The sequence below is a fragment of the Nonomuraea sp. NEAU-A123 genome (assembly GCF_018603905.1).
Lineage (GTDB): Bacteria > Actinomycetota > Actinomycetes > Streptosporangiales > Streptosporangiaceae > Nonomuraea.
The window spans coordinates 1-57,671 of sequence record NZ_JAHFZZ010000014.1; the positions used below are offsets into that span (position 1 = coordinate 1).

Annotated in this window: 49 protein-coding genes, 1 pseudogene and 2 riboswitches (1 of these 52 running past the window's edge); of the genes and pseudogenes, 24 read left to right on the forward strand and 26 right to left on the reverse strand. The window is 70.5% G+C overall.

From position 1 onward, the window contains the following. The first annotated feature begins 305 nt into the window (after positions 1 to 305). Positions 306 to 1,145, forward strand: a complete 840-nt coding sequence (locus KLK06_RS36570; RefSeq protein ID WP_214640213.1) for an alpha/beta hydrolase — start codon at positions 306 to 308, stop codon at positions 1,143 to 1,145. Between the two features lie 61 nt (positions 1,146 to 1,206). Here the strand turns inward: KLK06_RS36570 and KLK06_RS36575 are convergent, their stop codons facing one another. Next, positions 1,207 to 2,475, reverse strand: coding sequence for an alpha/beta hydrolase family protein (locus KLK06_RS36575; RefSeq protein ID WP_214640214.1), 1,269 nt, complete (start codon positions 2,473 to 2,475; stop codon positions 1,207 to 1,209). Positions 2,476 to 2,736: 261 nt separating this feature from the next. On the opposite strand from KLK06_RS36575, the gene KLK06_RS62600 reads away from it, so the two are divergent. Beyond that, positions 2,737 to 4,746, forward strand: a complete 2,010-nt coding sequence (locus tag KLK06_RS62600) for a M14 family zinc carboxypeptidase (RefSeq protein WP_214640215.1) — start codon at positions 2,737 to 2,739, stop codon at positions 4,744 to 4,746. A 28-nt stretch (positions 4,747 to 4,774) separates the two neighbouring features. Here the strand turns inward: KLK06_RS62600 and KLK06_RS36585 are convergent, their stop codons facing one another. The 3 genes from KLK06_RS36585 to KLK06_RS36595 form a co-directional block, all read right to left on the reverse strand. Continuing rightward, positions 4,775 to 6,205: a PepSY domain-containing protein gene (locus tag KLK06_RS36585; RefSeq protein ID WP_214640216.1), complete on the reverse strand. Its 1,431-nt coding sequence runs from the start codon at positions 6,203 to 6,205 to the stop codon at positions 4,775 to 4,777. 321 nt (positions 6,206 to 6,526) lie between these two features. After that, positions 6,527 to 7,075 carry an MFS transporter gene (locus KLK06_RS36590; RefSeq protein WP_214640217.1) on the reverse strand — a complete coding sequence of 183 codons (549 nt, stop codon included), beginning with the start codon at positions 7,073 to 7,075 and terminating at the stop codon, positions 6,527 to 6,529. 78 nt (positions 7,076 to 7,153) lie between these two features. Then, the gene (locus KLK06_RS36595; protein ID WP_214640219.1) at positions 7,154 to 7,801 is read right to left on the reverse strand and encodes a pyridoxamine 5'-phosphate oxidase family protein; all 648 of its coding nucleotides are present in this window, start codon (positions 7,799 to 7,801) and stop codon (positions 7,154 to 7,156) included. A gap of 156 nt (positions 7,802 to 7,957) precedes the next feature. Here KLK06_RS36595 and KLK06_RS36600 point away from each other — a divergent pair, with 156 nt between their 5' ends. The 3 genes from KLK06_RS36600 to KLK06_RS36610 all read left to right on the forward strand — a co-directional run bounded on the left by KLK06_RS36600 (position 7,958) and on the right by KLK06_RS36610 (position 10,376). Beyond that, on the forward strand, positions 7,958 to 8,623 hold the full coding sequence (locus KLK06_RS36600) for a CBS domain-containing protein (protein ID WP_308168607.1): 666 nt from the start codon (positions 7,958 to 7,960) through the stop codon (positions 8,621 to 8,623). 212 nt (positions 8,624 to 8,835) lie between these two features. Further along, a complete protein-coding gene (locus KLK06_RS36605; RefSeq protein ID WP_214640220.1) occupies positions 8,836 to 9,345 on the forward strand; it encodes a hypothetical protein in 510 nt (169 codons plus the stop codon). A 185-nt stretch (positions 9,346 to 9,530) separates the two neighbouring features. Continuing rightward, on the forward strand, positions 9,531 to 10,376 hold the full coding sequence (locus KLK06_RS36610; protein ID WP_214640221.1) for a universal stress protein: 846 nt from the start codon (positions 9,531 to 9,533) through the stop codon (positions 10,374 to 10,376). A gap of 152 nt (positions 10,377 to 10,528) precedes the next feature. On the opposite strand, the gene KLK06_RS36615 is transcribed toward KLK06_RS36610, so the two are convergent. Next, entirely contained in the window at positions 10,529 to 10,999 is a 471-nt protein-coding gene (locus KLK06_RS36615; protein WP_214640222.1) for a L,D-transpeptidase, read from the reverse strand. 838 nt (positions 11,000 to 11,837) lie between these two features. Between KLK06_RS36615 and KLK06_RS36620 the strand changes: the two genes are divergently transcribed. Continuing rightward, a complete protein-coding gene (locus KLK06_RS36620; protein WP_214640223.1) occupies positions 11,838 to 12,632 on the forward strand; it encodes an SDR family NAD(P)-dependent oxidoreductase in 795 nt (264 codons plus the stop codon). Between the two features lie 110 nt (positions 12,633 to 12,742). Here the strand turns inward: KLK06_RS36620 and KLK06_RS36625 are convergent, their stop codons facing one another. After that, the gene (locus tag KLK06_RS36625; RefSeq protein ID WP_214640224.1) at positions 12,743 to 13,111 is read right to left on the reverse strand and encodes a hypothetical protein; all 369 of its coding nucleotides are present in this window, start codon (positions 13,109 to 13,111) and stop codon (positions 12,743 to 12,745) included. A gap of 192 nt (positions 13,112 to 13,303) precedes the next feature. On the opposite strand from KLK06_RS36625, the pseudogene KLK06_RS63210 reads away from it, so the two are divergent. Then, a pseudogene (locus KLK06_RS63210) lies at positions 13,304 to 13,834 on the forward strand (ice-binding family protein); the annotation flags it as partial. Between the two features lie 47 nt (positions 13,835 to 13,881). Here KLK06_RS63210 and KLK06_RS60415 read toward each other — a convergent pair. The 3 genes from KLK06_RS60415 to KLK06_RS36640 all read right to left on the reverse strand — a co-directional run bounded on the left by KLK06_RS60415 (position 13,882) and on the right by KLK06_RS36640 (position 16,650). Further along, positions 13,882 to 14,418 carry a hypothetical protein gene (locus tag KLK06_RS60415; RefSeq protein ID WP_250906601.1) on the reverse strand — a complete coding sequence of 179 codons (537 nt, stop codon included), beginning with the start codon at positions 14,416 to 14,418 and terminating at the stop codon, positions 13,882 to 13,884. A gap of 390 nt (positions 14,419 to 14,808) precedes the next feature. Continuing rightward, positions 14,809 to 15,762, reverse strand: coding sequence for a D-glycerate dehydrogenase (locus KLK06_RS36635; RefSeq protein WP_214640226.1), 954 nt, complete (start codon positions 15,760 to 15,762; stop codon positions 14,809 to 14,811). Positions 15,763 to 15,876: 114 nt separating this feature from the next. Beyond that, a complete protein-coding gene (locus tag KLK06_RS36640; protein ID WP_308168608.1) occupies positions 15,877 to 16,650 on the reverse strand; it encodes a phytanoyl-CoA dioxygenase family protein in 774 nt (257 codons plus the stop codon). 101 nt (positions 16,651 to 16,751) lie between these two features. On the opposite strand from KLK06_RS36640, the gene KLK06_RS36645 reads away from it, so the two are divergent. The 3 genes from KLK06_RS36645 (at position 16,752) to KLK06_RS36655 (ending at position 20,568) form a co-directional block, all read left to right on the forward strand. Then, the gene (locus tag KLK06_RS36645; protein WP_214640227.1) at positions 16,752 to 17,624 is read left to right on the forward strand and encodes an AraC family transcriptional regulator; all 873 of its coding nucleotides are present in this window, start codon (positions 16,752 to 16,754) and stop codon (positions 17,622 to 17,624) included. 129 nt (positions 17,625 to 17,753) lie between these two features. After that, complete coding sequence (locus KLK06_RS36650; protein ID WP_214640228.1) at positions 17,754 to 19,028, forward strand: ABC transporter substrate-binding protein; 1,275 nt, start codon at positions 17,754 to 17,756, stop codon at positions 19,026 to 19,028. Positions 19,029 to 19,128: 100 nt separating this feature from the next. After that, positions 19,129 to 20,568, forward strand: coding sequence for an N-acetylmuramoyl-L-alanine amidase (locus KLK06_RS36655; RefSeq protein WP_250906602.1), 1,440 nt, complete (start codon positions 19,129 to 19,131; stop codon positions 20,566 to 20,568). A 52-nt stretch (positions 20,569 to 20,620) separates the two neighbouring features. Here KLK06_RS36655 and KLK06_RS36660 read toward each other — a convergent pair whose 3' ends face one another. Continuing rightward, positions 20,621 to 21,286 (reverse strand): FadR/GntR family transcriptional regulator, encoded by a 666-nt coding sequence (locus tag KLK06_RS36660; RefSeq protein WP_214640229.1) that lies wholly within the window; start codon positions 21,284 to 21,286, stop codon positions 20,621 to 20,623. Positions 21,287 to 21,488: 202 nt separating this feature from the next. Between KLK06_RS36660 and KLK06_RS36665 the strand changes: the two genes are divergently transcribed. The 4 genes from KLK06_RS36665 to KLK06_RS36680 are packed head-to-tail and all read left to right on the forward strand — an operon-like array spanning position 21,489 to position 26,557. Further along, complete coding sequence (locus KLK06_RS36665) at positions 21,489 to 22,850, forward strand: ABC transporter substrate-binding protein (protein WP_214640230.1); 1,362 nt, start codon at positions 21,489 to 21,491, stop codon at positions 22,848 to 22,850. Then, on the forward strand, positions 22,847 to 23,746 hold the full coding sequence (locus KLK06_RS60420; RefSeq protein ID WP_214640231.1) for a carbohydrate ABC transporter permease: 900 nt from the start codon (positions 22,847 to 22,849) through the stop codon (positions 23,744 to 23,746). Before KLK06_RS36665 ends, KLK06_RS60420 begins: the two co-directional genes overlap by 4 nt. Continuing rightward, positions 23,736 to 24,626: a carbohydrate ABC transporter permease gene (locus tag KLK06_RS36675; protein WP_214640232.1), complete on the forward strand. Its 891-nt coding sequence runs from the start codon at positions 23,736 to 23,738 to the stop codon at positions 24,624 to 24,626. Before KLK06_RS60420 ends, KLK06_RS36675 begins: the two co-directional genes overlap by 11 nt. A 14-nt stretch (positions 24,627 to 24,640) precedes the next feature. Then, on the forward strand, positions 24,641 to 26,557 hold the full coding sequence (locus KLK06_RS36680; protein ID WP_214640233.1) for a hypothetical protein: 1,917 nt from the start codon (positions 24,641 to 24,643) through the stop codon (positions 26,555 to 26,557). A 10-nt stretch (positions 26,558 to 26,567) separates the two neighbouring features. On the opposite strand, the gene cobF is transcribed toward KLK06_RS36680, so the two are convergent. Beyond that, positions 26,568 to 27,311, reverse strand: coding sequence for a precorrin-6A synthase (deacetylating) (gene cobF / locus KLK06_RS36685; protein ID WP_214640234.1), 744 nt, complete (start codon positions 27,309 to 27,311; stop codon positions 26,568 to 26,570). 62 nt (positions 27,312 to 27,373) lie between these two features. Between cobF and KLK06_RS36690 the strand changes: the two genes are divergently transcribed. Genes KLK06_RS36690 through KLK06_RS36705 form a run of 4 tightly spaced genes read left to right on the forward strand, consistent with a single transcriptional unit; the run spans position 27,374 to position 30,522 of the window. After that, positions 27,374 to 27,769 carry a TIGR03618 family F420-dependent PPOX class oxidoreductase gene (locus KLK06_RS36690; protein WP_308168610.1) on the forward strand — a complete coding sequence of 132 codons (396 nt, stop codon included), beginning with the start codon at positions 27,374 to 27,376 and terminating at the stop codon, positions 27,767 to 27,769. Continuing rightward, a complete protein-coding gene (gene cbiE / locus KLK06_RS36695; RefSeq protein WP_214640236.1) occupies positions 27,766 to 28,974 on the forward strand; it encodes a precorrin-6y C5,15-methyltransferase (decarboxylating) subunit CbiE in 1,209 nt (402 codons plus the stop codon). Before KLK06_RS36690 ends, cbiE begins: the two co-directional genes overlap by 4 nt. A 28-nt stretch (positions 28,975 to 29,002) precedes the next feature. Further along, positions 29,003 to 29,746, forward strand: a complete 744-nt coding sequence (cobM, locus tag KLK06_RS36700; RefSeq protein WP_214640237.1) for a precorrin-4 C(11)-methyltransferase — start codon at positions 29,003 to 29,005, stop codon at positions 29,744 to 29,746. Next, positions 29,743 to 30,522: a cobalt-precorrin-6A reductase gene (locus tag KLK06_RS36705; protein ID WP_214640238.1), complete on the forward strand. Its 780-nt coding sequence runs from the start codon at positions 29,743 to 29,745 to the stop codon at positions 30,520 to 30,522. Before cobM ends, KLK06_RS36705 begins: the two co-directional genes overlap by 4 nt. Here the strand turns inward: KLK06_RS36705 and cobJ are convergent. Genes cobJ through cobG form a run of 3 tightly spaced genes read right to left on the reverse strand, consistent with a single transcriptional unit; the run spans position 30,513 to position 33,819 of the window. After that, a complete protein-coding gene (gene cobJ / locus KLK06_RS36710; protein WP_214640239.1) occupies positions 30,513 to 31,991 on the reverse strand; it encodes a precorrin-3B C(17)-methyltransferase in 1,479 nt (492 codons plus the stop codon). The two genes, KLK06_RS36705 and cobJ, sit on opposite strands and share 10 nt — an antisense overlap. Before the next feature lie 5 nt (positions 31,992 to 31,996). After that, a complete protein-coding gene (locus tag KLK06_RS36715; protein WP_214640240.1) occupies positions 31,997 to 32,617 on the reverse strand; it encodes a precorrin-8X methylmutase in 621 nt (206 codons plus the stop codon). Continuing rightward, positions 32,614 to 33,819 carry a precorrin-3B synthase gene (gene cobG / locus KLK06_RS36720; protein WP_214640241.1) on the reverse strand — a complete coding sequence of 402 codons (1,206 nt, stop codon included), beginning with the start codon at positions 33,817 to 33,819 and terminating at the stop codon, positions 32,614 to 32,616. The genes KLK06_RS36715 and cobG overlap by 4 nt, the downstream gene beginning before the upstream one ends. A gap of 13 nt (positions 33,820 to 33,832) precedes the next feature. Beyond that, positions 33,833 to 34,040, forward strand: a riboswitch (cobalamin riboswitch). 30 nt (positions 34,041 to 34,070) lie between these two features. On the opposite strand from cobG, the gene cobN reads away from it, so the two are divergent. Further along, positions 34,071 to 37,811 carry a cobaltochelatase subunit CobN gene (gene cobN / locus KLK06_RS36725; RefSeq protein ID WP_214640242.1) on the forward strand — a complete coding sequence of 1,247 codons (3,741 nt, stop codon included), beginning with the start codon at positions 34,071 to 34,073 and terminating at the stop codon, positions 37,809 to 37,811. On the opposite strand, the gene KLK06_RS36730 is transcribed toward cobN, so the two are convergent. From KLK06_RS36730 to KLK06_RS36785, 12 genes are all read right to left on the reverse strand, one after another. Further along, positions 37,766 to 39,133 (reverse strand): cobyrinate a,c-diamide synthase, encoded by a 1,368-nt coding sequence (locus tag KLK06_RS36730; protein WP_214640413.1) that lies wholly within the window; start codon positions 39,131 to 39,133, stop codon positions 37,766 to 37,768. The genes cobN and KLK06_RS36730 overlap by 46 nt on opposite strands. 8 nt (positions 39,134 to 39,141) lie before the next feature. Continuing rightward, positions 39,142 to 39,744: a cob(I)yrinic acid a,c-diamide adenosyltransferase gene (cobO, locus tag KLK06_RS36735; protein ID WP_214640243.1), complete on the reverse strand. Its 603-nt coding sequence runs from the start codon at positions 39,742 to 39,744 to the stop codon at positions 39,142 to 39,144. Between the two features lies 1 nt (position 39,745). Then, entirely contained in the window at positions 39,746 to 41,914 is a 2,169-nt protein-coding gene (locus KLK06_RS36740; RefSeq protein WP_250906604.1) for a magnesium chelatase subunit D family protein, read from the reverse strand. Then, entirely contained in the window at positions 41,911 to 42,465 is a 555-nt protein-coding gene (locus KLK06_RS36745; RefSeq protein ID WP_214640244.1) for a histidine phosphatase family protein, read from the reverse strand. Before KLK06_RS36745 ends, KLK06_RS36740 begins: the two co-directional genes overlap by 4 nt. A gap of 5 nt (positions 42,466 to 42,470) precedes the next feature. Next, positions 42,471 to 43,220 carry a CbtA family protein gene (locus KLK06_RS36750; protein WP_214640245.1) on the reverse strand — a complete coding sequence of 250 codons (750 nt, stop codon included), beginning with the start codon at positions 43,218 to 43,220 and terminating at the stop codon, positions 42,471 to 42,473. An 8-nt stretch (positions 43,221 to 43,228) separates the two neighbouring features. Next, a complete protein-coding gene (locus KLK06_RS36755) occupies positions 43,229 to 43,417 on the reverse strand; it encodes a CbtB domain-containing protein (protein WP_214640246.1) in 189 nt (62 codons plus the stop codon). 44 nt (positions 43,418 to 43,461) lie between these two features. Continuing rightward, positions 43,462 to 43,546, reverse strand: a riboswitch (adenosylcobalamin (AdoCbl) riboswitch). Between the two features lie 90 nt (positions 43,547 to 43,636). Beyond that, entirely contained in the window at positions 43,637 to 45,532 is a 1,896-nt protein-coding gene (locus KLK06_RS36760) for a bifunctional copper resistance protein CopD/cytochrome c oxidase assembly protein (RefSeq protein WP_214640247.1), read from the reverse strand. Between the two features lie 46 nt (positions 45,533 to 45,578). Continuing rightward, a complete protein-coding gene (locus tag KLK06_RS36765) occupies positions 45,579 to 47,156 on the reverse strand; it encodes a M28 family peptidase (protein WP_214640248.1) in 1,578 nt (525 codons plus the stop codon). A gap of 159 nt (positions 47,157 to 47,315) precedes the next feature. Further along, entirely contained in the window at positions 47,316 to 48,122 is an 807-nt protein-coding gene (locus KLK06_RS36770) for a DeoR/GlpR family DNA-binding transcription regulator (protein ID WP_214640249.1), read from the reverse strand. Positions 48,123 to 48,147: 25 nt separating this feature from the next. Next, positions 48,148 to 48,924: a triose-phosphate isomerase gene (locus KLK06_RS36775; protein WP_214640250.1), complete on the reverse strand. Its 777-nt coding sequence runs from the start codon at positions 48,922 to 48,924 to the stop codon at positions 48,148 to 48,150. Continuing rightward, positions 48,921 to 50,432, reverse strand: coding sequence for an FGGY-family carbohydrate kinase (locus KLK06_RS36780; RefSeq protein WP_214640251.1), 1,512 nt, complete (start codon positions 50,430 to 50,432; stop codon positions 48,921 to 48,923). Before KLK06_RS36780 ends, KLK06_RS36775 begins: the two co-directional genes overlap by 4 nt. Next, a complete protein-coding gene (locus KLK06_RS36785; RefSeq protein WP_214640252.1) occupies positions 50,433 to 52,070 on the reverse strand; it encodes a glycerol-3-phosphate dehydrogenase/oxidase in 1,638 nt (545 codons plus the stop codon). Positions 52,071 to 52,346: 276 nt separating this feature from the next. Between KLK06_RS36785 and KLK06_RS36790 the strand changes: the two genes are divergently transcribed. From KLK06_RS36790 to KLK06_RS36810, 5 genes are all read left to right on the forward strand, one after another. Beyond that, positions 52,347 to 53,003 (forward strand): DUF2291 family protein, encoded by a 657-nt coding sequence (locus tag KLK06_RS36790; protein ID WP_214640253.1) that lies wholly within the window; start codon positions 52,347 to 52,349, stop codon positions 53,001 to 53,003. After that, the gene (locus KLK06_RS36795; protein WP_214640254.1) at positions 53,003 to 54,586 is read left to right on the forward strand and encodes a sugar ABC transporter ATP-binding protein; all 1,584 of its coding nucleotides are present in this window, start codon (positions 53,003 to 53,005) and stop codon (positions 54,584 to 54,586) included. Before KLK06_RS36790 ends, KLK06_RS36795 begins: the two co-directional genes overlap by 1 nt. After that, on the forward strand, positions 54,579 to 55,685 hold the full coding sequence (locus KLK06_RS36800) for an ABC transporter permease (protein WP_308168611.1): 1,107 nt from the start codon (positions 54,579 to 54,581) through the stop codon (positions 55,683 to 55,685). The genes KLK06_RS36795 and KLK06_RS36800 overlap by 8 nt, the downstream gene beginning before the upstream one ends. A gap of 65 nt (positions 55,686 to 55,750) precedes the next feature. Then, the gene (locus KLK06_RS36805) at positions 55,751 to 56,758 is read left to right on the forward strand and encodes a D-ribose ABC transporter substrate-binding protein (RefSeq protein WP_250906605.1); all 1,008 of its coding nucleotides are present in this window, start codon (positions 55,751 to 55,753) and stop codon (positions 56,756 to 56,758) included. A gap of 53 nt (positions 56,759 to 56,811) precedes the next feature. After that, on the forward strand, positions 56,812 to 57,671 hold the 5' portion of the coding sequence (locus tag KLK06_RS36810) for a glycerol-3-phosphate dehydrogenase/oxidase (RefSeq protein ID WP_214640255.1). 856 nt of this gene lie beyond the right edge of the window; only the first 860 of its 1,716 coding nucleotides appear in the window; it begins with the start codon at positions 56,812 to 56,814; the stop codon falls past the right edge of the window.

Consider the following 57,671-nt stretch of genomic DNA (forward strand, 5'->3'; position numbering starts at 1 on the left):
TTCGTTGCTCAGGCGACCCAATGCACTATCTGTCACCGAATCGCGACGACGTGTGCCGGGTCAAGCAGTGCCCGATGCCAGCGAGAACGCCTTTCACCTGCACAGACGTCTTAACTCACCGGCATTGACACCGAACGCCGCAGGCTCCGGGTTATCAGCTGGCGAGATGAGTTGGGCGTGAACTGCCCGTTTCCTCCGGCTGGCAACTCCTGTGCTCTAAAAGGGACGCCACCCTGGCGCCGGTCCAACCCGGGCGCGCTCTGCAACTTCCACGGACCTCGGCTACCCGACGCAGGAGAGACCCTATGAACGACACTGCGATAAAACCGGCCATCGTCCTCATCCACGGGCTGTGGCTGACGCCGCGCGCATGGGAACAGTGGATCGAGCACTACACCCAGCTCGGCCACGAAGTGCTCGCCCCCGCCTGGCCGGGCATGGAGATCGAGGTCGAAGCCCTGCGTAAGACTCCGGAGGTCATGAACGGCCTGGGCGTCACAGAGATCGCCGACCACTACGAGGCGATCATCCGCGAGCAGACCCGGCCACCCATCATCATCGGCCACTCCTTCGGCGGTCTGATCACCCAGATCCTGCTGGACCGCGGCTTGGGCGCCGCCGGCGTGGCCATCCACACGGCACCCATCCAGGGCGTGCTCCGGTTGCCGATCAGCAGCCTGCGCGCGGCCTTGCCCGTTCTGTCCAACCCGGTCAACCGCTCCCGGACGGTGGCGCTGACCGCGAAACAGTTCCACTACGCGTTCACCAACACGCTGAGCGAGCCCGAGTCGGCGGTGATCTACCAGCGTTACCACGTGCCTGCCCCGGGCCGGCCGCTGTTCCAGGCCGCCACCGCCAACCTGCGGCTCCACTCGGCCACCAGGGTGAATGTCCAGAACGACACCCGCGCCCCGCTGCTCCTGATCGCCGGCGGCGCCGACCACACGGTGCCCGCCTCACTGGTCCGCCAGACCTACCAGCGCTACCGCAAGTCCCGTGCGGTCACCGGGTACCACGAGTTCGCGCGCATGCCGCACTTCGCCCTCGGCGCTCCCCAATGGGAGAGGGTCGCCGACCACGTGCTCCACTGGGCCGGGCGCGAGGCCGCGAAACACGCCAAGAAGAACGGCGTAGGCACCCCGTAGGCCTACGTGGGGCAGGGCGGTGGCGAGCCACCGCCCTGCCCCACGCCGTGTGGCCGTTCGGCTACGCGTTGGGGCAGTAGGCCGGGGCCGTGCCGTACGCGTACTGGAGGAAGTCCACCAGGTTGGCGGGCCAGGAGTTCCAGTCGTGGCCGCCGGTGCCGTAGCAGTAGCGGTGGTCGACCCCCAGGCTGGTCAGCGTGGTGTCGAAGACGCTCGCGTACGCGCCGAGCATGGCCTCGCCGGCCATCGGGGCGTCGGCACCGGCGTTGGTGTCGTAGGCGCACTCGGCCGGAGCCGGCTGGTGGCCGTTGGCGTATTCGGGCTGGTCGGGCGGGCCTGGCAGGTCCGCGCAGCCGCCCGCGTACAGGCCGAACTTGCCGCTGTACGGTGCGTACTTGCCCTGTGTCACCAGCTCGGCCGGGTTGGCGGACGGCCAGTCGTCGACCGTCGTGCCGTCCACGACGGCGGTGGAGTGCGGCCCAAACAGGGTCTCCAGCCGGTAGCGCCGCTGCTGGTCCTGGTCGAGCACCAGGATGCCGTTCTCATACTTGTTGACGCGATATGCCCCCAAATCCAAAAGATTGATCGCCGCGCCGGACAGCCACATCGAGTTGGAGATCGTCCGCTGGGCGCCCAGGGCCCGCAGGTCGGTGCCCGGGGAGATGGCGCCGATGACCGAGAACACGTCGGGGTGCGCGGCGGCGTACTTGAGCGTGCCGAAGCCGCCCATCGAGATCCCGGCCAGCCCGCGCCCGGATCGGTCGGCGATGGTGTTGAAGTTGGCGTCGATCCACGGGATGAGCTGCGAGATGTGGTACGTCTCCCACTTGGGCGAGAAATTTCCGTCCGTACGGCCGACCCAGTCGCTGTACCAGCCGGTCATCCCGCCGGTCGGCATCACCACGATGCCGTCATAGGCGGGCACGGAGGCCAGCAGGGACACCAGATCGGCCTTGGTCGTCCACTCGTTGTAGTCGTCCCCGCCGCCGTTGATCAGGTAGAGCGAGCGGTAGCGGGCGCTCCTGTCCGGGTCGTAGTCGTTGGGCAGGTAGATCCGTACGGTGATCGGCTGGGCCAGCGGGCTGATCGCCGGAGTGCCGCCGGCGGCCTGGAAGATCGCCGTGGAGGTCATCGTGACGTCCCGCAGCTCGGATCCATTGGCCTGCGGGTGCCGGTCCACGCGTACGCAGGTGATGCCGTAGCCGTCGGGGTCGGGCAGGTTCGTCGAACACGTCTCGGCCTGCGCCGCGGCTGCCGGGACCACGACCACTCCGGCGATCAGCAGTAGTCCGGCCAGCGCACGCGCCAACCAGCGTGGGGAACGTCGCATCACTTCTCCTCCAAAGCGGGCCCGCATGGGAAGCCGCGCCTCAAGCTACGAAGCGACGTCGTTTTGCGCGTCAACCGCCGGTTTGAGATGGAGGTCAACCTTTAACCGCCAGACCGCTCCGGGGTACAACTCCCGGGGTAGGTCGCCCGTTACACCTTTTTTGGGTGGGTCTTGCCTGTTTCGTCAAGTCGGCTTTCACTGATCTCCATACCGGTGATCCAGGAGGAGCCGATGCGTGGCTTACGGGCGTCCGCAGTCGTTGTGACGATCGTTGTTCTTACGGCGTTCCTGACCTCGGGGACGTCCGTCCCGGCGGTCGCCGGGCCGTCCGACCCGGAGCCGGCCTCTCTGGTCACGCTCTCCGTGCCGGACCAGGCCACGATGGAGCGGCTGATGGCCTCGGGAGCCGACCTCACCGAGCGGGTACGGCCGCAGGCGGACGGCAGCATCCAGATCGACGCCGTCGTCACGCCGACCCAGCTCGCGGAGCTCGGTTCGCTCGGCGCCACGCCGGCGTCCGGCACGCCGGTCCCGTCCCAAAAGACGCCGAAGAGCGGCGTCGCGCAGGACCAGCTCGTCATCGAGCGGGCGGTCTGGTTCAAGACCCGCGACGGGTACTTCCTGTCGGTCGAGGCGTCCAGCAACGCCGGGGCGGCGGCCGTGCTCAGCGCGAGCTGGACGGGCAGGCGCGGTTCCAGCGGGCAGGCGGCTCTGGTGCCGTACGTCGACGCGGGCGCGTACCTGGGTCACCAGCTCAGCACTCCGGTGCCGGCGGAGAACCAGCCGCAGTGGATCACCGTCACGTCGGCGGCCGGTGGCAAGGCGGAGGCGCGGGTCAAAGAGTGGCCCGACGGCGAGCGGCCCGATCGCACGGGTCCCGGCTACCAGAAGGACTTCGTCAGCCAGTACATGCCGCCGACGCAGCTCAACGAGCGGGTCAAGGCGTTGCACCAGCGCTTCCCCAAGCTCACCGACATCATCACGCTGCCGAACCCGACCAACGGCTACCGGCGGCACGCCCAAGCCCTGATCGGTGCCGTGCCCGGCGCCGCCGTCGTGGTCACCTCGAACGCCTACGGCTCCGAGGGCGGCAACGACCTGGCCATCGAGCTCGTCACCCCCGGCGCCGCCGACCGGCCGTTACAGGTGACGGTGAACGGCAAGCAGATCACGGTCAGCCTGGCGACCGACGGCTCCGGCACGCCCACCAGCACCGCGGCTCAGGTGGTGGCGGCGATCAACGCGACGCCGGGCACCGCCGTCAAGGCCGCGACCTACCGCACGGACGCGGGCCTGGGCGTCATGGCGCCCGTGCCGCTCACCCAGCTGAGCGACTTCCTCAAGGCGCCGGCCGACGTCTCCCGCGCGCCGTGGCGGGTGCTGGCCCTGCGCGTCGGCGTACATCGCGACGGCTCGCGTACCGGAGTGCTCGCCTACGCCCAGGAACACGCCAGGGAATGGGTGGCGCCGCTGGTCACCATCGAGGCGGCGGAGCGGCTGCTGCGCAACTACCCGCGCGACGCGGCGACGCGCGAGCTGCTGAACCGCACCGACATCTTCATCGTCCCCACGGTCAACCCCGACGGCGCCAACTACAGCTTCTACGACTTCAACTCCCAGCGTAAGAACATGACCAACCACTGCCCCGCGCAGCAGTCCGACCCGGCACTCCGCAATACCTGGGGCGTGGACGTCAATCGCAACTACGCCGTGGGATCGCTGTCCGACGGGTATTTCGGCGCCTCGGCCAACTGCCAGAGCGGTACGTTCGCCGGGCCCGCCGAGCATTCCGAGCCCGAGAGCCGTAACGTCGTCTGGCTGGCGCAGACGTACCGCAACATCAAGTTCGCGATGAACGTCCACAGCTACGGCGGGTACTTCATGTGGCCGCCGGGCGCCTACAAACTCGACGGCCGGGTCACCCTGCCCCGGCCCACGGCCCGGCAGGAGGCGTACTTCCTGCGCTCGGCCCGCACCATCGAGCAGGCCATCGCCGCCGAACGGGGCACGGTCACCTGGCCCCAGCAGACCGGGCCGGTGACCGACGTGCTGTATTCGGCGGCGGGCAACTCCGCGGACGAGCTCTGGTACGAGCGCGGCATCTTCGGGTGGGACTTCGAGGTCGGCAGCGACCTGTGGAACCCCACCACCCAGAAGTGGGAGGCAGTGGGCTTCCAGCCGCCGTTCAGCGAGGGGCATGCGGAGGCGATGGAGTTCGCCTCCGGCCTCATTTCGCTGATCGGGGTCGCCGCCGACTATCGGGAACCCTGACAGACCTGGCGAGAGCCCCTGACAGGCGTCAGCCGATCACCCGCGCGACCGCCGGGATCCGCCGCAGCACCAGCCAGTCGAGCAGCAGCACGGCCGCCATGGTGATGCCCGCGAGCGGGAACAGCAGGCCGAGCGCCGCCATGATGGCGATCACTCCGTACGTGGTCCGCCTGTTGGTGGCGCGGGCCGGCGCCCCGGCCCGCCCGCGCGGGCGGCGCTTCCACCACATCCACGCGCCGGTGACCACGAGCGTGATCAGGGCCAGGCAGGCGGCGAGCATGACGAGCAGGTTGGCGGTGCCGTAGCGGCGGCCTTCGTGCAGGGCGATGCCCTGTTCGACGGCTTTGGCCATGATGCCGTACTCGGCCCAGCCGTAGGAGACCAGCACCCGGCCGCTGTACTGGTCGATGTGGAGCGTCTGAGCGGCGGCCGGGTCGCGGCGGTTGTCGGTGACGATGGTGTAGACGCCCTTCGCGTCGGCGGGCAGGAGGATCTTGATGTCGCATTCGGCGGGCCGGCAGTCGCGCAGGACCGGGCGGGCCGCGGCCAGGGCCCGCTCGATGGGCAGGGCGCCCGGTTGCAGCACGCCGCCGGCGCTCTCGTGCGCGGCGTGGCCGTCGGACTGCGGTACGGGGAGCCGTTCGGCCGACCAGGGCACCTTGGCGTCGGGGTTGGTGGACAGGTCGCCGGAGAGCGTGGAGGTGTGGGGGAAGGCGTCCGCGCTGGGGTAGGTCGAACCGGTGCTGTCCTGGATGCGCTGCAGGCCGTCACCCCACACGCCCGACCAGGGCAGGCCGGAGATGACGAGGAAGACGACCACGGTCCCGGCGCCGACTCCGGTGAGGGTGTGCAGGCGACGCAGCCGGCCGCGGCCTGACCGCTTGGCCCGCTTGTGGGTACGGCGGCCGCTCCACCACAGGTACGTGCCGGTGGCGATGAGGATCAGCGCCCAGCACGCGGCGATCTCCACGACCCGGTCGCCTATGGTGCCCGACATCAGTTCACCGTGGATGGTGCGTACGACCCGCATGAAGGTGGTGGCGTCGTCGATCTGCCCGACCACCCGGGCCGTGGACGGGTCGACGTAGACCGAGACGCCCTGGGCCCACGGCCCGGTGTCGGCGCCCTGAAGGATCACCCGGGTGGTCCGGTCCGGGGCGGTGGGCGGAATGACCGACATGACGGCCGCGCCGGGCCGGGCCTGCCGGGCGGCCGCGACCTGCTCCGACAGGGGCCGGGCGGCGGTCACGGGCGCGGCGAGCGTACGGACGTCGGCGTAGTGCCACGCCTCGAACGGCTCCTTGAACAGGTAGATCGATCCGGTCACGGCGAGGACGAGCAGGACGGGGGCGACGAACAGCCCGGCGTAGAAATGCCAGCGCCAGACGACGCGATAGCGCTGGGACGACAGGACCGGGGTGGGCTGGCCGGTTTCCGGCCGTACCTCTACAGAGGTCATGAAACTTCTCCGTTCCGGAGACGCGCACGCCGAAGGCGCGCGAACAGCGGGGGCGGTCATGACCGGACGCACGCTCACGCGGCGAGGCGATCGCCGAACGATCACGACCACGGCGAATACCGCGGTCGTCGTCGTACGGTGACGAGCGTGGTGAGGGCCGCGATCGTCGTACGGCCGCGATCTTTGTACGGCCGCGTTCTTTGTACGGTCATGACGGACCGGACGTGCGGTTTCCGGGGTACGACGGCGATCCACGCGGTCATACCCGGCGACACGCGGTGCCGGTAAGGGTCAGCGGAGCAGCGCGACAGCGTCGCCTACCTACTGAGGCGGCCCCCGGCGGCACAGCGCCCAGGCCAGCACCTGGGACGCGCGCATGGCGGGCGCGACCGCCACGACCGGCGCCACGCGGCGCGTCGTCGCGGGCGGCGCGAGCGCATCGGTGAGCGGTCGCCACAGGTCGCGGAGCGAGCAGGCCAGCAGGAACAGGAGGGTGGCCAGCGCCGTCTCACCGCGCTCCAGCCACCAGGCCGACAGCGTCGCGACCAGCACGTGCGCCATCAGCATCCCGAGCCCTGCCGACAGCCCGCCTCCGTGGTGTCCCGTCGTCGGAACGCCCGAACCGAAGAGGTGGTGCATGCCGTACTGCGCGGCGAAGGAGGCGGCCAGCAGTGTGCCCATACTCCGCCGCCGACGCGCGAGGACGTACGCCCCCGCGCCGGTCATGGCGGTGGCGGCGGCGACGATCCCCAGCCCGGCGCGCGGGCCACCGGCCAGCACGTGCATGCCGAGCGCGGCGTACACGCAGACGACCGCGAACACCGCGGCACGCACGACACGGCCGGCGGGTCCGTTCTGATCGGCGCTCACGCGCGATCACCGCTCACATGGTCAGATACGGCCCGGCCGGGGTTCTGGTTCGATCCTGGACGTGACCAGGCGCCTGGTTCAGAGGTTGTGGATGCGGCGGCCGGTGACCTGCTGCGTGCTGATACGGACGTACAGGTGGCGTTCGCCGCCCGCCCAGGGGGTGACGGTGACCTCTGGCACTTCGTCGGGCGGTAGGTGGTGGGCGGGGCCCTGGACGAGCACGCTCCAGCCCTCGCGCTGGGCTTCGTCGATGTGGTCCACCTCGAAGCCGACCTTGATCTCCACGCCTTCCAGGCCGGTACGCAGGTCCTGGTCCATGGGGCCGCCCGACGCGGTGCGGAAGACGATGGAGCCTTCGTGCAGCTGGTAGTTGACGGGCAGCACAGTCGGGCCGTGGGAGCCGTTGAAGGCCACCCGGCCGATGCCGCCGGGCTCGATCAGCTTGAGGCATTCCTCGCGGTCCAGGCTCTCCAGCGTCGGAGCCATCCTGGCCCGGCCACGACCCGGTGGCCGGTCGACGCCGCCGCCGAGGAGGTCTTCGACGGTGGTCTCCAACGCTCCGGCCAGCCGGTACATGGCTTCGGCGGTCGGTGTGCCGGGATGTTCTTCCAGGTACTGGAGGTAGCCGGGTGACATGTCCGCGCGGTCGGCGACCTGTTCGAGGGTCAGGCCGAGCCGCTCGCGGTGATGGGCGATGCGACGCCCGAGGTCGCCGGTGGCTGCCATGATCGGTTCTCCTAGTCCGGTGGTCTCTCCCTCCCTGCCCAGATCGCGCAGTTTTAGCAGGTCAAAGGCGGCATAGGGTCCCTTGGCCGTCAAATTTGGGACTTTCGGCGCTGCCGGGATCGGCCGCCGCGGGGGAACGTGAGGGGGGAGAGCGAGGTGGGAACAGTGACAATCCACGTCAAGGACGTCATGGGCCCCGTGGCCATCGCCGTCCTCGAAGACTCGTCGTTCCTCGACATCGTCGCGGCCATGGAGCGCTACGCGGTCGGGGCGGTCACCGTGATCGACGCCGAGAGGCGGCCCGTGGGCGTGGTCTCCGAGGACGACCTGCTGCTCAAGGAGACGGATACGGTACGGCACAGCGTCTCGATGTTCGAGTCGCGCACGCGGCGGCAGGAGCATCAGAAGGCGGCCGGCGTGAAGGCGGCCGAGCTGATGACCACGCCGGTGATCACCGTCACCCCCGACACGTCCGTCCGTGACGCGGCGCGGCTGATGCATGACAAGCGCATCAAGCAGGTGCCCGTGGTCGATCCGGCCACCGGGTGCATCTGCGGCACCCTGCACCAGAGGGACGCGCTGCGGGTCTTCGTCCGCCCGGCCGCGGACGTGCTCGCCGACATCGCCGCGCTGCTGCCGGACCGCGAGGCGTTCTCGGTCGAGGTCGAGCGGGCCGTCGTGACGATCGGCGGGAAGGTGCGGCGCAAGTCGCAGACCGTGGCCCTGGTGGCGCGGATCCGCGAGGTCGAGGGGGTTGTGGACGTCGTCTCCGAGCTGACGTACGACACAGAGGACTTCATCGTCACTCCGCCGCTGCTGTGAGCTATCAGGCATGGCTGGTCTCCAGTCCGGGCGGGGTTCGAGCGTGATGAAACGGTCGCGCACGAGACCACGTCCCGGGCAGTGCCGGATGGCCCTCGTCTCAGGACCGAAGGTCCCGGTACGGCGGGCCTTACGGCACTGGCTCCGAGACCGCGAAAGGAGTTTGCTCTAGCCATAAGAACCACCACGAACCTGAGAGGAAGGGGACCGTCATGACCGTCATGCACACCGATTTACGCGAGACGACGCGCAGCCCGGTCGACTATGTCTGGGCGGTCGCCCGGATCTCGATCGGCTGGATCTTCCTGTGGGCTTTTCTGGACAAGACCTTCGGCTGGGGGTTCGCCACCCCCGCCAAGAACGCCTGGCTCTCCGGCGGCAGCCCGACGACCGGCTTCCTCAAGGGCACCGGCGAGAACGCGCTCGGCGGCTTCTTCTCCGGCCTGGCCGGGCAGCCCTGGGTGGACTGGCTGTTCATGCTCGGCCTGCTGGGCGTCGGCGCCGGGCTGATCCTGGGCGTCGGCCTGCGGGTCGTGGCTGTCACCGGCACGCTCATGCTGGTCCTGATGTGGGCCGCTGAGCTGCCCCTGGCTACCAACCCCTTCATGGACGAGCACATCATCTACTCCATCGTGCTGATCGGTCTGGCGCTCGCGAACGCCGGAGCCACCCTCGGGTTCGGCCGGTCTCCGATCATCCAGCGCAACCCGTACCTGCGGTAGCTCTCTCGCCGCGCAAGGGACCAAGGTCCTGACCTGGGGGGACCTTTGGTGCTGGGGTATCTCGCCGGATGGCGATGTCATGGGAAGGGGCGCTGAAGGGGAGCGTCGAAGGTGGAGCTGGAGGGGGCGTTGACGGGGGTGCTGAAGGGCGGGCGTAGGAGGGGGCGTTGAAAGGGGGACAACGCATGATCATCGTTGGAGTGGACGGCTCGCGAGCGGGGCTTGAGGCCGCCGGATGGGCTGCCATGGAGGCCGCGCTGCGAGAGGTGCCACTGACCGTGGCGCACGCCATGCCGCGATGGGCCTGCGAAGCCGAGACCGGCCGCTACGCGGCGGTGGCCAAGTGGATGCGCGACGGTGGTGCGATGGTGCTGGCCGCAGCCGAGGACCGCGCCCGCCGCGAACAGCCGAAGATCAGCATAAGGACGGTGCTTCTGCCCGGCGATCCCCGAGTCGCTCTGATCGAGGCCGCGAAGGAGGCCGAGCTGCTGGTCATCGGCAGCCACGGGCTCGGGGGAGTGCGTGGGCTGCTGGTGGGGTCGGTGGCGTACGGCGTGGCCGGGCATGCCCCATGCGACGTGGTCGTGGTGCGGCAACTGCCGTCCCTGCCCCGTGGCGAGCTGGTGGCGGCGGTGGACGGGGCGCCGGAGTCTCGCCGCGGGGTGCTGGACTTCGCCTTCGCCGAGGCGGAGCTGCGTGGCGCGCGCCTGCGGGTCGTACATGCCTGGAGCGGGTTCGAGCCTGCGGATTCCATGGAGTCCGCGGACAAGCGGGGCGGACGGCTCGTACTGCGCGAGGCGCTGGCGGGACATCGCGAGGCGCATCCCGGTGTCGACGTGATCGAGGAGGCCGTCCGCGGTCACCCCGTGGAGGTGCTGCGTCAGGCCGCTGAGGGGGCCGACCTGCTCGTGGTCGGGTCGCACGGGTACGGCACCTTCGCCGGGCTGGTCATGGGCTCGGTCAGCCAGGCCATGGTGCACCACTCTCCGTGCCCGCTCGCCGTGATCCGGAACAGGTTGCGGTATCCATGAATTGCGAATATTTGCAATTTCATAGGTTGTTGTGGGCGACCGCCACCTGCTCGCTCGTGGTGGCCCGGCGGCGATGTGTCGCCATCCTCGTCGTGATCTGCCGATGGGACTGGGCGTGGCGGTCGGGTTCGGAATCTCTCGCCTGATGAGGTTCATCGCTTGATGACGACTGAACTGCCCAGCGGGATACGGGACAGGACGCGCAGGGCGCGGGCCGGGACGCGAACGCAACCGTGACTGATTTCCTGGCCGAACACGGATCTGTCCGGCCAGCCGTGCACGGCGATCGTGCCGGGTCCGCCACTGAAGGTGCGCAGGACGGTCGAGTGCGTGCCCAGTGGAAGCATGCGCGGGGTGTAAGTCGCATGCCTGGGAGTCAGGGAGGCGAGCAGAAACGTCCGTCCCAATGGTGTGGGCGTCGACGGGGCGCCTACGGCGACCTTCCACCGTCCCAGCAGGCGAGCGGACTGGAACACCGCGAGCCGGTGAGCGGACAGGTCGATGCGCACATCGTAGGCGCTGTAGGCGTTCTTCAGTCCGCCGCCCGCCTCATATATCCAGCCGGTCGACCGGTTCGGCCGGCTCGGCAGCAGCACGCGTACCCACCCTGTCTGCTTTTCCACTACGGGCACCCACATCGGGCCTCCCAGTGTCCGGGGCGGCAATATCGCCACCGGTGGTCCGCCGGGGTGGGCATAAACCACCTGTGGCTGCGTGGCGTGTGTCACGCGGCCTTTTCCCGGGGTGAAGGGTGCCGAATCTTTAGGCGCCCCGTGCAATTTCGTGAAGGTCGTGGCACGCGGCAATTGAGCCAGTTGTTCGGCTGACACCGGTGCCGGTGCCGGTGCGGGGGGGACCCGCTGGATAGACGCGGCGGTTTGTGTTGCTTCCTGCGGTAGTGGTGTGGTTGTTCCGCAGGCTGTGGCGAGGGTCATTGTGGCCAGGACCGTGCTCCAGGCGATCGGCTTGTTGACGCTGAATCGTTCAGGCAAGGATACCTCCAAGAGGAGACCGCTGTTTTCCGGTGACATGTTCTGCGGTTGAGACGCGATCCGTGGCGCGCAAGAGCAGTCTACGTATGGCACTGGCGACCCTAATTCATGAAGTCGTCGCGCTCGCGGAGTCTCCTGGGGATCAGATATCCGCAAAACTGGGACAAGTCTGTTTATTTGGCTGCTTGGGGCTTAGCTGATAAGTGATAGAGGCTTTGTTTTCCTTTTCCTGGTCGACTGTCGGCTATTGTCGATCTCGCCGGATGGTATGCCGAATTGCGAGGTACGGATCCTCGGTGGGTTGGTGACGGGCGGTCTCGCTTTCATGGCCACACCGGTAGCGACGATCTCCGGCTTGCCGGTCGGGCGGCGTACAGATGAAGCGAGGGATCAGCGCCACCGGCGCGTTGTCATTCGGGGGAGTTCGGCCGGAATGGGTGGTCTCTCGGGTGGAGGGAAGGAGAGTAGTATGATCATCGATCTCACTGGAAAGACCGCGCTGGTCACGGGGTCCACGCAGGGCATCGGGATGGCCATCGCGGCCGGCCTGGCCCGGGCGGGTGCTCGTGTCGCTGTCAACGGTCGTACTTCCGCCACTGTCGAGGAGGCCGCCGGCCGGATCCGGGGCGAGGTGAGGGGGGCGGACGTGATACCGCTGGCCGCCGATCTCGCCACTGAAGACGGCGCCGCGTACGCGGTCGAGGTCGCTCCCGAGGTGGACATCCTCATCAACAATCTGGGCATCTACGAATCCCGGCCCCCACTGGAGATCACCGATGCGGAGTGGCGGCGCTACTTCGAGGTGAACGTGCTGGCCGCCGTCCGTCTCACCCGCGTCTACCTGCCGGGAATGAAGGCGCGGTCGTGGGGGCGCGTGCAGTACATCGCCAGCGACTCCGCGATCGTCACGCCGGTCGAGATGATCCATTACGGCATGTCGAAGACGGCCCTGCTGGCCGTCGCGCGCGGGTTCGCGAAGGAGGCCGCCGGTAGCGGTGTCACGGTCAACTCCGTCATCGCCGGCCCGACCCACACCGGCGGTGTCGAGGATTTCGTGTACTCGCTCGTCGACCGCGATCTGCCGTGGCCACAGGCGCAGCGCGAGTTCATGCGGCTGCACCGTCCGCAGTCACTCATTCAGCGCCTCATCGAGCCCGAAGAGATCGCCAACATGGTCGTCTACCTCAGCTCGCCGTACGCCTCGGCCACCACTGGTGGCGCGATCCGCGTCGACGGTGGCTACGTCGACGCGATCCTTCCTTAGGCGAGCAAGAGCGGTTACGTATGGCGCTGTCGATCCTAATTCGCGAAGTCATCGCGTTCCCGGAGCGTCGTTGAAATCGCGTATCCGCAGAACTGGAAGAAGTCTCTCTTTTATTGGGTGGCTTGGATGTTTTTCAGAGCTCCGACGATTTTGTGATTTGGCCAGTTTGATCCTTGCGGTCCAATGTTGAACAGATCGACGATGCGCTCGTGGTGGCGTCGGGCGTGGGTGATGTTGATGTAGCGCCGATGGCCAGGTTGCGCAAGGCGACGTAACGCCCACCGTCGTCCGCCCGGGTCGGTCGGCCGGTACCCGCTGTGGGGTGCCGGCCCATTGCTTTTCCGGCTGTTTGATGTTTCCTGACTTGTGCCGCCGTGGGTCCGGAACGAATCCTCTTTAAACATCGACTTGCCGAAGCGCTGAGTTTTTGCCAATAAGTGAACGATGTTTTGTTTTTTATTTACCGGCCGCCCGCCCATGATCGTTGATCTCTCCGGATATCATGCCGAATTGCGAGGTGGGGATCTTCGGCCGATTGATGGCTCCCTGTGGGCCAGGCGGCCGTGCCTCTCTGCACTCGTGGCAGTCGGCGGGCTCTCCTACAGGAAAGATTGGCTTAAATGGAAGTAATCTGTAATCGCACTTCCTCCAGGTCGCGATGGGTCGCGTTGATGGTGGGGGCTTCCGTACTCATCGTCGCCGGGGCTCTGCTAGTCGCATTTCAATCCAGCGCGAAGGCCGCTGAACCACAGGTAGGTCTCGGGAGCATCCGGAGCTTCGCGGTCTTGTCCGGGGCTAAGGTCGCCAACACGGGTCACGTAGCCAACGCCGTCGCGCTTCAGGCGAAGTCCGACTTGGCCGCGGCCTACAAAGACGCCGGTCGAACCCCGGCCACCAGCGTCTCAGGCGACCTCGAAGGCAGGACCCTCGTTCCCGGCATCTACAAGTCCAGGTCCTCGCTCGGGCTGACCGGCACGGTCACGCTCGACGCCCAGGGCGATCCCGACGCCGTCTTCATCTTTCAAGTCCCCTCCACGCTCATCACCGGCTCAGCCAGCCGGGTCGTCCTCGTCGGCGGTGCTCAGCCATGTAACGTGTTCTGGCAGGTGGGTAGCTCGGCGACACTGGGCACGCACTCCACCTTCGTGGGCACCGTCCTTGCTCTGCAGTCGATCTCGGTGACCAGCGGTACGACGGTCGACGGTCGAGTATGGCCTTGTGGCGAGCAGGTGAGCCCCACCGCGATCATCTACAACGAATGTGCGCCCGTGCCTACGGTGTGCCCGGTGGTGTGCCCGAGGGTGTGTCCGACGGCGACCCCGGTGGTGTGTCCGACGGTGATCAAAACGGTTAGGCCCACGCCGACGGTCACTGTGACGGTGACGTCCACGCCGACGTCGACAGTCACGCCGACTGCGAGCTCGACTGCGACCTCGATCCCATGTCCATTGGTGGCCCCGCCGGTGTGTGCGACGCCGACGCCGACGGTGACGCGCACGGTGAAGCCGACCCCGACGATGACGGTGACGCACACGGTGACGCCGACGGCGACTCCGCTGGTGGGAACGCCGACGCCGACGGTGACGCGCACGGTGAAGCCGACGCCGACGCCGACGGTGACACGCACGGTGAAGCCGACGCCGACGCCGACGGCGACTCCGTTGGTGGGAACGCCGACGCCGACGGCGACGCGCACCGTGAGGCCGACGGCGACTCCGTTGGTGGGAACACCGACGCCGACGGCGACGCACACGGTGACACCCACAACCAAGGCGACCACGCTCAATCTGAACCGCGGTCACCACCACCACCATCACCATCACCACCACCATCACCGGTGCGGCCACCACTGCGGGCTTGGACCGGCGCCCGTTCCCGTCCCGGTCGACACGCACCTGGGTGTGACCGGCTGACGATTCCGGGTCAGAGCGATGTGCGGGTTGTCCACGCCTGCTGAGGACAGCCCGTTGTACGGCGCGGCGCTGCGGCTGGTCGCCTCAGCAAGCGTCGGAGGCCGGCGCCGGGGTGCTTGAGCACTCCGGCGCCGTTCGCGGTACTGGCCCGCGCGGGACCGCGTTCACCGGCGGCGGGTCGGGGACGGCTGGGACCTGTCCGGGGACAGCCTGGGACCGGCGCCGCCGTCGGCGGGCATGCGCCATCGATCAGGAGCTGCCGGTCAGGGAATGGGCGTGAGGGGTGGCTTGTCGTTCAGGACGGCGATGATGTTGTCCACGGCGAGGTCGACCATGCGGGCTCGGGTGGCCTCCGTGGCCGAGCCGATGTGGGGGAGCGCCACCACTCGTTCGTGTTGCAGCAGCGGGTCGCCGACGCCGTTACGTGGTTCGCGGTCGAAGACGTCCAGGCCGACCGAGTGGAGGCGGCCGGCTCGCAGGGCGGTGAGGAGGGCGGATTCGTCGAGGACGCCGCCGCGGGCGGTGTTGACGAGGGTCGCCGTGGGTTTCATCGACGCGAGTTCGGCCGCGCCGATGAGGCGGCGGGTCTGCTCGGTGAGCGGTACGTGCAGGGACACCACATCGCTGGTGCTCAGGAGCTTGTCCAGGGACACCGCCCGGGAGAGTGCGTCGTCGGGTCTGCGGGACAACGTGTGCTGGACGGTCATGCCGAACCCGGCCGCCCGGCGGGCCACGGCCTGTCCGATCTCGCCGTAGCCGATGAGGCCCAGGCACGCCCCTGTCACGTCGAGACCGAGGTAGGCGTCCAGCCGGCTGCCGGTCCACCCGCCGGTCCTGAGGCTGTCCGCCGCGGTGAGCAGCCCCCGCCGCGCCATCAGGATGAGGGCGAAGGCGAGGTCGGCGGTGGTCTCGTGCAGGACGCCCGGGGTGTTCGTGACGACGACGCCGCGGGCCTGCGCGGTGGCGACGTCGGTGCCGTCGTAGCCGGCGCTCGGCAGGGCCAGTACGCGCAACTGCTCGCCCGCTTCGAGCACCGCCGCGTCGACGTGGTCGGAGTTCTGGCACAGCAGCGCGTCCGCGCCGGTGAGGAGGCCGCGCAGCTGGTCAGGTGAGGGGGGTGTGTCCTCGGGCCATCTGCGCAACTCGGCGACCTGGCCGAGCCGTTCGAGGCCGGTGCCCGGCAGGGTCGATCGGGTGACCGCCACGATCGGCGCCATCAGTGAACCTCCAAGTCGAGCAGCACCTTGAGTGCCGTCAGTGACTCCAGTAGTACCTTGCGGGCCCGGCCGCGGTTGGCGGGGGGCCCGCATATCGGCTCTTTATCCTCTCAATCAGCGGTCCCCGGCGCCGGAGAAGGGCATGTGCTCGCCTGCCACGTACGTCGGGAACGGCTGGTAGAGGTTCGCGCCGGGCCGGCCGCGGAGCAGCAGCGCGGAGACGAACGGCTGCTCGTCGCTGGTGATCCGGGTCGAGGTCGGGATGTAGCGGATGGTCAGGCCGCAGCGGCGCTTGGGGGAGGTGTTGGCGCTGGAGCTGTGCAGGATGTTCGGGTGGTGGACCTCCACGTCGCCGGGCGACAGCACCAGGTCCACGGCCTTGGACTCGTCCACCGTCACCGCGCTCTCCGAGCCGAGCACGTTCTCGATGTCGTCGCGCTGCCGCAGCTCGTGCAGGGCTTCCCGGTGCGAACCGGGGATCACCCGCATGCAGCCGTTCTCCGGGGTGGACTCGTCGACGGCCAGCCAGAGCGTGATGACCCGCATCGGCTCCAGCGGCCAGTAGGCGCCGTCCTGGTGCCACAGGACCGCCTTGCCGGAAAAGGGGGGCTTGCTGATGTAGTGCGAGGCGAACAGCGCGAGATCGGGGCCGAGAAAGAGTTCGGCGATGTCCAGCAGCCGATCGTCGCCGACCAGTCGCACCCAGAACGGGTCGCCGGCGACCAGTTCGGTGCCCAGGTTCTCGCCGTGGAGGTCGGGGTGCTTGGCCTGGAGCCAGGCGACGTGCTCGCTCGCCTCGGCGATCAGTCTGGGGTCGAGGACGTTCCGGAAGATCGTGTAGCCGTCGCGGTCGTAGTCCTGAAGGGTCTGGCCGACTTCCTTGATCACGATGTGCTCCTGTGAGGGCGGGATGGCATCGATCCGGATTCTTCGGCCTCTATGCCACGACTTACTAGCACTCGCCGCTCCATAACTATTAATTTCCTGACATGCCGACCGTGCTGCGCTGGGTGGATTTCGCGTACGGACTGCCGTACCACGCGGCCCTGGTGCCGGTGAGCGGCAGCCGTCGCGACCGGCCCGAGCCGCACAGTCACGCCGATTTCCACGAGTTCGTCTTCGTGACCGCGGGGGCGGGTGTGCAGCGCGTCGGCGAGGCGGAGCAGCCGCTGCGGGCGGGTGATGTGGTGCTGGTCCGGCCGCATGACCGGCACGAGTTCGCAGGGAAGGCGGCCGACGGGATGCGGTTCATCAACATCGCCTTCCCCAGTGAGCGCTGGCGCGCTTTCGCCGATCTCGCCGGGCTGGCGGGCACGGCGGACTGGGACCGGCGCGACCTGCCCCTGACGGCGGGCACCGATCCGGAGGGGCCGATCGCGGCGGAGTTCGTCCGGGTGCTGGCCGCCTATTCCGGCGTGCCCCGCGTGCTCGACCTGGTCGGGCTCTGGACGGCGGTCGTCCCGCTCCTGGAACGGGCCGAGGGCACGGCCGTGGACCAGCGGCCGGGCTGGCTGGTGGCGGCCTGCGTCGCGATGAGCAGCGAGGAGAACCTGCGTGAGGGACTGCCCCGGCTGCTGGCGATGGCCGCGGTCAGTCCGGGGCATCTGGCCCGCTCCATGCGTACGCACTACGGCTGCACCCCGATCGCGTTCGTCGCCCGTCGCCGGCTGGAGCACGCCGCCCTGCTGCTCACCACGACGACGGAGGGTATCGGCCGGATCGCCCAGCGCTGCGGTTTCTCTGGCCAGTCGTACTTCGGCCGGCTCTTCCACGACAAGTACGGCATGGCGCCCCGCGACTATCGGGAGGCCACCCGGCGTGCGGTGGTTCCCGCGGCCCTGGACACTCCAGACATCAAGTGATTAGATGACTTCACTTGAGCGAAGGACGCAAAGTGCGGCGGCCCGCTCCACCACTTCAGCGGACGCGATCACGCGCTCCCCCCAGACGTTCAGGTAAGTCACCCCCCAAGATCGAACAGGAGGCCGGGCATGATCCGGTCGCGTCTACTGCGTATGGCCGCCATCTGCGCCACCGTCACCCCTCTCGCCCTCACGGGATGCTCCTCCGGCGACTCGCCGAAGGGCGCCGCCAAGACCGAGCTGAAGCTGTACAACGACAAAGGCGCCTGGAGCAAGTACTTCAACGAGATGGGCGCCCTGTCCAAGCAGCAGATCGGCCTGTCGATGAAGCCGGTCGGCTATACCGACGAGCCGACGTACCAGGCGTTCATCAAGGCCTCCTTCCGCACCAACGTGAAGCCCGACCTGTTCACCTGGACGACGGGCGGCAGCCTGGCCGAGGTCGTCGCCCAGAAGCAGCTCGCGGAGACGACCGCGCTCTGGCAGGAGGCCATCAAGAACGGCGACCTCTCGGCGGACCTGGCGAAGTACTACACGGTGGGCGGGAAGCAGTACTGCGTGCCGCTGAACGCCGCCTACTGGGGGATGTTCTACAACAAGCAGGTCTTCGACAAGTACGGCCTCAAGCCCCCCACCACGTGGGACGAGCTGATCAAGATCGCCGACACGCTGAAGAAGAACGGCGTGCCCGCGTTCTACCACACCTCGGTGCTGTTCTCCTTCGTCTGGTTCGAGCAGCTCCTCGCCGGCACCGACCCCGACCTGTACGACCGCCTCTCCACCGGCCAGGCGAAGTACACCGATCCGGGCGTGGTCGAGGTGATGAAGCGGTGGAAGTCGATGATCGACGCCGGCTACTTCAACAACCCCGGCGACAAGACCGACCCGGGCGACGTCCTCAAGACCGGCAAGACCGCGATGGTGTCGTTCGGCACGTGGTTCAACACGAGCATGACGCAGCGTGAGATGAAAGCCGGCACCGACTACGGCTTCTTCACGATCCCGAACGTCACCCCCACGCTGCCCAAGACCTCGATGATCTTCGAGAGCGGCCCGCTGTGTTCGCTGGCCAAGGCGCCCGACCCCGCGGCCAGTACGAAGTACCTCAAGTGGTGGGTGACCCCGGCCGCGCAGGAGAAGTGGGCCACCGCCAGGGGCGACGTCTCGGCCAACCCCAAGGTCACCATCACCGACGCGGCGATCGCGGAGGTCAGCAAGGCGGCGGGCAGCGGACAGTACCGCCTGGTCAACCGCTACTTCGAGGCCACGCCGCCGCCCGTGCTCACCGCCGCGCTGGACGGTTTCGGCGCCTTCGTCGTCAAGCCGGACAGCTACCAGAAGGTCCTTGAGGACATCCAGCGCGCCGCCGACGAGTACTGGAGCACGCACAAGCCCAGCAGCTAACGCCCTTGTACGAATTCTGTACGCCGAAGTCGCACGCTTGATCAACAGCGGATGCCGCACGCGGCCTCCACTCCTTTCGTTGCCCCCCGAGGAGATTCCGTTGGTCCGACTCCGCCGTCCAGCCGCGCTGCTCATCGGCGCGCTCATCCCCCTCTCGCTGCTCACCGGGCAACCGGCCGGAGCCGTGTCCGCCGATCCCATGACCGACGCGTTCGCCCGCGCGGCCACCACGTACGACGTGCCTCGCGACCTGCTGGTGTCGCTCGCCTACTCCGAAACCCACCTGGACGGTCACCACGGCGAACCCAGCGCGAGCGGCGGCTACGGGGTGATGCACCTGGTCAGCAACCCCGTCACGCACACGCTCGAGCGTGCGGCCACGCTGACGAAGCAGCCCGTCTCGGCCCTGAAGGCGGACGACGCGGCCAACATCACGGGCGGCGCCGCCGTGCTGCGCGCCTACGCCGACGAGCTCGGGCTGGACGCCGCGGCCCGCAAGGACGCCGGCAAGTGGTACCAGGCGGTGGCCAAGTACGGCCACGCCTCCTCGGCGGACGTCGCCCGGTTGTACGCCGACACCGTCTACGACCAGCTGTCCCAAGGGATTCGCGCGGCCACGCCGGCCGGCGAGACCCTCACGGCGGCGCCGCGGACCGTCCAGCCCGACCGCGGCCCCTACGCCAAGGCGCAGGAGCTGGGCAAGACCAGCACGCTCGCGGCGTCAGTGGACTACCCGTCGGCGGCGTGGGCGCCGGCGCACAGCACCAACTTCGCCGTCTCCAACCGTCCGACCAGCGACGCGATCGACCGCATCGTCATCCACGTGGCCCAGGGCACGTACGCGGGGACGATCGACTGGTTCCAGACCGGACCCAGGCCGAACCCCACGTCGGCGCACTACGTGGTCCGCTCGTCGGACGGCGCCATCACCCAGACGGTCAGGGAGAAGGACCGGGCCTTCCACGCGGGTGACTACAACAGGCGATCGGTCGGCATCGAGCACGAGGGATGGGTCGACCAGGCCTCCTGGTTCACCGACACGATGTACCGCTCCTCGGCCGCGCTGACCCGCAACATCGCCGACCGGTACGGCATCCCCCTGGACCGTACCCACATCCTCGGCCACAGCGAGGTGCCCGGCGCCGACCACACCGACCCCGGCCCGAACTGGAACTGGACCAAGTACATGCAGTACGTCACCGGCAGCGGTGGCGGCAACCCCCACACCCCCGAGTCGGTGTGCGGCAGCGGCTTCACGGTGATCGACTCGGCGGCTCTGGGGACGGCGGGCACGGTCTACCTGACGTACAACTCGAGCACCGCCGTCAACTGCGTGGCCACGATCAAGCTGACCAACCTCGGCACGGCCACGGCCACCAGCGCCTACCTGGAGGTCGAGGGCCAGACGCGCATCACCGACAGCGGCAACTTCAGCTACTACGCGGGCCCGGTGCGGGCCAGCGCGCCCGACAAGTGCGTCAGGTGGGGCGGTAAGGCAGGTACGTCCACCTACGACAGCCCCCTCGAACACTGCGGATAACAGCGATCACGATGGCCCCGACGCGCGATGCGCGTCGGGGCCATCGCCGTTTTCACGGTGCGGGACGCCGGCGGCTCCAGGATCCGAGGATGTGCGCGCGCATCGCCGCCGCCGCGGCCCCCGGATCGCCGGCCGCGATCGCGTCGCTGATCGCCTGGTGCTCGTCCAGCGTCTGGCGCATGACCACCTCGTTGTACTCGCCGTGGTAGCGCATGCTGGTGCGGGCCTTGTCGTGGATGCTGTTGACGATGGCCCGCCCGAGCCGGTTGCGCGAGGCCGCCATGATCGCGTCGTGGAAGCGGACGTCCGCGGCGCCGAAATCGGGGGCGGAGGCCAGGTTGGCCCGCATGACGCCCAGCGCCTCGGCGACACGTTGATCGTCGTCGGGGGTGTGGACCAGGGCCGCGGCGGCGGCCATCTCGGCTTCCAGCGCGGTCCGGACCGTGACCAACTCGTCGAGGAAGGTCACGTTCTCGTCGTGCGCGATCACTGAGGTGAGCACGACGTCGTCGAGGAGGTTCCACTGCCGCGGGTCGGTGACCTGGGTGCCGCGGCCGTGCTCGATCCGGACGAGGCCCTTCTCCTGGATCACCTTGACGGACTCACGGATCACCGTGCGGCTGACGCCGAACTCCTCGCAGAGCTCGGCCTCGGGCGGCAGCGTCGAACCGGGTCTCAGTGCGCCGCGGACTATGTCGTCGACCAGTTGCTCGACCACCGTGGTGCCCAGTTTGGGGGCCCGGACGCGGCGTGGCCGCTTCGCTGGCGGGTGTGGCCGCACCGGGTCGTCCGTCCATGGACCTTCCGCGTGCTGAGTCAACATGCCCTCCGCTGATTGCGACGGCTTCTGAGTATAGACCATTGTGAAGACGTCATAGGTATGATGTCATATCTCGAAACGTGGCGTTAACGGAGGCCCCATGAGACGACGCAGCCATGCCACCTACCTGTCGGTGGCTACCGCAGCCGCGGTTCTTCTCACCGTCGCGGCCTGCGGTCCCCCGAACCCCACGGGTTCCTCGAAGCCGACCGGCGCCGGCTCCCCGTACGGGTTCACCGCCGCCGAGCAGAAGAAGGACGGCAAGCTCGTGGTCTGGGTGGACTCCACCCGGCTCGACGCCGCCAAGGCCTACCAGGCCGCGCACGCCGGCGTAGCGCTGGACATCGTCACCTACGACGGCAACGCGAACGGCTCCAACACCCTCAAGACCAAGGTGCAACTGTTCAACCGGGCCGGCGAGGGCTGGCCCGATGTCGTGTTCACCACCGACAACAACACCGCCTCCTGGGCCTCGCAGGGGGACGATGCCTTCGTCGCCCCGCTCAACAAGGGCCTGCTCGACGACGCCACGCTCGGCGGCTTCGCCAAGGGCGCGCTCGACGTGTGCGCCGTCGACGGCACCGTCTACTGCCTGCGCAACGACCTGGCCCAGGTGGTGCTCTGGTACAACAAGAAGCTGCTCGACAAGTTCGGCTACACACTGCCCGCCACCTGGGAGGACTACCAGGCGCTGGGCGAGAAGGTGGCCGCCGAGCACCCGGGCTACATCGTCGGCACGGCCGGTGACGCGTGGGCGCCGGAGATCTACATGTGGGGCGGCGAGTGCCCGGCGAACCAGGTCACCGGCGCCAAGGCGATCACCGTCAAGGCGACCGACGCCAAGTGCGTACGGACCGCGCGGATGCTGGACAAGCTCGTCGCGAACAAGACGATGTCCATGCTGCCGCTGTTCGGCCCCGACTTCGCCAAGAACCAGGGCGACAAGGTGCTCATGCTGCCCGGCCCGGCGTGGTACGGCGGGGCGGTGTTCCAGGGGACGCTCAAGACCCCGAAGGGCGAGCTCGCGGTCGGCGACGCGCTGCACTGGGCCGACCAGAACCCGCCGGTGACCGGCAACGTCGGCGGCGGCACCTGGTGGCTGTCGCGGCACAGCGCCCAGCTGCAGGCGGCCAAGGACTTCATCAGCTGGGTCGCCACCGCGGACGAGTACCAGGTCGCTCTCTCGCCGGGCTACCCCGCCTTCTCGGCCGCGGCGACCAAGTGGATCAAGAAGCAGCAGGACAGCGGCTACTACGCCGGCGACATCGCCGCGCCGATCACCGCCGCGGCCGGGCAGGTCTGGTCCGGCTGGGGCTCGCCCGAGTTCAGTCCGGAAGCGGTGTGGGCCAAGACCGTCATCCCCGGCCAGACCGCGGGCAAGACGATCGAGTCCCTGCTCCCGGCCTGGCAGACGGCGATTGAGCAGCAGGCTCAAGTGTCCGGATACCAGGTCACCAAGTGAGCGTCAGCGCCGCCCACGCCAGAGGCCGTTCCGGCCCCTGGCGGCCGGCCGCCGGGCACGTCTTCGTCTCCGGGTACGTGGTGCTCCTGATCACGTTCGGGGTCGCGCCCACGGTGTACGCGCTCTACCTCGCCTTCACCGACGGCGACGGGCGCTTCGCCGGCATCGCCAACTTCATCCGTACCGCCCAGGACTACCGGTTCCTGTCCGCGGTCGGGCATGTGGCCACCTACCTGGTGTTATGGCTGGTCACCCTGACCGTGCTCGTCCTGGTGCTCGCGCTCGTGGTGCACCGGCTCACCTCGCGCTGGTCCCGGGCCGCGCTGCGGTTCGTCTACTACGTGCCGGGCGCGCTGGCCGGCGCGTCGAGCGTGCTGCTGTGGCTGTTCATGCTGGACCCGTCCGTGAGCCCGGTCGACGGGCTGGTCCGCTCGCTGTGGGGCGGCACGCTGGTGCAGGTGATCGCGCCCGGACATCTGCCGTGGATCTTCACCGTCATCGCCTTCTGGACCGGCGCGGGCGGCTGGATCGTGGTCATGTACGGCGCGTTGAACAGCATCCCGCACACGGTGATCGAGGCGGCGAAGGTGGACGGCGCCGGGCCGGTGAAGACGGCGTGGCGGGTGCAACTGCCGATGCTGCGCAAGTGGATCGTCTACATGCTGATCCTGTCCCTCGCCGCGGGCACCCAGCTCTTCGTCGAGCCACAGCTCGTCTCGCAGGCCAGTTTCGGCGTGGTCGGCACCGACTACTCGCTCAACCAGCTCGCCTACCTGTACGCCTTCGACCAGAACGACTTCAACGGCTCGGCGGCGATCGCGATGGACCTGCTCATCGTGGCGCTGTGCTGCGCCGGCCTGTTCGTCGCGAAGGGAGGACTCTTCGATGCGGACTGATCCGACCGCCGGCGTCGCCCGTGTGGTGGGCCGAGGACTCATCACCGTACTGCTGCTGGCCTTCGCGCTGTTCTTCGTCCTGCCCATGGTGTGGCTGCTGCTCACCTCGACCAAGAGCCCGGCCGACCTGATCCACGGAAACCCGCTGTCACCGGGCTCGATCGGCTCGCTCGTCACGAACTGGCAGCACCTCATGTCCTTCCAGGACGGGGCGGTGCTGACCTGGATGACGAACTCCGTCGTCTACTCCGCGCTCTCGGTGGCGCTGACCCTGCTGGTCGGCATCCCGGCCGGGTACGCGATGGCGCTCATGCGGTTCAAAGGCCGGCGCCTGCTGCTCATCGTCACCCTGGTCGTGATGCTGATGCCGGCGACCGCCCTGGTGCTGCCGATCTTCCTGGAGCTCAGCTATCTCGGGCTGGTCAACAAGATGGCCTCGGTCGTGCTGCCGATGTCGTTCTTCCCGTTCGGCGTGTACCTGACCTACATCTACTTCTCCACCAGCGTCCCCGGCGAGCTGCTGGACGCGGCCCGGCTGGACGGTTGCAGCGAGTCCGCGACCTTCTTCCGGGTGGCGCTCCCGCTGGCCAAGCCGGTGGTCGCGCTGGTCGCCTTCTTCAGCTTCGTCAACAACTGGAACAACTTCTTCCTGCCGTACGTGATGCTGCCCAACAGTGGCAACTACCCCATGCAGGTCGGGCTGACGCAGATGCTGGCCGCGACCCCCACCTTCAATCCCGTCGTCGGGGCCAACGCCGAGGTGCAGCCGCCCGAACTGGTGCTGGCCACCCTGGTCTCCATCGCTCCGGTGTTGCTGGTGTTCCTGTTCTCACAGCGCTTCCTGGTCGCCGGGCTGACCGCCGGCGCGACCAAGGGATGAGGAGTACGCATCATATGACCAGCTCCGCCCGGCGCCCGCCGGTTGTCACGGCGAGCGTCCCCGTCATCGACCCGCCGGCGTGGGCGCTGTCCCAGCGCGCGCTGCTGGACCTGCTGGACAGCGGGTGGCGGCTGTTCGCCGACCGGTACACCCGGCCTGACGGCTCGCTGCGCTACACCGGCCGGCTGTCCACCCGTGACGGCGCGGACGACTTCTTCGAGCCGTTCTTCAACTGGCCCCAGCTCTACCTGCTGGGCGGCGCGGACGACCTGCTACCGGCGTGCGCCCACCACTGGCACGGCGTGGTCGCCCAGATGACCGAGCTCGGCATGTTCGCCGACGAGTTCGAGATCGGCTACGACTGGTTCCATCAGGGGGAGAGCCTGCTCTTCACCTACTTCCTCACCGCCGCCGACCCGGCGGCCTGGGCGGACCGGGCGACCCGGTTCGCCGACCTCTATCTCGGCCCGGCCAACTACGACCCGGCGCACCGCATCATCAAGGCCCCGCACAACGGCAGCGGGGGAGCCCGGGAAGGGGTGTCCGACACCCCCGCCTATCCCTGGACCGAGGCGGAGGCCGCCCAGTACGGCTATCCGCTGGACTGGCTGCTGCCGGCCGACGCGCCGGTCCCGGCACTGGCCGACGATCCGCGACTGGGCGCGGAGATGCGGGAGCGCCTGGGCCGGGGCGACGCGGCCGGCAACCTGAGCGTGGCCGGCCTGGTCTGCAACGCCTTCCTGGTCACCGGCGACGAGCGGTACGCCGCCTGGCTGCGCGAGTACGTCGGAGCCTGGCAGCGCCGGGCCCAGGAGAACGGCGGCGTCATCCCGGACAACGTCGGCCTGGACGGCGTGGTCGGCAGCCAGTTGGACGGGCGCTGGTACGGCGGGCACTACGGCTGGACCTGGCCGCACGGCATGTACAGCGTCGGCCAGGCGACCGCCGTCGGCGCACTCAGCGCCGCGCTGGCCACCCGGGACGACGGCTACCTGGACCTGGTCCGGTCCCTGCTGGACGCGGTCATCGGCCTCGGCGTCAAGCTGCCGTTCAGCCAGAGCGACTCGGCCAACCAGGGTCGCTGGCGCGCCCATCTCGGCCCCGAGGTGGACACCCCCACCCTTCTCGTGCCTTATCGGCACAGCGACAAGGGCTGGTTCGACTACAACCCGATCCAGACCTCGATCCCGTTCGCGCTCTGGCACCACACCGGCGCAGCCGAGGACCGAGCCCGCCTGGACGCGCTGCGCGCCGCGGCCGGTTACGACTGGGCGACCGTCCGGCCGTTCCGCGACAAGGAGGAAGCCGGGCACGAGGAGCCCTGGTACGCCTACCTGTGCGGCGACAATCCGGACTACCCCCAGCGGATCCTCGCCGCCGCGCACGCCCAGGCCCGCCGTCGCATCGCCCTGCTGCTCGCCAACGCCGACCGGGACCTGCCGGAGGAGGCGATCCACCTGTGGCAGAACGTCAACCCGGTGGTGACCGAGGCGCTGGCCCAGCTCATGTGGGGTGGCCCGCAGGTCATCTACAACGGCGGCCTGCAGCAGGCGAGGGTCCGCTACTTCGACGCTCTACGCCGCCGCCCCGGCGTGCCGGACCAGGTCGCCGCCCTGGTCAGCGCCATCGAGCCGGAGGCGACCGTGGTCACGCTGGTCAATCTCTCGGCCACCGACGACCGCGTGCTCATCGTCCAGGCCGGCGCGTTCGGCGAACACGAGATCGTCACTGCCACCGCGACCGGCGCCGAGCCCGGCTGGACCGGCCGGGACGCCGAGTACATCCACCACGAGCCGGTCCCGACGAGCACCGAACTCGCGGTGAACGGGCCGCACCTCACGGTCGAACTACCGGCGGGCACGACCGTCACGCTGACCCTGCGGCTGCGGCTGCGGGCCTACCAGGCGTCGTACCGGCAGCCGTGGGAGTGAGCCGCTTCGCTCACGTGCGCCGCAGCAGGTAGGTGTCCATGATCCAGCCCTTGCGCTCCCGCGCCTCGGCGCGCAGGGCGCGGATGCGGTCGCCGACCTCGGCCACCGGTCCGGCCACCAGGATCTCGTCGGGCGTGCCCAGGTAGGCGCCCCAGTAGATGGTGAAGTCGTCGAGGCCGGCGAAGGAGCAGTGGGCGTCCAGCATGACGACCACGTCGTCGGCGCCGGCGCCCTCCTGGGCCAGGCGGCGGCCGGTGGTGAGATGCACGGGGCGGCCGACCTGGGTGAGGCTGGTGCGGTGGCGTGCGGTCAGCGCGGAGACGCTGCTGATGCCGGGGATCACCTCGTAGTCGAAGACGACCTGCCCGCGCTCCAGGATCTGCTCGACGATGGCCAGCGTGCTGTCGTACACGCCGGGATCCCCCCACACGAGGAACGCCCCGGTCTCGCCGTCGGCCAGCTCGTCGCGGATGAGCCTCTCGCACGCCAGCGCGCGGCGTGAGCGCCAGTCTTCGACGGCGGCGGCGTAGGCGGGAGTGGTCCGGTCGCGCTCGGGGTCGCGGGCCTCGGCGATCCGGTACGGCGCGCGGCCGTGCTCCTGGATCAGATCCTGCCGGAGCTGGACGAGGTCGTGCTTGACCTCGCCCTTGTCCACGATGAAGAAGACATCGGCGGCGGCGATGGCCTTGGCCGCCTGAAGCGTGAGGTGGTCGGGGTCGCCTGCGCCGATGCCGATGATGAGTAGCCGCTTCACCCGTAAGAGTGTGCCAGACCAGCCGCTATACGATGTTCATCGCATATCACCCAAGGAGCCTCGTGAACCTGGTCGAGCAGGGCGAACCGTTCGCCGAGTTCTGGCAGGAGCGGCACCTGTGCACGCTCGCCACCGTCCGTCCCGACGGCTCGCCGCACGTGGTGCCCGTCGGCGCGACGCTGGATCTCGCCACCGGCACCGCCCGGGTGATCACCTCGGCGACCTCGTACAAGGCCCGGCTCATCGCGGCCTGCGGGCCGGACGGCGCGCGGGTGTCGCTCTGCCAGGTCGACGGCCGCCGCTGGTCGACGCTGGAGGGCCGGGCCGTGCTGCGCACCGAGCCGGAGCAGGTCGCCGACGCCGAGCGCCGCTACACCGCCCGCTACAAGCCGCCCCGGCCGAACCCGTCCCGCGTCGTCGTGGAGATCCAGGTGGTGCGCGTGCTGGGGAACATGTGATCACCGTCGTGGGCGTCGGCGCGGACGGCTGGGCCGGACTGGCCCCCGACTCGCGGCGGGCGCTGGAGGCGGCCGAGGTGCTGATGGGCGGCCCCAGACAGCTCGACCTCATCCCTCCCTCAGGGGCCGAACGGGTCGCGTGGCCGTCGCCGCTGCTCCCCGCGCTGCCCGCGCTGATGGACAGCCACGCGGGCCGGGAGGTGTGCGTGCTGGCCAGCGGGGACCCCATGTTCTACGGCGTCGGCTCCACGCTGGTGCGCCTCCTGGGCACGGCCCGCGTGCGGGTGCTGCCGCATCTGTCGTCGCTGTCACTGGCGTGCGCCCGGCTCGGCTGGCCCGTCGAGCAGGTGGAGGTGGTCAGCCTGGTGGGCCGTTCCCCGGCGACGCTGAACGCCGCCGTGCTGCCCGGGGTGCGGGTCATCGTGCTGGGCTCCGGTCTCGACGCGCCGTCGCGGGTGGCCGGGCTGCTCATGGAGCGCGGGTACGGCCCGAGCCCGATGACCGTGCTGTCGGACCTGGGCTCGGCGGCGGAGTGCGCGCAGGCGGGGACGGCCGAGAGCTGGACGGCCGCCGCTCGGTCCAGCCTGCACGTGATCGCCGTCGAGTGCGTGGCGGGGCCGGACGCCGAACCGCTCGCGCTGGTCCCCGGGTTGCCCGACACGGCGTACGAGCACGACGGGCAGCTCACCAAGCGCGAGGTCCGCGCGGTCAGCCTGTCGCGGCTCGCGCCCCTGCCCGGCGAGCTGCTGTGGGACGTGGGGGCGGGTGCGGGCAGCATCGCCATCGAGTGGCTGCGCGGCCACCCGTCATGCGCGGCCGTGGCGGTCGAGAGCCGGGCCGACCGGGCCGCCGCGATCCGGCGCAACGCCGACGTCCTCGGGGTGCCCGCGCTGCGGGTCGTCGTAGGCAGTGCTCCGGCGGCGCTGGAGGGGCTGCCCGCGCCGGACGCGGTGTTCGTCGGTGGCGGCGCCACCGTACCGGGACTGCTGGAGCGCTGCTGGGCGGCGCTGCGCCCCGGCGGCCGGCTCGTGGTGAACGCCGTCACCCTGCAGTCCGAGGCCGTGGTCGGGGAGTGGTACGGCCGGCTCGGCGGCGACCTGGTGCGCCTGGCCGTACAGCGGGCCTCGCCCATCGGCGCCTTCACCGGGTGGCGGCCCGCGATGCCGGTGACCATCTGGTCGGTCACCAGGAAGGACGTGCCATGATTGCGCACTTCACCGGGGCGGATCTGCCATGACCGTGTACTTCATCGGGGCCGGCCCCGGAGCCGCCGACCTGATCACGCTACGCGGGGTGCGGCGGCTGGAGTCCTCGCCGGTGTGCCTGTACGCCGGTTCGCTGGTGCCCCGCGAACTCCTTGCGTCCTGCCCGCCGTCGGCCAGACTGGTCGACACCGCGAACCTGACGCTCGACGAGATCGTCACCGAACTGGTGACCGCGCACCGGGCCGGGCTGGACGTGGCGCGGCTGCACTCCGGCGACCCGTCCGTCTTCAGCGCCGTGGCCGAGCAGATGCGGCGGCTGGACGCGCTCGGCGTGCCGTACGAGGTGGTCCCGGGGGTGCCGGCGTTCGCGGCGGCCGCGGCCTCGCTGGGCAGGGAGCTGACCGTGCCCGGGGTCGGCCAGACGGTCATCCTGACGCGCGTCTCGGGGCGCGCCACGCCGATGCCCGACGGCGAGGACCTGGCGACGCTCGGGGCGAGTGGTGCGACGCTGGTGCTGCACCTGGCCGTACAGCGGATCGACGCGGTGGTGGCGGAGTTGCAGCCTTCATACGGGCTGGGCTGCCCGGTCGCGGTGGTGGCGCGGGCCAGCAGGGCCGACGAGGTGATCCTGCGCGGGACGCTGGCCGACATCGCCGATCAGGTCAGGGCGGCCGGGATCCGGCGTACGGCGGTCATCGTCGTGGGCCGGGTGCTGTCGGCGTCGCAGTTCCCCGACAGCCACCTCTACAGCGCCGATCGGACGAGGACATGAGAAGGGTCCTGATCCTTGGCGGCACGGCCGAGGCCAGGGCGCTGGCCGCGGAGCTGGCCGCCGACCCGGGCGTGCGCGTCGTGTCGTCCCTGGCCGGGCGGGTCACCAACCCGCGGCTGCCGGTCGGCGAGGTGCGCGAGGGCGGGTTCGGCGGCCCTGAGGGGTTGGCCGCCTGGCTGGTCGCCGAGGGAGTCGACGTGGTGGTGGACGCCACCCATCCGTTCGCGGCGCGGATGACCGCTTCGGCGGCCGTCGCGTCGGCCAGCACGGGTGTGCCGCTGCTGGTCCTGCGCCGGCCGGGCTGGCAGGAGGGGCCGGGCGACGCCTGGCAGCGGGTCGGCTCCCTGGGGGCCGCCGCCGCCCTCCTGACCGAGAGCGTCGCGCGGACCACCGGCCTGTCCGCTACGGGCGCTTTGACCGGGGCCGTGCGGGTGTTCCTCACCACCGGGCGCAGGAGCCTGCCGATCTTCAGCGGGCTCGCCGGGGTGTGGCTGCTGGCCAGGTCGGTCGATCCGCCCGAGCTTCCCGTGCCCGCCAACGTGCACGTGCTGCTCGACCGCGGGCCGTACACGGTCGAGGGCGAACTCGCGCTCATCCGCGAGCACCGCCTCGACGTGCTGGTCACCAAGGACAGCGGAGGTCAGCTGACCACCGCGAAGCTCACCGCGGCCCGCCGGCTCGGGCTACCCGTGATCATGGTGAACCGGCCGCCGCTGCCCGAGGGTGTCCGGCTGGTGGACACCGTGGCGGCGGCCGTTGAGTGGGTTCACGGGTAGCGGCGCGGGGTGTAGACGGTTCCGCTCTTCGTCACGCGGGTGGTCGAGGAGCCGACGATCAGCAGGCAGCGCATGTCCACACGCGCGGGATCCAGCTCGCCGAGCGTGGTGACGATGACGCTCTCGTGCGCGCCGCCCACGTCGCGGCCGATCACCACGGGGGTGGCCGCGTCGCGGTGCTCCAGCAGCACGTCGCGGGCGGCGGCGAGCTGCCAGGTACGGCTGCGCGAGGCCGGGTTGTACAGCGCCAGCACCAGATCGGCCCGGGCCGCGGCGGCCAGCCGGTCGGCCACCACCTCCCACGGCTTGAGCAGGTCGGACAGCGACAGCACGCAGTAGTCGTGGCCCAGCGGCGCGCCCACCCGGCTCGCCACCGCCTGCGCGGCCGTCAGCCCGGGCACCACACGCACGGGCACGTCCGGGAAGTCCACCGCCGCCTCCAGCACGGCGCTGGCCATCGCGAACACGCCGGGATCGCCGGAGGAGACCACCGCCACCCGTGCCCCTTCGCGCGCCAGATCCAGCGCGTGCCGGGCCCGCTCGGCCTCGACCCGGTTGTCGGTGCGGTGGCGGCGCTGGCGCGGGTTCGGCGCCACCCGGTCCACGTACGGGCCGTACCCGACCAGGTCGGTGGCCGCCGCCAGTGCCTCCTGCGCCTCCGGCGTCAACCACGGCCGTCCGGCGGGGCCGAGCCCCACCACGGTGACCTCGCCTGAGACCTCGGCCGGCGCGGGTGTGGGGACGAAGGTCCGTTCGGCCGGGCTGGTGAGCAAGGCCAGCGAGAAGTACGGCACGTCACTGGGGTCCACGTCCTTGAGCGGCGCCACTCGTTCGGCCCCCATGGTGGCGCGCTCGACGTACCAGGCGTCGTCCAGCCGCCCGGCCTCGGCCAGCGCGTCGCGTACCTTCCCGAACGTTCTGCCCAGCTTGAGCACCGCGGCCGAGTCGGTGGCGCGCAACCGCTCGGCCAGCGCCTCGGCGGGCAGCGTGCCGGGCAGGAGGGTGAGCACCTCGTCGCGTTCCACCAGCGGGCGGCCCAGCACGGCGGAGGCCGCGCTGACCGAGGTGACGCCGGGCACCACCTCGGTCGGGTAGCGGTGCGCGAGCCGCTTGTGCAGGTGCATGTAGGAGCCGTAGAACAGCGGGTCGCCCTCGGCCAGCACCACCACGGTCCTGCCCGCGTCCAGATGCGCGGCCAGCCTGACGGCGCAGTCGGCGTAGAAGTCGTCGAGCGCGCCCTGGTATCCGCCCGGATGGTCGGTGGTCTCCGTGGTCAGCGGGTAGAGCAGCAGCTCTTCGATCTGCCCTTCCTTCATGTACGGCAGCGCGATGGAGCGGGCGATGCTGCGGCCGTGCCTGGCGGCGTGGTAGGCGATCACCTCGGCCTCGCCGATCAGCCTGGCCGTCTTCACCGTGACCAGTTCCGGGTCGCCGGGACCGAGGCCCACCCCGTACAGCCGTCCGGTCATCGTGATCACTCCGCTTCGCTCGCGATGGCGTTGACCGCCGCCGCCGTCATCGCACTGCCGCCGCGACGGCCGTGCACCACCAGGTATTCCAGGCCGCTCTCGGCCAGCGCCCGCTTGGACTCGGCCGCGCCGATGAAACCCACGGGGATGCCGAGCACCGCCGCGGGCCTGCCCGCCCCGTCCGCGACCAGTTCGAGCAGCCGGAACAGGGCCGTCGGCGCGTTGCCGATGGCCACCACGGCGCCGTCGAGCTGGTCGCGCCAGAGTTCGAGCGCTGCGGCGCTGCGGGTGGTGCCGAGACGTTCGGCCAGCTCGGCCACTCCCGGAGCGCCGAGGGTGCAGAGCACCTCGTTGCCCGCGGGCAGCCTGCGCCTGGTCACGCCGGAGGCGACCATCATGGCGTCGCAGAGCACGGGAGCGCCGTGACGCAGCGCCGCGCGGGCCCGTGTGACGACCGACGGTGACCAGTCCACGTCGTTCACCAGGTCGGTCATGCCGCAGGCGTGGATCATCCGCACCACCACCTGGGCCACCTCGGGCGGGATCCCGGTGAGGTCCGTCTCGGCACGGATGGTGGCGAACGACCGCCGGTAGATCTCGGCGCCGTCACGGATGTAGTCGGTCACTGCTGCCTTTCCTGGTATCCGTCGGCTGTGGCGACCATCTGCACGACCTGCCCCCGGGGCAGCCCGCAGCGCCGCTCGCAACCGGCCCAGTGCACGGGCACCTCCGTGGGGCCGCTGCGGCCCGCCACCCAGCGCCGCGCGTCCTCCTGCACGTCGGCCAGCGATTTGGCGCAGCCGGGGCGGCCGGTGCAAGCGGTCACGCCCACCCAGGGCGACGCCGGATCGGTCACCAGCCCGTCCGCGTCGAGCAGCCGCGCCACGCGGCCGGCGTCGGCGGGGGACAGATCGAGGAACACCACGGTCCGCCACGGCGTCAGCCGCACGGCGACGCTGGGTTCTGCAGGGACGCTCTCGGCGGCGGCGGCGATCGCGCGGGCCTGGGCGGCGGTCAACCGGCCGAGCGGGACCACCGCCTCCAGCGCCACGCGGCCGTCCCGCTGCTCGGTGAGCCCCGCGCGCCGCACCTCCTGAGCGGATGGCGGGCCGTCGATCGCGACGCCGCCCAGCCGGGCGGCGACCCTGGCGGCCCCGTCTTCCAGGTCCCCGATCCGCCACGCGGTGCTGTCACGCTGGGCCTCGCCATCGCGCTCGGAGGCGCTCTCCCGTTCGTCGAGGAATGCCTCTGCAGCGGCGATCATGTAGGACACCGCCGTCTCCCCACGTACGGAGAGTCCCGCGTCGCTGCCCGCCAGCAGCAGCCGGGCGGTGCCTCCCGCGCAGGCCGCGAACGTGACATCCGCGCCGAGCCCCACCACGTCGCCGCTCCCGTCGTCCAGCGCGAACAGGAACCGTCCGGGCAGCCCGGCCAGGCGGGGACGCGCGCACAGCGCCCGGTCCAGGGCCTCCACCAGCGGCTGGGTGTCGAGCAGGCCCGCCGGTCCGCGGCCGCTCAAGGGTGAGGCGACGATGTTGCGTACCCGCTCGTGCGCGGGCGACGGCAGCAACCCGACAAGGGCCATCCGCTCGGCGAAGGCGGTGGCCGAGCGCAGGCCGCGTACCTGGACGTTCGCCCGGGAGGTCAGTTCGATCACCCCGGAGCCCAGGTCGGTGGCGCAGGCGGCCAGTTCGCGAAGCTGGGCGGCCGACACCGCGCCGCCGGGCAGGCGGACCCGGGCCAGCGGGCCGTCGGCGGCCTCGTGCACCTGTAGCGCCCCCGGACAGGCGTCGGGGCGCACACGTCCGGAAAAGTCGGCTATGGACACGAAGAGGATGGTAACGCCAGTTTCTTGCGGTGGTCGCCCCTGCCGTGGTCTGATCGGGAGGCGATAGCAATGGGAGGAAGCCGGTGCGAAACCGGCGCGGTCCCGCCACTGTGACCGGGGAGCGAACCCCACGAAGGCCACTGTCCGGCGACGGATGGGAAGGCCGGGGTGAGCGCTGATCCGGGAGCCAGGAGACTCCTGCCGTCGTGACACCCGCGACCGGGGCGAGGACCCCGAGGGAGGATTGCGCCGTGCTCGGCGACAGCCATACCGTCCTGCTGCTCTCGACTTCCGACACCGACTTGCTGAGCGCTCGTGCCGGCGGTGCCGCCTACCGCCTGGGCAACCCCGCCAGGCTGGCGGCCGAGGATCTGCCCGCCCTGCTGGAGGGCATCGACCTGGTCGTGGTACGGCTGCTGGGTGGGCGCCGGGCCTGGGAGGAAGGACTCGACCACCTGCTGGCGGGTCCCCGTCCGGTGGTGGTGCTCGGCGGGGAGCAGGCTCCCGACGCCGAGCTGATGGAGCTGTCCACGGTCAGTGGCGGCGTCTGCGCGGAGGCGCACGCGTACCTGGCGCACGGTGGGCCCGCCAACCTCACCGAACTGCACGCCTTCCTGTCCGACACCGTTCTGCTGACCGGCCGTGGGTTCGCCCGGCCCGAGCCCACGCCCACCTGGGGCCGCCTGGAGCGCGGCGCACGGGGGGAGAGCGGGCCGGTGGTCGGCGTGCTCTACTACCGGGCGCATCACGTGGCGGGCAACACCGCGTTCGTCGAGACCCTGTGCCAGGCCGTCGAGGACGCGGGCGGCCGGGCGCTGCCTGTCTTCTGCTCCTCCCTCCGCACCGCGGAGGCCGGTCTGCTCGACGTCCTGCGTACCGCCGACGCGCTGGTGGTGACCGTACTGGCCGCGGGCGGCTCCCGCCCGGCCACCGCGGGTGCCGGCGGTGACGACGAGGCGTGGGACGTGGGGGCGCTGGCCGAGCTGGACGTGCCGATCCTGCAGGGGCTCTGCCTGACGACCAGCAGGCAGGCGTGGGAGGAGAACGACGACGGTCTCTCCCCGCTCGACGCCGCCTCCCAGGTGGCGATCCCCGAGTTCGACGGCCGGATCATCACGGTGCCGTTCTCGTTCAAGGAGATCGACGAGGACGGGCTGACGGTCTACGTCGCCGACACCGAGCGGGCCGCCCGGGTCGCCGGTCTCGCCGTACGGCACGGCCTGCTCAGGCACACCCCGCCCGCCGAGCGCCACCTGGTCGTGATGCTGTCGGCCTACCCGACCAAGCACTCCAGAGTCGGCAACGCGGTCGGCCTGGACACCCCCGCCAGCACGGTGAGACTGCTCGCCAGACTCGCCGAGGCCGGCTACGACCTGGGGGACGGCTTTCCCGGCGTGGCCGAGCAGGACGGCGACGCGCTGATCCACGCGCTGATCGCCGCGGGCGGCCAGGACCAGGACTGGCTGACCGAGGAGCATCTCGCGGGCAACCCCGTGCGTATCTCAGCGGAGTCCTACGGGCAGTGGTACCGCACACTGCCCGGCGACCTGCGCGCGGACATGGAACGCCATTGGGGCCCGCCGCCGGGCGAGCTGTTCGTGCACGAGGGCGACATCGTGCTGGCCGCGCTGCGGGCGGGCAACGTGGTGGTGATGGTGCAACCGCCGCGCGGATTCGGCGAGAACCCCATCGCCATCTACCACGACCCCGACCTGCCGCCGAGCCACCACTACCTGGCCGCCTACCGCTGGCTGTCGAAGGAGTTCGGCGCGCACGCGATGGTGCACGTGGGCAAGCACGGCAACCTGGAGTGGCTGCCGGGCAAGTCGGCCGGAATGTCCGCCTCGTGCGGCACGGACGCGGCGCTGGGCGATCTGCCGCTCGTCTACCCGTTCCTGGTGAACGATCCGGGCGAGGGTACGCAGGCCAAGCGGCGGGCGCACGCGGTGCTGGTGGACCACATGGTGCCGCCGATGGCCCGCGCCGAGACGTACGGCGACATCGCCCGGCTGGAACAGCTCCTCGACGAACACGCCTCGATCGCGGCGATGGACCCGGCCAAACTGCCCGCGATCAGGGCGCAGATCTGGACGCTCATCCAGGCCGCCCGGCTGGACCACGATCTGGGGTTGGCCGATCGGCCGCACGACACCGAGTTCGACGACTTCATCCTGCACGTGGACGGCTGGCTGTGCGAGGTGAAGGACGCGCAGATCCGTGACGGCCTGCACGTGCTCGGCCAGGCGCCCGAGGGACAGGTCCGGGTGGACCTGGTGCTCGCGATGCTGCGGGCCCGGCAGATGTGGGCGGGCAGGGAGACTCTGCCAGGGTTGCGGGAGGCGCTCGGCCTGGCCGAGGACGGCACGGCGAGCCTGACCAGCGTGGACGCCGCGGAGGCGACCGCCCGCGCCCTGGTGCAGGCGATGGAGGAACGGGACTGGGCACCGGAAGCGGCGGCGGAGGTCGCGCGCGCGATCCTCACGACGGCTGAGGCGGCGGACGCCGGTCGCGTGATCCTCACGACAGCGGAGGAGACCGGCCGCGCGATCCCCGCGACGGCTGAGGCGGAGGAGACCGGCCGCGCGATCCCCGCGACGGCCGAGGCGGCGCAGGCCGACCACGTGATGGGGCGCCTGGATCTCGTGACGCGCATCCTCACCTTCGCCGCCACCGAGGTCGTTCCCCGGCTGGCTCGCACCACCGACGAGCTCGACCACCTCCTGCACGCTCTGGACGGCGGGTACGTCCCGGCCGGGCCGAGCGGCTCCCCGCTGCGCGGGCTCATCAACGTTCTGCCGACGGGGCGCAACTTCTACTCCGTCGATCCGCGCGCGGTGCCCAGCAGGCTCGCCTGGGAGACGGGCCAGGCCATGGCCGATTCGCTGCTGGAGCGCTACCGCGCCGACACCGGCGAGTGGCCGCGCTCGGTCGGCCTGTCCGTCTGGGGCACCAGCGCCATGCGTACGGCCGGCGACGACGTGGCCGAGGTGCTGGCCCTGCTCGGCGTCCGCCCCGAATGGGATGAGGCGTCCCGCCGGGTGACCACACTGCAGCCGATCCCGCTCGCCGAACTGGGCCGCCCCAGAATCGACGTGACCATCCGCATCAGCGGCTTCTTCCGAGACGCCTTCCCGCACGTGGTGAGCATGCTCGACGACGCCGTACGGCTGGCCGCCGGGCTGGCCGAACCCGCCGAGGACAACTATGTCCGCGCCCACGTGGCCGCCGACACCGAGGCGCACGGCGACGAGCGCAGGGCCACGATGCGGATCTTCGGCTCCGCGCCCGGCGCCTACGGGGCCGGGCTGCTGCCGCTGATCGACAGCGGCAACTGGCGCGATGACGCGGACCTGGCCGAGGTGTACGCGGTCTGGGGCGGCTTCGCCTACGGCCGTGACCTCGACGGCGTCGCCGCCCGGCCCGACATGGAGAGCGCCTATCGCAGGATCGCCGTGGCGGCCAAGAACGTCGACACCCGCGAGCACGACATAGCCGACTCCGACGACTACTTCCAGTACCACGGTGGCATGGTCGCCACGGTCCGCGCGCTCACCGGGAAGGCGCCGGCGGCCTACGTCGGCGACAGCACCCGCCCCGACGCCGTACGCACCCGGACCCTGTCCGAGGAGACCTCGCGGATCTTCCGCGCCAGGGTGGTCAACCCGCAGTGGCTGGCCGCGATGCGGCGGCACGGTTACAAGGGCGCGTTCGAGCTGGCCGCGACCGTGGACTACCTGTTCGGCTACGACGCCACGACGGGTGTGCTGGCCGACTGGATGTACGACAAGCTGACGGAAACCTATGTGCTCGATCCGGAGAACCAGGCGTTCATGGCGAAGTCGAACCCATGGGCGCTGCACGGCATCGCGGAACGCCTGCTGGAGGCCGCCGAGCGGGGCATGTGGGCGCACCCCGACCCGGAGATCATGGACGGGCTGCGGGAGGTCTACCTCAAGACCGAGGGCGACCTGGAGGACGACACCAGCCGCTGAGCCGACGCCGGGCGGCCGGCCCAGTGCAGGTGCAGGTAGGACGCGGTGAGCAGGGGGTCGCCGAACCCGTCGGCGCCGCCCGCCCAGCGGAAGACCGGTTCGCCGACCGCTTCGACCGCGGTCCGGTCGACCGCGGTCCGGTCGATCTCGACCACGGTCCGGTGGAATTCGTGTCCGCTGAACCGTTCGCCCGGCTCGGTGAGCAGCGATCGGCGGACGGCCACCGCGTCCCGGTAGCCCAGCGTGAGCCGGTCGCTCATCCGGGCGACGCCGGGCACGCGTCCGCACATCCGCTGCCCGTCCAGCTCCCGGCACAGGTACAGCAGCCCGGCGCACTCCGCCGCGATGGGGCCGTCGAAGGCCGCCACCTGCCCGCGCAGCGGCTCGTTGGCGGACAACTCCGCGGCGTACATCTCGGGGAACCCGCCGCCGATCACCACCGCGCCCGTCCTGGCGGGCAGGGCCTCGTCGCGGAGCGGGTCGAACACGGCCACCTCGGCCCCCGCCGCCCGCAGCAGCTCGACATGCTCGGCGTAGCCGAACGTGAACGCCGCCCCGCCCGCCACCGCCACCACGGCCCGCTCCGGCCCACGGGCCGTCACCTCCCCGATCGCCACGGCCGGGTCCCAGGCGGTGCCGGTCAGCGGCGGCGCTGAGCGGGCCAGTCGTACCAGGGCTTCGAGGTCGCACGAGCGGGTCACCAGCGCGCCGAGCCGGTCCACCGTGGCCACCGCCTCGGCCGTTCGCTCCGCCGCGGGCACCAGCCCGAGATGCCGGGAGGGCGTGGAGACGGCGTCGTCGCGGCGGATCGCGCCCAGCACGCGCACTCCCGCCTCGGCCAGTGCGGCCCGGCACAGCTCCTCGTGCCTGTCGGACCCGACGCGGTTGAGCACCACCCCGCCCACGCGCACCCGCGGGTCGAACGTGGCGAAACCATGCACGACGGCGGCCACGGACCTGCTCTGCCTGGCCGCGTCCACGACCAGCACCACCGGAGCGTCCAGGAGGCGGGCGACGTGCGCGGTCGAGGCGAAGTCCGTTTCTCCCTTGCCGTCGAACAGGCCCATCACACCTTCCACCACCGCGATGTCACACCCCGCGGCCCCGTGCGCGAACAGCGGCACCACGCGTTCCTCGCCGGTCAGCCACGGGTCGAGGTTGCGCCCCGGCCTGCCGGTGGCGAGCGCGTGGTAGCCGGGGTCGATGTAGTCGGGCCCCACCTTGTGCGGTGAGACCGCCAGCCCGCGGGCCCGCAACGCCGCCATCAGACCGGTCGCCACCGTCGTCTTGCCGCTGCCCGACGAGGGCGCCGCGATGACCAGGCGCGGGATTACCACTCGATGCCTTTCTGCCCCTTCTGCCCGGCGTCCATGGGATGGCGTACCTTGCCCATCTCGGTCACCAGATCGGCCGCCTCCAGCAGCCGTCCGGGCGCGTCCCTGCCGGTGATCACCACATGCTGGCTGCCCGGTCTGGTGGTGAGCGCCTCGAGTACGTCGTCCAGGTCGAGCCAGCCCCACTTCAGCGGGTAGGTGAACTCGTCCAGCACGTAGAAGCGGTAGGTCTCGGCGGCCAGATCGCGCTTGATCTGCGCCCAGCCCTCGCGTGCGTCGGCGGCGTGGTCCTCCTCCGTGCCGGGCCGCTGGATCCACGACCAGCCCTCGCCCATCTTGTGCCAGGTCACCGGGCCGCCCTCACCGGTGGCGCCGAGTACGGTGAGAGCCCGTTCCTCGCCGATGCGCCACTTGGCCGACTTCACGAACTGGAACACGCCGATCGGCCAGCCCTGGTTCCAGGCCCGCAGCGCCATCCCGAAGGCCGCCGTCGACTTCCCCTTGCCGGGGCCGGTGTGGACCATGAGCAACGGCCTGGTGCGGCGTTGCCGCGTGGTGAGGCCGTCGTCGGGGACGACCTCGGGCCTGCCCTGCGGCATGTCAGACCGCCTTCCTGTAGTCACGTACGACCGAGCCGAGGTCGGACAGCGAGTCGAGCGAGATGACCGGCGCCCGCAGCCGGAGCGCCAGCTTGACGGCCAGACCGAGCCGGACCGGGCCGCTCTCGCAGTCGACGACCACGCTCGCCGTACCGCCGAGCAGGGCCGCGGCCCGGTCCACGTCTCCGCCCGAGGTAGCGCGGCCGTCGGTCACCACCACCAGCAGCGGACGCCGCGCGGGGTCGCGCAACCGCTCGACACGCAGCACTTCCGCCGCGCGCGCCAGCCCGGCCGCCAGCGGAGTGCGGCCCCCGGTGGGCAGCGCGCGGAGCCTGGCGGCGCCCGCCTCGACCGACGAGGTCGGCGGCAGTGCCAGCTCGGCGGTGGCGCCCCTGAACGTGACCAGGCCGATCTTGTCCCGCCGCTGGTAGGCGTCGAGCAGCAGGCTCAGCACGGCGGTCTTGACCGCGGTCATCCGCTTGCGGGCGGCCATCGAGCCGCTCGCGTCCACCACGAACAGCACGAGGTTGCCCTCCCTGCCCTCGCGCACGACCTCGCGCAGGTCGCCCTCGCGGAGCAGCAGGCCGGGTCCTGTGCGCCCGCGTTCCTTCTGGTACGGAGCCGCGGCCAGCACGGTCGCCGCCAGGTGGAGGTCGCGGACCCGCCCGGCGGGCGGGCGCGAGCCGGTGGCGCGGCCCTGCGACGTCCGCGCCCGCGACCGCCGTCCCGCCGCGCCCTCGCCCAGCCCCGGCACTTTCAACAGCGGCACCCGGTACGGCTCCGCGACCACCGCCACCTGGCCGCCTCCCGGCGTCGCCGCTGAGGATGCCGGAGCCTCGGGCCCGTCCTGGCCGGGGCCTCCCTGCCGTTCCGAATCCGCCGGATCGTCCCTGCGCGAGCCCGCCGCCTCTTGGGGGCGTGAACCCGCCAGGCTCTCCGGACTCCCGGGGTTCCCCGCCGGGCCGCCGGGCACGGCGTCTCCCGAACCGCCGTCCGGCCGGTGAGGGCCGGAGGCCGCGGAATCGCCGGCACCATCGGGATGGTCGGGACCTCCGGGATCGCCAAGGCCGTCGGCACCACCGGCACCTCCGGGATCGCCGGGATCGCCACGGCGGTCGGCGCCTCCGGGACCGTCGGGGTCGTCGGGGTGTTCGTCCTCTCCCGTCCGGGCCAGCAGGTCCTCCAGCAGCGACTCGTCCAGCCCGGGCGCGTCGAACGGGTCACGCCGCCGCCGGTGCGGCAGCGACAGGCGGGCGGCGGCCCGCACGTCCTCGGTCGTCACGACGTCCCTCCCCTGCCATGCGGCATGCGCGATGGCGGCGTTGGCCGTGACCAGGTCGGCGCGGAGCCCGTCCACCTCGAACGCGGCGCACACCGTGGCGATCTGCGTGAGCCGGGCGTCGGGCAGCCGCACCGCGGGCACCCTGGCCCTGGCCTGCGCGATCCGGCCGGCCAGGGCCGACTCCTCCGCCGTCCACCGGGCGGCGAAGGCGCCGGGATCGGCGTCGAAGGCCAGGCGCCGCCGTACCACCTCGGCCCGTTCGCCGGGGTCGCGGGACGCCTTCACCTCCACCGTCAGGCCGAACCGGTCGAGGAGCTGCGGCCGTAGCTCGCCCTCCTCCGGGTTCATGGTGCCGACCAGGAGGAACCGGGCCGCGTGTCGTACCGACACCGACTCGCGCTCGACGTAGCAGATCCCGAGGGCGGCCGCGTCCAGCAGCAGGTCCACCAGGTGGTCGTGGAGCAGGTTCACCTCGTCCACGTACAGGACGCCGCGGTGCGCGGCGGCCAGCAGGCCGGGCTCGAACGCCTTCACGCCCTCGGTCAGCGCCCGCTCCACGTCGAGCGAGCCGGCCAGCCGGTCCTCGGAGGCGCCGACGGGCAGCTCCACCAGCGCGGCGGGGCGGCGTAGCCACTGCTCGCCAGGTTCGTGCGGCCCGTCGGGGCACTCGTCGCCCGGCGCGGCGGGATCGCAGGCGAAGCGGCAGCCCGCCACGACGTCCACGGGCGGGAGCTGGGCGGCCAGCGCGCGGACGATGGTGGACTTGGCGGTGCCCTTCTCGCCGCGTACGAGCACGCCGCCCACGCGCGGTGAGACGGCGTTGAGCACCAGCGCCAGCTTCAGGTCCGCGAGCCCGACGACGGCACTGAACGGGTAGGTGACGATCAAAGGGTGGCCTTCCGGTTGACATGCGCGACGCGCCAGCCGCCGCGCGTGCTGGACAGTTCGGTGGTGGACAGCGGCGCCAGATCGAAGCGGGTGGCGGCCAGCGGGTTCAGCCCGAGCGCGTGGCCGAGGACGGCCCTGATCACCCCCACGTCGCAGATCACGATGGTGGGGGAGCGGCGTTCCGCGTCGAGCCAGGCCGCGACGCGTGCCGCCAGCGCGGCCAGGCTCTCCCCGCCGTGGGGCGCGGCGTGCGGGTCGGCGAGCCAGCTCGCCAGGGCGTCCGGCTCGGTCTCCGCGACCTTCGCGTACGGCAGGCCGCTCCAGCCGCCGTGATCGGCCTCCGCGAGAGCCTGGACCACCGACGGCCGCAGTCCCATGGCGGCGGCGGTCTGGCCGGCGGCCCTGGCCGGGGCCACCAGCGCGGGACCCGTCCAGGACCTCGCCCTGGCCAGGGCCGCGGCTCTGGCCAGGCTCGACGGGTCGGCGTTCTCGTCCATGGGGAAGCAGGCCGACCGTGTTCCCGGCGTGCCGGCCTGCCGTACGAACAGCACCTCTCTCAGCTCGGCGCGGGCACCGCGACGGGAACCGCGGCCGGGCGGCGGGCCGCTCGATCGCAGGCCCAGCCGAAGAGCACGCCGAACGCGGTCCAGAAGACCAGTTGCGTACCCAGCGACGCGAGCCTGAACTCCCACAGCAGGGTCGCGGGGAAGTTCGCGGGCACCTCGTCGACTCCGGGCAGCAGCGCCCAGGCGGCGATCACCGGCACCAGGAACGTCACCACCGTGACGATCCAGCGTGCCCACGGCCCGCCCTGCATCCGCCGCGCGGTCGCCACCGCGATCGCGGTCGAGGCCAGCCCGACCCCGATCATGATCACGTAGAGCAGGGTGCGGCTGTTGATCGTGTCCGGATCGCCGACCGCTGGTGGATTGGCGGGATATTTCAGGAACGGAAGGAGAATGATGGCCACGAAGGCGGTGGCGGCGGCGGCCAGCGCCAGCCCGCCCTCGGAGCGAGGGCCGACCCGCCCCCTCAACCCCGCGAACACCAGGGCGAACACTCCGCCCACGGCCACCCCGTACAGCCCGGTGGCCAGGAACAGCCCGGCTTTCTGACCGGGTCTGCTGACCACCGCCTCCTCTCCATGATCGTGACCGGCTGCCTCGGCGGCAGGCGGCTGGGCGGCTTCCTCCAGGGCGATCGCGCTGTCCACACTCGGCTCACCGAAGGCGAACGCGAAACCACCGGCGATCAGTCCGGCCAGCAGGCCCAGAAGCAGCCCTCTGACCAGCAGGGTGCGTACCACCTCGCCGCCTAGTGGCACGGCACGCCGAGCAGGTGCCGCCCGTCATGCATGAGTTCGTGGAGGTAGTTGCCGGTCTGTGAGATCGCTCCGTTGTCCATCAGGACCAGATAGGCCACCAACAGGAGCAGGGGTACGGCCAGCAGCCATGGGCGCAGGCGGGGAAAGGGAACGGACGTGGGAGTGGTCAGGCCACTCATAGTGCCTCCTCGGGGATGACGCGTCCCAACTAACGAGGTCACGGTGGCCAAGCGACCTGGCTCCCGGGATCTACGTCCCGGATACAGTGGCGCGTCCGCACCGGCTTCTCACCGGATTTCCCTTGGCCAATCGTGAAATCTACCGGAACGTATCTCTTCATCCCGTTCGCGTCAACACGCACAACAAGAACTCCCAGCTCACAGCCCCTCGGCCGAGCCTCACACCCGCACGTCCACCTGGGCGACGAGCCGCAGGGCGGTCTTCCGCGACCGGGTCAGCCGTACGGCCAGCGCGGCGAGAGCCGGCACGGGCAGGGTCAGGTACATCAGGCCGGCCAGCCGCTGATCGGCCGCCACACTCGACACGCCGCGCGGAGCCACCTGCGAGAACCACTCCTGGGCCAGCAGCGGCCCGGCCAGCAGGAACAGGCCGACCACCACCTGTACCGCGACGACGGCCGCGAGCACCCACATGCGATCCCGCCGCGTGACCGGCCGCGGCAGGGGATCGACCCCGGCCAGCAGCCATGAGCACAGCAGCCCGGTGCCGAAGAACAGCACCTGGGTGAGCAGGTGGACCGCCTGGTTGGCGGCCGACCAGGCCAGCCAGCCGGTGCCGTACAGGACGACGACCGGCAGCACGTAGACGGCCAGGGCGGCGATCGGATGAGTGAGCCGCGCGGCCAGGCGGCCGCGCAGGATGGCCGAGGCGATGTCGCCGTACTGCGATCCGGGGGTGATGGCCCGCGAGGTCAGCGTCAGCGGTGCCCCGAAGGCCAGCAGCAGCGGCCCGATGACGTTGAGCACCGTGTACTGCAGGGCGTGCGCCGACGGCATCGCCCGCGCGTAGCCGCTCACGCCGCCCACGAGCACCGCCGCCAGCACCGCCAGCCCGGCGAACCAGGCGAGGGTACGGCCCACCGGCCACGGGTCGCCGGCCCGGGCGAGTCTGCGCAGCCCGGCCAGATAGCCGGCGGCCGGAAGCGCCAGGGCGAGCAGGACCAGCGGGTTCAGCCGGATCTCGGTGACCAGCGCGCCGACCGAGTAGGGCGCCAGGTCGTAGCCCAGCAGGTCGTTGTGGCCGCCGCTGGCGGGTGGCGCGGAGCGCGACAGGCCGGCGGCCAGTCCCGTGGCCGCGGCCATCACCATCAGCTCGCCGGTGGCCAGCCGGGTGAAGGTGCCTCGTGTCGTACGATCGGCGATCGCGGCGATGGTGCGGCGGCGGTGGATCACCCCGAACACGCCCAGGGCCACCAGCGCCGTCACCTTGGCCAGGACGAGCAGGCCATACCGGGTCGTCCACAGTTGCGACACGGTGTCCATCCGGACCCAGGCGCCGGCCACGCCGGACACCGTCACCGCGACGAAGCAGCACAGGGCGAGCGTGCTGAACCTGGACACGACGCTCGCGAGCCGGTCCGAACGGCGGAAGTGGACCAGCACGGCCGCCAGTCCGCCGACCCAGACGGCTGCCGCGAGCAGATGCGTCATGAGCGCGGAGACCGCGATGTCGTGATCTCCGGCCGACGCGGCGTGACCGACGTAAACCGGAGGAAGCAGGCCGAACCCGGCGGTCACCAGCAAGGCGACCCCCGTCCATCGGGGGAGGCCGGCCTCCTTCATCCGGGAGGAGGCGAGCACCACGACCGTGGCCGTGCATGTCACGACGAGCATGGCCTGCGTCTGGGGAAGGGTGGTGCCGAAGTTCAACAGGGTGAAGTCGCCGAGCACCTCGTTGGCCGGCATGCTGAGGATGTTCGACAGCGTCAGCAGGTAGGTCATCAGCGCACAGACCGCCCAGGCCAGTGCCCACCAGCCCGCCGCGCGTACGCAGGCGTTCGCCTCCGGCGTGTCGCGGGGGGCGAGGACCACTCCGGCGACCAGCGTTCCCACGGTGGCGATGGAGCACAGGTCCAGGGCCAGCCGCGTCACCGACAGTCCCCAGACGGTCAACGGGCCGGGAGTCGGCAGCCCCTTGATCGGCGGCGGCGGTCCGCCTCCGCCGATCCACAGAGCGCCGGCCAGCGCCAGGAGGCCGACCGCGATGGCCAGACCGCCGTATAAGAGAGCCCGACGCCCGGGTAACAGCACCGCGTCCTCCTTTGTCGGGAGCATCCCTCAGTTGGGTAAGCGTCCCCTATGTGGGGGTACGTCCGCACCCTTATCGGGGTTCGACCAATCGCGTGGATCTTCCGAGGAGCTCGGCACCGCCACCGGCATCGGCGGCGACCTCGGCGGGCGCCGCGGTTTCCGCAGCGGCGGCCGGGCCGGGAAGGTCTCCGCGGTAGGCGTAGACCACGGCGGCGGTGGCGATGGCGCCGGTGTTCAACGCGAGGGCCTTGTCGCTGATGTTGGCCACGGTGTCGCAGGCCTTGTGGTAGCACGAGTCGTAGGGCTGGCCCGCCGTGCCGCCGAACAGGGCCGCCTCCTCGACCGTCTTGATGCCCTCGCCTCCGGTGAACAGGCCGCCGGACGGGATGCCGGCGTCGATGAACGGGCCGTAGTCGGAGCGGCCGTCGAAGTCGGTGCCGCCGTGGCCCTGATGCAGCGTGTCGAAGTACTTCTCGTACAGCTTCTCGATCTCGTCGGATCCGGGCGGGCCGGCCGGAGCGCCCGTGGCGTCCGAGTCGTCGCCGTCGTAGATCTTGAAGGCGTAGTTCGGCGAGGCGATCATGTCGTAGTTGAGGTAGAGCTTGATCTTGTGCCGGGCGGCGTTGCTCAGGCTGTTCACGTAGAACTTCGAGCCGAGCAGGCCCAGCTCTTCGGCGCTCCACCAGGCGAAGCGGAGCTTGTTCCGGGTGGGGATCTTGCCGAGTGCCTCGGCGACGGCCAGGAGCGCGGCGCTGCCCGAGCCGTTGTCGTTGATGCCCGGCCCGGCCGGCACGGAGTCCAGATGCGCACCGGACATGACGACCTTCTTCGAGTCGCCCCACATGGAGTCGGCGATCACGTTGTCAGTGGTGCGGAGCTCGCTGATCGTGTCGGTCTTGAGGTGGACCACCGTGCCCGCGGGGGACGACAGCTCCTCGCCGACCGCGAAGCTCGCGCCGACGACCGGGATGGAGACGGGCGTACCGAGGTTGCCCTGCGGGGTCGCGGTCCGGCCCGGCTGACCCTCGTTGAAGATGATCGCGGCCACGGCGCCGGCCGCCTGGGCGTTCTGCGCCTTGAGCAGGAAGGTGCAGGTGCCGCGCTGCAACAGCGCGATGTTGCCCGGCGTGAACCCGGCGAAGTCGGCGGCCTCGCAGCCGGAGGTGGAGGTGCTCGGCGTCGGGCCGGGCGGCAGGACCAGGTCGACGTTCTGCAGGGTCGCGGTGACGTCACCGGCTCCGGAGTAGCTCATCGTGGCGAAGTCGCCGAGGGAGGAGCCGTCGGGCGGGGTCGGGGCGTACAGCTCGGGGTCGGGGGAGAGCTGCTCCATCAGCGCGGTGGACTTCTCCTCGTAGTAGGGAAACTCGAACGGCTGGATGGTCACCTTGTAGCCGGCCTTCTTGAGCCTGGCGGCCACGTAGTCGCGCGACGCGTCGTGGCCGCCGGTGCCCGCCGCGCGCGTGCCGTGGTTGGCGTCGGCGATGGCCTGCAACGCCCGCAGGTGCTGCTTGACCAGCAGGACGGGGACGGAGTCGATCAGCTCCCGTTCGGACGGGGCGGGGTCGGCGTGGGCGGCGACCGGAGCGAGGGTGAGTGCCGCGACGACGGCGAGGGCGCGGTAGACACCCGGGCGCGTGACAGTACGCATAGGGCTCCTCCAACTGGCATGGGTGTAGTGCGGTTCGGACACCATCAGCCGGGAAGAACCTGGCGACCGCCAGGCAGATGATCACGTCAGTCTAAGAGCCGACCACCTGAAAAACGGATATCTGCCTACTCAGGCATGTCTTTACCAACGACCAGGACGTCAATGACCGCGTGACGCGGGTGCCACGGTGACGTCCACGCCCTTGCGCCGCAGCCGCTCCACGTGCTCCGTCGGCGTCCGCCAGTCCACGATGACCTGGTCGAAGTCGGTCAGCGGGGTGAGGGCGTGCAGGGCCCGGCGGTCGAACTTCGTGTGGTCGACGATCAGCAGCCGGGTGGCCGCCGAGTCGAACATGGCCCGCTTGGTGCCGACCGTCTCCTCGGTCTGGTGGAAGCAGATGTCGTCGGTGATGGCCGAGGTGGACATGATGACGATGTCGGCGCGCACCTCGCGGATAGCCGAGACGGTCATGTGCCCCATGAACGAGTTGGCCCAGGGGTGGAACCGGCCGCCGAGCGCGATGAGCGTGAGGTCGGGTTCGCCGGTCAGGTCCTCGATGATGGGCACGAAGTTCGTGATCACCGTCAGGGGCGCTTTGTCGCGGAGCAGCGGGACGAGGGTCAAGGTGGTGGTGGAGTCGTCGAGGATGACGGAGTGTCCCGGCTCGATCCACGCGCAGGCGGCTCGGGCGAGCGCCGTCTTCTCGGCCTGCTGACGGCCGCGCCGGAACAGGTCGCTGGCCTCGACGAGGCTGGACGGCAGGGCGGTGACCACGCCCCGGCTCTTGCGGACGATCCCCCGGGCGACGAGCGCGTCGAGGTCGCGGTGGGCGGTCATCAGGCTGATCCCGTGCTTCTCCACGAGTGCCTCGATGCGGACCGAGCCGTCCGCCATCACGTCCGCGGCGATCGCGCGCTGGCGCGCGCGCTGCCGATCCAGGCGGCCCTCCGCGGGCAGCTCCTTCATCACACCTCCGATATCCCGCCTCCGACTATCTCGCATCCAGCCGTCCCGCGGCACCGGCCCGAGCCCCGATGCGCACCAACTCCACGAATTCCGCGACGTCCCACGCGGCCCGGCCGACGAACAGGCCATCGGTTCCGGGTACGCCGAGCAAGGCCGCCGCGTTGAGCCGGTTGACGCTTCCCCCATACAGAACGGCCGCGACCCCGTTTCGCGCCTCCCCGAAGCGGGCCGACAGCATCGCCATGACGGGGGCGATCTCGTCCGGCAGCGCCTCCCGGCCGAGGTCGCCGATCGCCCAGACGGGCTCATAGGCGAGGACGACCCGGTGCCGGTCATGCGCGGCGATCCGGGAGAGCCCCCGGCTCACCTGCCCGGCGACCCAGTCGATCTCCCCTCCGGCGGCGCGTACCTCGGCCGGTTCGCCGACGCACAGCAGCGGCGTCAGACCCGCCGCGACGGCGGCCTCGACCTTGAGCGCCACGGTGTCGTCGGTCTCGCCGAAGCACTCCCTGCGTTCGGAGTGGCCGATCTCGACGAGCGTCGCGCCCGCGTCGGCGATCATCTCCATCGACACCTCGCCGGTGTAGGCCCCGGCGGGTGCCCAATGCGCGTTCTGGGCGCCGATGAGGAGGGGGACGTCGGACGGCAGGCGCTCGCGTACGGCGGCGATGGCGGTGTGCGGCGGGATGACGAAGGCCCGGACCCCGTCGAGCGCGCTCCGGGCGGCGACGAGACCGTCGACGAACGCGCGTGCCTCGGCCAGCGTCTTGTTCATCTTCCAGCTGGTGCCGATCCACGTCATCGGTTCTCCTCGAGCTCGGCCCAGACGGCCGTCATCTTCGCCACGACGCGCTGGTGGCGCCGGTAGTTCTCCTCCTGCCGCGCCACGCCGTCGGGCGTGGGCTCGCAGATCACGGGCTCCGTGCCGACCGCCGCGGCGGCCTGCGGCAGGTCGGCGTAGAGGCCGGCCGCGATGCCGGCGAGCATGGCCGAGCCGAGCGCGCCCGCCTCCCGCACGGTGCTCACGCCCACCGGCGCGGCCAGGGTGTCGGCGAACATCCGCACCCACCGGGCGCTGTTGGCGGCCCCGCCGGTGAGCCGGATGTCGGTGACGTCGAAGCCGTCCCGCAGCGCGTCGACGTGGTGGCGGTGGTTGAAGACCACCCCTTCCATCACCGCGCGGAGCAGGTGGCCGCGCTCGTGCCAGCCGCGCAGTCCGACGAAGGCCGCACTCGCGTCCACCGGATAGGGGGAGCCGTACAGGAAGGGGAGGTAGACCAGGTCACTGGGGGTCGACTCGATCGCGCGGAGATCCTCCTCCACGAAGCCGAACGGCCGGCCGGCGGCGCTGCCCACCCGCATGTCGGTGGCGGCGAGCCGGGTGGCGAACCACTCGAGATTGGCCGCGCTCGACGGGGAGAGCGACATGTTCATCCACTGGCCCGGTACGACGAACGCGCGGGCGTTCCACCGCTCGTCCACCCGGGCCGCGTCGGAGATGACCTCGTTGATGCTGAACGTGCCCGCGATCATCGCGAGCTGGCCGGGGAGCACCGTACCCATGCCGATGGCCCCGCAGTCGACGTCGTGCGCCCCCGAGGCGACCGGCGTGCCCGGGAGGAGGCCGCACCGCTCCGCCGCCGCGCCGGTGACCTCACCCGCGACCTCATGGGAGGGGATCACCTGCGGCAGCAGGCGGAACAGCTCTTCGACGCCGAAGACGCGCAGCGTCTCGCGGTCGTACTCCTGCGAGTACACGTTGGTGAACGACAGGCTCGACTCCGTCGGGTCGGTGGAGAAGACGCCGGTGAGCCGCTGTTTGATGACGTCCTTGCCCGGCAGCGCGTAGGCCGTGCGGGCCATGACGTCCGGTTCGTTGCGCAGCAGCCAGGCGAGCACCGAGACCGGTGAGCCCGGCCAGGGCTTCTGCCCGCTGAGCGGGAGGACCGCGGCGCAGTGGCCGGTGCGCTCCCAGTCCGCGACCAGGTCCGCCGCGCGGGTGTCGAGGGAGAGGATTCCCGGCCTGGTCGGCCGGCCTCGCTCGTCGACCAGGTAGATCCCGTCACCGTGGGAGGTGACCGCGACGCCGGCGACCTCCGAGGGCCGGACACCGGTCGTGCCGACGACCTCCCGGATGACCGAGCAGGTCACCTCCCACAGCTCGTCCTGGTCGCGCTCGACGTGGTGGGGGCGCGGGTAGCTGTGTGGCACCCGCTGTGCGGCCTGGCCGATCTCCCGGCCGCTCTCGTCGAAGAGCACGGCCTTGGTGACGGTGGATCCGGCGTCGACGCCGAGGAGGCAGGGTCCCATCTAGACCACGGACCGCGGTTCGAGCTCGCGGAACCTCCGGAGGTAGGCCAGGTAGGCGGCCTTCTGCCGGACGGTCTCCGCCTCGTCCCAGCCGAGCTCGGTGGCGCAGACGGTGGCGACCGCGTCCATGGCCGCCTGGCCGAGGTCGGGCTCCAGGCCGATCATGGTCCGGCGGGCGAGCACGTCGGCGAGGGTGACGGCCTCCTCCTCCCTGATCGTGAAGACGACCTCGCCGGCCCGCAGCCCGATCGAGGGGGCGACGGTCTGCGAGAGGGCCTCGGACGAGGCGATCAGGGCGGCGACCCGGCGGGCGCGGGTGCCGTAGACACGCGCCAGCCGGCGCGCCTCGGCGGCGGGGAGCCCGCTCTCCCGCTCGAACGCGCGCCCGAACTCCGCCGGCCCCTCGGGCGGGCTGCCGGGGAGGTCGAGCCCGCGAGTTCGCGACGTCGTCTTCCTGCTCAGACGCCCGCTCACTTCGTCGACGGCGTGCTCGGCGAGTGTACGGAAGGTGGTCAGCTTGCCGCCGACGATCGAGAGCAGCCCGTCGAGCCGTGGGCGGTGGTCGTGCAGGATGTGCTTGCGCGTGATGTCTCCGGGGTCGCCGCTCGCCGCGAAGGGAAGGGGCCTGACCCCTGTGTAGGTGTACAGGATGCTGTCCTCGCTCAGGTTCGCGGCGGGGAAGAGGCGGTTGGTCTCGGCGAGGATGTAGTCGATCTCCCCCTCGTCGGCCCCGACCGTGCCGGGGTCGCCCTCGAACCGCTCGTCCGTGCTCCCGATGAGGTATCTGCCGAGCCAGGGGATCACCATGAGGGGGCGGCCGTCGCTGAGCGCCTCGTAGTACATCGCGCAGTCGGGCGAGCCGGGGAACGGCTCCACGACGAGATGCGTGCCCTTGGTGCCGCCGATCAGCCGCTCGGGCGCTGGTAGCGAACCGGACAGGACTGAGTCGGCCCACGGCCCCGCCACGTTGACGGTGAAACGCGCCGCCACCTCGTGGACCGTGCCGGTGATCACGTCGCGAACCGACGCCCCGACCACGCGGCCGTGCTCGACCCGCAGCCGGGTGGACTCGGCGTAGTTGAGCGTGGTGGCCCCGGCCGCCCGTGCGGCGAGCATGATCTCGACGGAGAGCCGCTCGGCGTACTCCACCTGCGCGTCGTAGTAGAACGCCGAGCCCTGGAGGCCGTCCCGTGACAGGCCGGGCAGCAGGGCCGCGGTCTTCCTGCGCCCGTAGGTGCGGTGGACCGGCAGCGACTTGTCGAAGGAGAGGGCGTCGTAGAGCACCATCCCCGCGCGCAACGCGAAGCGGTGGTGCGCGTTGTTCCGATAGAACGGAAGCGCGAACCGGAGCGGCGCGACGAGGTGTGGCGCGCGGCGCAGCAGCCACTCCCGGTCCCGCAGCGACTCGCGGACCAGTCCCACCTCGAGCTTGTCCAGGTATTTGAGCCCGCCGTGGATCATGCGCGACGACCACGACGACGTGCCGCTTCCCCAGTCTCCCTTGTCGATCACCAGCACCGACAGGCCGCGCTCGGCCGCGTCCCAGGCGATGCCCAGCCCGTTCACGCCGCCACCGATGACGAGCAGGTCGAACTCGTGCTGAAGGCGCTGAAGGGAGCGGTGTCGGGAGCTGCTCATCACATTCCTGAGGGATCATCTCATGTCCGCATGAGATGCGCGGCGTTATTTCTAACATGAAATCGCGAGGACACTATCGCGAGCCGCGTGATAAATCCAGCATGATGTGACCTGAGTCACAGTCTCCAGAGATCTACCAGCGTACATAACAAATAAATCTTGATAGATAACGTTCTGTTCTGTTACGTTCCCATGAACGCATGGCAGGCACTTCGCATCTCGCCCCCCGCGTCGCCTCTCACCTGTGCGTTTCCCGGAAAGGAGCCCCCGAGTCCGATGAGCACCGCAGCCGCCGCCCGCCCGCCTCGCCTGCTCGCGCGCCTCGTCTGGCCTGTCGTGATAGTGGCCGTCCTGGTCGCCATGGCCATGGACACCAGGTTCCTGTCCGGAAAAGAGGTCACCGCGCTCAACCCCGCGGAGTTCAACGCCAAGGACTTCGCCGCCGCCCAGTACCCCAAGATCGTGAGCGCCGTCGAGGCGAAGGCCGTGGACCTCAAGGAGGTCGCCACCGCGGTCGCCGACGACCCCGAGGCCGCCGGCAAGAAGTACGGCAACATCGCGGGCACCGACAAGTACGCGATCCCGGTGCGCTTCACCGGCAAGGTCACCGAGGCCGAAGCGGGTCTGCTCACCGTCGACGTGGCGGGGCTGCCCAAAGGCAGCGTGGTCCGCGTCGCGGTGGGCCAGGCCGCCAACGGCACGGCCCTGCGCGACGTCCCCGGCACCCTCAAGTTCAAGGACTTCCAGAACCAGACCGACTACCAGCAGGTCGCCAACGAGCTGAAGGCCAAGGTGCTCGCGGACGTGGCCGGCAAGGTCGACGTCGCCGCGGCGCGGGGCGCGAAGGCGTCGGTGGTCGCCGTCTACGTCACCAACACCGGCCCGGAGGGCAGCTACCTCGTCACGCCGGTCAAGATCGAGGTGGCGGGCTGATGTTCCGGGAAGCCGCGAGCCCCGACCGGTCCGACGTCGTCCTGCGGGCGGTGGACATCACCAAGCACTACGGCGCGACGCAGGCCCTCAAAGGGGTCAACTTCGAGGTGCACCGGGGCAAGGTCACCGTCCTGTTCGGTGAGAACGGGGCCGGCAAGTCGACGCTGATGAAGATCATCGCCGGTGTCGAATCCCCGACCTCGGGACACCTCGAACTCGATGGGGAGCGGATCGAGCTGAGCTCGCCCAATCAGGCGGTCGAGCGGGGCATCTCGATCATCCATCAGGAGCTCAACCTCTGCCCGAACATGAGCGTGCGCGACAACATCTTCATCGGCCGCGAGCGCAGGGGCCTGTTCGGCACGGTGGACTACCGCGGTGAGCGCAAGGTCGTGCAGCGGCTCATGGAGCGGCTCGAGGAGGACATCGACCCCAACACCCTCGTCGCCGACCTCCGCATCGGGCAGCAGCAGATCGTCGAGATCGCCCGCGCCCTCGCGCTGGACGCCCGCATCCTGATCATGGACGAGCCCACCTCCGCGCTCAGCGCCCCGGAGGCCGAGGTCCTCTTCAAGGTCATCAAGGACCTCACCGGCAACGGGGTCGCGATCGTCTACATCTCCCACCACCTGGAGGAGGCGATCGAGATCTCCGATCACGCGGTCGTGTTCCGCGACGGCGAGCTGGTGGCCACCGCGGACGCGGCCGACATCGACTTGTCCTGGGTCGTCGGCAAGATGGTCGGGCGGGCCGCCGAGTACGACTTCCGCGACGCGGAGCGCGACCGCGGTGACGTCGCGCTGAGCATCCGCAACCTCAAAGTCGTCGACGCCACCGGGGAGGGCCGCCTCGCGGTCAACGACGTCTCGCTGGACGTCAGGTACGGCGAGATCGTCTGCCTGTACGGCCTCATGGGCGCCGGCCGGACCGAGCTGGTCGAGGCCCTGGCCGGCCGTGGGGGGATAGCCTCCGGCCGAGTCGAGCTCGGTGGCCGGGACCTCTCCGGCACGTCCATCGCCGAGCGGATCGACCTCGGCATCGGCCTCGTCCCCGAGGACCGGCAGCGTGACGGGCTGGTCCAGTCGATGTCCGTCGGCCAGAACCTGTCCCTGTCGAGCCTGCTGGAGCTGACGCGATCCTTCGTCGTCTCCAGCTTCATCTCCCGTGGACGCGAGGCCGCCCGGATCAGGGACGGGATCTCCGAGGTCCGGGTGAAGACCGCCGGTCCCGCCGCGCCGATCACGTCGCTGAGCGGCGGGAACCAGCAGAAAGTGGTGATCGGCAAGATGCTGCTCACCGGCCCGAAGGTGCTCCTTCTCGACGAGCCGACCCGTGGCATCGACGTCGGCGCCAAGGGCGAGATCTTCTCCCTGCTCTTCCGCGAGGCGCGCAAGGGCCTCGCGGTCCTCTACGTGACCAGTGAGATCGGCGAGGCGATCACCGCGTCGCATCGCATCGTCGTGATGTCCAAGGGCCGCGTCATCCGGGAGTTCGACCCGCGCACGGCCTCACGTGAAGAGATCATGGCCGCCTCAGGAGAATCCGAGGTCGGCATCCAGCCGATGGGAACCGCCAGTGAGTGAGTTGAGCCAGGCCGCCGTGAAAGCGACGGCGCCGCGCGCCCTCCGCAAGATCAACACCAGGGCCCTGATGATCGAGGGGCGCGCGCTGCTCGCGCTGCTCCTCATCGTGGTCGTCTTCTCGCTGCTGTCGCCCAACTTCCTCAGCGCCGACAACCTCATCGTCATGACCCGGCACGTCGCGATGAACGCGATCCTGGCGATCGGGATGCTCCTGGTGATCCTCAACGGCGGCATCGACCTGTCGGTCGGCTCGATCGTCGGCCTGTCCGGCGTCATCGCCGGCATGCTGCTCGAAGGACTCAAGCTCAACAGCCTCGACCTCTTCGTCTACCCCGCCGTCTGGGTCGTGATCGTCGTCTCCCTCGGCGTCGGGACCCTCGCCGGGTGGGTCAACGGGGTGGTGGTGACCCGGCTCAAGGTCGCGCCGTTCATCGCGACGCTCGGCATGCTGTACGTCGCCCGCGGCATCGCGCTCCTGATCACGAACGGCACCCCGTTCTCCAAGCTCAATGGGCAGGCGGGGCTGGGCAACACCGGCTTCCTCACCTTCCTCAAGAGCTCGCCTCTCGGGCTGCCCATGCCGGTCTGGGCGATGATCCTGTTCGCCGTGGTGTTCGCGGTGGTGCTCAGCAAGAGCCCGTTCGGCCGCTGGCTGTACGCGACCGGCGGGAACGAGCGCGCGGCCGAGCTGTCCGGCGTCCCGGTCAAGAAGGTCAAGACCCGCATCTACGTCCTGTCCGGGCTGTGCGCGGCGGCCGTCGGCCTGCTCCTGACGGCCGATCTGTCCTCGGCCACCCCGGCGGCAGGCGAGTTCTTCGAGCTCAACGCCATCGCCGCCGTGGTGATCGGCGGCGCCGCGCTCTCGGGCGGCCGCGGCACGATCCGCGGCACCCTCATCGGCGCCTTCGTCATCGGCTTCCTCGTGGACGGCCTCGTCCTCGTCGGGGTCTCCCAGTTCTGGCAGCAGATCATCAAGGGCGCCGTGATCATCATCGCGGTCGCGCTGGACCAGCTCCAGCAGACCCTCCAGAAGCGCCGGTCGGCCAAGGCCGCGCTGTCACCCCCCAAGCCGTCGGAGCGCATGACCGCCCCGGTGTGACCCGACGTACCCCGGACGGCTCGCTGCGCGCCGTCTGCACTACCAGTGTTCGCGAAAGGCTCCACATGTTCCGAAAGATCGCCGCCATAGCAGCGACCGGTGTGATGGCACTCGGCCTCGCCGCCTGCGGCTCCTCAGGCTCCGATTCCGCCTCGAGCTCCGCCAAGAGCGCCGCACCCGCCTCGGCCGGCGCGTCCCAGGGCGGGACCATCGCCGTCATCACGGTGGACCTGGCCAACTCCTACTGGCAGGCGGAGGCGAACACCGCCAAGGCCGAGATCGAGAAGGCCGGCTTCCAGGCCACGGTCAACGCCCACGGGGCCGATCCCGACAAGCAGAACCAGCTGATCGACACCGCCATCAGCAACAAGGTCAAGGCCATCATCCTCGACCCGGCCGGTGCCGACGAGTCCGTGGCCGCCGTCCAGAAGGCGACCGACGCCGGCATCCCGGTGCTGCTGGTGAACGCCGAGATCTCCAAGCAGGGGATCGCCAAGTCGCAGATCATCTCCAACAACGCCCAGGGCGCCACGATCGGCGCCGAGGCCTGGGTGAAGGCGATGGACGGCAAGGGCAAGTACGTCGAGCTGTTCGGCAACCCGACCGACAACAACGCCAAGGTGCGCTCCGACGGCTACGCGGCCGTCATCTCCGCCTACCCCGACCTCAAGAAGGTCGGCCAGGAGACGGCGAACTGGGACCGCGCCCAGGGCAAGGACAAGATGGAGGGCCTGCTGGCCGCCCACCCCGACATCACCGGCGTCATCGCCGGCAACGACGAGATGGCCCTCGGCGCGATCGAGGCCCTCACCGACGCCAAGAAGATCAACAAGGTGAAGGTGCTCGGCTTCGACGGGAACGCCGACGCGGTCGAGGCGGTGCGCGCCGGGACCATGGTGGCCACGGTGCTCCAGCCCATCGTCCAGGGGACGACGAACGCCGTCGCCCAGGCCGTCGAGTACCTCAAGAGCGGCAAGACCGGCGTCGCCGACGAGAAGCAGAGCATCGACTGCGTGCTCATCACCAAGGACAACGTCGACAAGTACAAGGCGCCGTTCGTCATGGACAAGTGAGCGCGCCTGGAATCCAGTATCCCTACTATCTGCCAGAAAGGGCCCGATAGCGCATGCCGAACGGCCAGCTCAGCCCGGCGGGGCGCGCGGAAGCGCTGGCCCGACTCGCCCGCACGGAGTACGACGTCCTCGTCATAGGCGGCGGCGTCACCGGAGCCGGGGCCGCCCTGGACGCGGCCACCCGCGGGCTGGCCGTCGCCCTCGTCGAGATGCGTGACTACGCGGCCGGCACGTCCAGCCGATCGGGCAAGCTCATTCACGGCGGTCTCCGCTACCTGGAGCGGTTCGACTTCGGCCTCGTGCGCGAGTCGCTGCGCGAGCGCAGGCTGCTGCTGAAGGACATCGCGCCGCACCTGGTGAAGCCCATCCGCTTCCTCTACCCGCTCCGCCGGCGGCTCTGGGAGCGCGCCTACGTGGGCGCGGGTCTCCTGCTCTACGACACCCTGGGCGGCGCCGGTGCCGTTCCCCGCCACCGGCACCTGTCCCGCGGCGCGGTGCGGCGCCTCGCGCCCGGTGTCAAGCAGAGCGGGCTGATCGGCGCGATCACGTTCTACGACACCCAGGTCGACGACTCGCGCCACACCCTGGAACTCGTACGCACCGCGGCGGCTCACGGCGCGGAGGTCGCCTCCGCCGTCAAGGTCGTCGGGCTGACCAGGTCCGGCGGCGCCGTCCGCGGCGCGGAGGTACAGGACCTGGAGACCGGAGAGACCTTCACCATCCGCGCCAGGCACGTGGTCAACGCCGCCGGCGTCTGGACCGACGGGCTGGCGAGGCTCGCGGGCGGCAGGCCCGGCTTCACGGTGAAAGCCTCCAAGGGCGTCCACATCATGGTGCCGCGGGAGCGGATCCGCAGCGACGTCTCGCTCTTCGTCCGCGCCGAGGACAGCGTCCTGTTCGTACGGAGCTGGGG

Coding starts and splice junctions, on each gene's coding strand:
- KLK06_RS36675 (WP_214640232.1), top strand. CDS start 23,736: ATGCGGACTGATCCGACCGCCGGCGTCGCCCGTGTGGTGGGCCGAGGA.
- KLK06_RS36625 (WP_214640224.1), bottom strand. CDS start 13,111: ATGGGCGGGCGGCCGGTAAATAAAAAACAAAACATCGTTCACTTATTG.
- KLK06_RS36760 (WP_214640247.1), bottom strand. CDS start 45,532: ATGCTCCCGACAAAGGAGGACGCGGTGCTGTTACCCGGGCGTCGGGCT.
- cobJ (WP_214640239.1), bottom strand. CDS start 31,991: ATGACCGGACGGCTGTACGGGGTGGGCCTCGGTCCCGGCGACCCGGAA.
- KLK06_RS36650 (WP_214640228.1), top strand. CDS start 17,754: ATGATCCGGTCGCGTCTACTGCGTATGGCCGCCATCTGCGCCACCGTC.
- KLK06_RS36770 (WP_214640249.1), bottom strand. CDS start 48,122: ATGAAGGAGCTGCCCGCGGAGGGCCGCCTGGATCGGCAGCGCGCGCGC.
- KLK06_RS36575 (WP_214640214.1), bottom strand. CDS start 2,475: ATGCGACGTTCCCCACGCTGGTTGGCGCGTGCGCTGGCCGGACTACTG.
- KLK06_RS36755 (WP_214640246.1), bottom strand. CDS start 43,417: ATGAGTGGCCTGACCACTCCCACGTCCGTTCCCTTTCCCCGCCTGCGC.
- cobO (WP_214640243.1), bottom strand. CDS start 39,744: ATGCCGCAGGGCAGGCCCGAGGTCGTCCCCGACGACGGCCTCACCACG.
- KLK06_RS36790 (WP_214640253.1), top strand. CDS start 52,347: ATGAGCACCGCAGCCGCCGCCCGCCCGCCTCGCCTGCTCGCGCGCCTC.
- KLK06_RS36605 (WP_214640220.1), top strand. CDS start 8,836: ATGACCGTCATGCACACCGATTTACGCGAGACGACGCGCAGCCCGGTC.
- KLK06_RS36785 (WP_214640252.1), bottom strand. CDS start 52,070: ATGAGCAGCTCCCGACACCGCTCCCTTCAGCGCCTTCAGCACGAGTTC.
- KLK06_RS36585 (WP_214640216.1), bottom strand. CDS start 6,205: ATGACCTCTGTAGAGGTACGGCCGGAAACCGGCCAGCCCACCCCGGTC.
- KLK06_RS36775 (WP_214640250.1), bottom strand. CDS start 48,924: ATGACGTGGATCGGCACCAGCTGGAAGATGAACAAGACGCTGGCCGAG.
- KLK06_RS36680 (WP_214640233.1), top strand. CDS start 24,641: ATGACCAGCTCCGCCCGGCGCCCGCCGGTTGTCACGGCGAGCGTCCCC.
- KLK06_RS36665 (WP_214640230.1), top strand. CDS start 21,489: ATGAGACGACGCAGCCATGCCACCTACCTGTCGGTGGCTACCGCAGCC.
- KLK06_RS36610 (WP_214640221.1), top strand. CDS start 9,531: ATGATCATCGTTGGAGTGGACGGCTCGCGAGCGGGGCTTGAGGCCGCC.
- KLK06_RS36780 (WP_214640251.1), bottom strand. CDS start 50,432: ATGGGACCCTGCCTCCTCGGCGTCGACGCCGGATCCACCGTCACCAAG.
- KLK06_RS36795 (WP_214640254.1), top strand. CDS start 53,003: ATGTTCCGGGAAGCCGCGAGCCCCGACCGGTCCGACGTCGTCCTGCGG.
- KLK06_RS36635 (WP_214640226.1), bottom strand. CDS start 15,762: ATGGCGCCGATCGTGGCGGTCACCCGATCGACCCTGCCGGGCACCGGC.
- KLK06_RS36705 (WP_214640238.1), top strand. CDS start 29,743: ATGAGAAGGGTCCTGATCCTTGGCGGCACGGCCGAGGCCAGGGCGCTG.
- KLK06_RS36765 (WP_214640248.1), bottom strand. CDS start 47,156: ATGCGTACTGTCACGCGCCCGGGTGTCTACCGCGCCCTCGCCGTCGTC.
- cobM (WP_214640237.1), top strand. CDS start 29,003: ATGACCGTGTACTTCATCGGGGCCGGCCCCGGAGCCGCCGACCTGATC.
- KLK06_RS36595 (WP_214640219.1), bottom strand. CDS start 7,801: ATGGCAGCCACCGGCGACCTCGGGCGTCGCATCGCCCATCACCGCGAG.
- KLK06_RS36570 (WP_214640213.1), top strand. CDS start 306: ATGAACGACACTGCGATAAAACCGGCCATCGTCCTCATCCACGGGCTG.
- KLK06_RS36620 (WP_214640223.1), top strand. CDS start 11,838: ATGATCATCGATCTCACTGGAAAGACCGCGCTGGTCACGGGGTCCACG.
- KLK06_RS36645 (WP_214640227.1), top strand. CDS start 16,752: ATGCCGACCGTGCTGCGCTGGGTGGATTTCGCGTACGGACTGCCGTAC.
- KLK06_RS36805 (WP_250906605.1), top strand. CDS start 55,751: ATGTTCCGAAAGATCGCCGCCATAGCAGCGACCGGTGTGATGGCACTC.